Source organism: Paenibacillus thalictri (assembly GCF_004307995.1).
Lineage (GTDB): Bacteria > Bacillota > Bacilli > Paenibacillales > NBRC-103111 > Paenibacillus_AF > Paenibacillus_AF thalictri.
In genome coordinates this window covers 115,344-173,014 of the sequence record NZ_SIRE01000022.1, presented here as the reverse complement: position 1 = coordinate 173,014, position 57,671 = coordinate 115,344, and the positions used below count along the sequence as shown (strand labels likewise).

At 52.2% G+C, this 57,671-nt stretch carries 49 protein-coding genes (2 of these 49 cut by a window edge); 15 read left to right on the top strand and 34 right to left on the bottom strand.

Annotated elements, in window-relative coordinates; genetic code table 11:
- The 6 genes from ligA to ytaF form a co-directional block, all read right to left on the bottom strand.
- On the bottom strand, positions 1-1,781 hold the 5' portion of the coding sequence (ligA, locus tag EYB31_RS28055) for an NAD-dependent DNA ligase LigA (RefSeq protein ID WP_131016789.1). It extends 238 nt beyond the left edge of the window; only the first 1,781 of its 2,019 coding nucleotides appear in the window; its start codon is at positions 1,779-1,781; its stop codon lies beyond the left edge, outside the window.
- Between the two features lie 54 nt (positions 1,782-1,835).
- Positions 1,836-4,157, bottom strand: a complete 2,322-nt coding sequence (gene pcrA / locus EYB31_RS28050; RefSeq protein ID WP_131016788.1) for a DNA helicase PcrA — start codon at positions 4,155-4,157, stop codon at positions 1,836-1,838.
- Between the two features lie 20 nt (positions 4,158-4,177).
- Positions 4,178-4,867, bottom strand: coding sequence for a heptaprenylglyceryl phosphate synthase (gene pcrB / locus EYB31_RS28045; protein ID WP_131016787.1), 690 nt, complete (start codon positions 4,865-4,867; stop codon positions 4,178-4,180).
- 364 nt (positions 4,868-5,231) lie between these two features.
- Positions 5,232-6,017, bottom strand: a complete 786-nt coding sequence (locus tag EYB31_RS28040) for a spore coat protein (protein ID WP_131016786.1) — start codon at positions 6,015-6,017, stop codon at positions 5,232-5,234.
- Positions 6,018-6,036: 19 nt separating this feature from the next.
- Positions 6,037-6,282 (bottom strand): hypothetical protein, encoded by a 246-nt coding sequence (locus tag EYB31_RS28035; RefSeq protein ID WP_131016785.1) that lies wholly within the window; start codon positions 6,280-6,282, stop codon positions 6,037-6,039.
- Between the two features lie 193 nt (positions 6,283-6,475).
- Positions 6,476-7,111, bottom strand: coding sequence for a sporulation membrane protein YtaF (gene ytaF, locus EYB31_RS28030; protein ID WP_131016784.1), 636 nt, complete (start codon positions 7,109-7,111; stop codon positions 6,476-6,478).
- A 124-nt stretch (positions 7,112-7,235) separates the two neighbouring features.
- Between ytaF and EYB31_RS28025 the strand changes: the two genes are divergently transcribed.
- Positions 7,236-7,892 (top strand): DUF1232 domain-containing protein, encoded by a 657-nt coding sequence (locus EYB31_RS28025; protein ID WP_131016783.1) that lies wholly within the window; start codon positions 7,236-7,238, stop codon positions 7,890-7,892.
- 59 nt (positions 7,893-7,951) lie between these two features.
- On the opposite strand, the gene EYB31_RS28020 is transcribed toward EYB31_RS28025, so the two are convergent.
- From EYB31_RS28020 to EYB31_RS27970, 11 genes are all read right to left on the bottom strand, one after another.
- Entirely contained in the window at positions 7,952-8,884 is a 933-nt protein-coding gene (locus EYB31_RS28020) for a DUF4340 domain-containing protein (protein ID WP_131016782.1), read from the bottom strand.
- Positions 8,881-10,269, bottom strand: coding sequence for a GldG family protein (locus EYB31_RS28015; protein ID WP_131016781.1), 1,389 nt, complete (start codon positions 10,267-10,269; stop codon positions 8,881-8,883). Before EYB31_RS28015 ends, EYB31_RS28020 begins: the two co-directional genes overlap by 4 nt.
- A 12-nt stretch (positions 10,270-10,281) precedes the next feature.
- Complete coding sequence (locus EYB31_RS28010) at positions 10,282-10,995, bottom strand: ABC transporter permease subunit (RefSeq protein ID WP_131016780.1); 714 nt, start codon at positions 10,993-10,995, stop codon at positions 10,282-10,284.
- Positions 10,988-12,154 (bottom strand): ABC transporter ATP-binding protein, encoded by a 1,167-nt coding sequence (locus EYB31_RS28005; protein WP_131016779.1) that lies wholly within the window; start codon positions 12,152-12,154, stop codon positions 10,988-10,990. The genes EYB31_RS28010 and EYB31_RS28005 overlap by 8 nt, the downstream gene beginning before the upstream one ends.
- 336 nt (positions 12,155-12,490) lie before the next feature.
- Positions 12,491-12,820 (bottom strand): type II toxin-antitoxin system RelE/ParE family toxin, encoded by a 330-nt coding sequence (locus tag EYB31_RS28000; protein ID WP_131016778.1) that lies wholly within the window; start codon positions 12,818-12,820, stop codon positions 12,491-12,493.
- Between the two features lie 3 nt (positions 12,821-12,823).
- Positions 12,824-13,069, bottom strand: coding sequence for a type II toxin-antitoxin system prevent-host-death family antitoxin (locus tag EYB31_RS27995; protein ID WP_131016777.1), 246 nt, complete (start codon positions 13,067-13,069; stop codon positions 12,824-12,826).
- Between the two features lie 82 nt (positions 13,070-13,151).
- Positions 13,152-13,574 carry a spore germination protein GerPE gene (locus EYB31_RS27990; protein ID WP_131016776.1) on the bottom strand — a complete coding sequence of 141 codons (423 nt, stop codon included), beginning with the start codon at positions 13,572-13,574 and terminating at the stop codon, positions 13,152-13,154.
- Positions 13,571-13,750: a spore gernimation protein GerPD gene (locus EYB31_RS27985; RefSeq protein WP_165452657.1), complete on the bottom strand. Its 180-nt coding sequence runs from the start codon at positions 13,748-13,750 to the stop codon at positions 13,571-13,573. Before EYB31_RS27985 ends, EYB31_RS27990 begins: the two co-directional genes overlap by 4 nt.
- A gap of 29 nt (positions 13,751-13,779) precedes the next feature.
- Positions 13,780-14,376 carry a spore germination protein GerPC gene (gene gerPC, locus EYB31_RS27980; protein ID WP_131016775.1) on the bottom strand — a complete coding sequence of 199 codons (597 nt, stop codon included), beginning with the start codon at positions 14,374-14,376 and terminating at the stop codon, positions 13,780-13,782.
- Between the two features lie 38 nt (positions 14,377-14,414).
- Positions 14,415-14,633, bottom strand: a complete 219-nt coding sequence (locus tag EYB31_RS27975) for a spore germination protein GerPB (protein WP_131016774.1) — start codon at positions 14,631-14,633, stop codon at positions 14,415-14,417.
- Positions 14,634-14,636: 3 nt separating this feature from the next.
- Positions 14,637-14,873 (bottom strand): spore germination protein, encoded by a 237-nt coding sequence (locus tag EYB31_RS27970; RefSeq protein ID WP_131016773.1) that lies wholly within the window; start codon positions 14,871-14,873, stop codon positions 14,637-14,639.
- A gap of 137 nt (positions 14,874-15,010) precedes the next feature.
- On the opposite strand from EYB31_RS27970, the gene EYB31_RS27965 reads away from it, so the two are divergent.
- Positions 15,011-15,481, top strand: coding sequence for an Hsp20/alpha crystallin family protein (locus EYB31_RS27965; RefSeq protein ID WP_131016772.1), 471 nt, complete (start codon positions 15,011-15,013; stop codon positions 15,479-15,481).
- A gap of 222 nt (positions 15,482-15,703) precedes the next feature.
- Here EYB31_RS27965 and EYB31_RS27955 read toward each other — a convergent pair whose 3' ends face one another.
- A complete protein-coding gene (locus EYB31_RS27955) occupies positions 15,704-15,928 on the bottom strand; it encodes a spore germination protein (protein WP_131016771.1) in 225 nt (74 codons plus the stop codon).
- Between the two features lie 111 nt (positions 15,929-16,039).
- Between EYB31_RS27955 and EYB31_RS27950 the strand changes: the two genes are divergently transcribed.
- The gene (locus EYB31_RS27950; protein WP_131016770.1) at positions 16,040-16,780 is read left to right on the top strand and encodes a YdcF family protein; all 741 of its coding nucleotides are present in this window, start codon (positions 16,040-16,042) and stop codon (positions 16,778-16,780) included.
- Positions 16,781-17,192: 412 nt separating this feature from the next.
- On the opposite strand, the gene EYB31_RS27945 is transcribed toward EYB31_RS27950, so the two are convergent.
- The 3 genes from EYB31_RS27945 to EYB31_RS27935 all read right to left on the bottom strand — a co-directional run bounded on the left by EYB31_RS27945 (position 17,193) and on the right by EYB31_RS27935 (position 21,193).
- Positions 17,193-19,709, bottom strand: coding sequence for a U32 family peptidase (locus EYB31_RS27945; protein ID WP_131016769.1), 2,517 nt, complete (start codon positions 19,707-19,709; stop codon positions 17,193-17,195).
- 145 nt (positions 19,710-19,854) lie between these two features.
- Complete coding sequence (locus EYB31_RS27940; protein WP_131016768.1) at positions 19,855-20,739, bottom strand: pirin family protein; 885 nt, start codon at positions 20,737-20,739, stop codon at positions 19,855-19,857.
- Positions 20,714-21,193 carry a MarR family winged helix-turn-helix transcriptional regulator gene (locus tag EYB31_RS27935; protein WP_131016767.1) on the bottom strand — a complete coding sequence of 160 codons (480 nt, stop codon included), beginning with the start codon at positions 21,191-21,193 and terminating at the stop codon, positions 20,714-20,716. Before EYB31_RS27935 ends, EYB31_RS27940 begins: the two co-directional genes overlap by 26 nt.
- A gap of 211 nt (positions 21,194-21,404) precedes the next feature.
- On the opposite strand from EYB31_RS27935, the gene EYB31_RS27930 reads away from it, so the two are divergent.
- From EYB31_RS27930 to EYB31_RS27900, 7 genes are all read left to right on the top strand, one after another.
- Positions 21,405-24,599, top strand: a complete 3,195-nt coding sequence (locus EYB31_RS27930; RefSeq protein ID WP_170318278.1) for an FG-GAP repeat domain-containing protein — start codon at positions 21,405-21,407, stop codon at positions 24,597-24,599.
- Positions 24,600-24,789: 190 nt separating this feature from the next.
- Positions 24,790-25,038 (top strand): acyl carrier protein, encoded by a 249-nt coding sequence (locus EYB31_RS27925; protein ID WP_131016766.1) that lies wholly within the window; start codon positions 24,790-24,792, stop codon positions 25,036-25,038.
- 5 nt (positions 25,039-25,043) lie between these two features.
- Positions 25,044-26,240, top strand: a complete 1,197-nt coding sequence (locus tag EYB31_RS27920) for a class-II aminoacyl-tRNA synthetase family protein (RefSeq protein WP_131016765.1) — start codon at positions 25,044-25,046, stop codon at positions 26,238-26,240.
- A 12-nt stretch (positions 26,241-26,252) separates the two neighbouring features.
- The gene (locus EYB31_RS27915) at positions 26,253-27,152 is read left to right on the top strand and encodes a hypothetical protein (RefSeq protein ID WP_131016764.1); all 900 of its coding nucleotides are present in this window, start codon (positions 26,253-26,255) and stop codon (positions 27,150-27,152) included.
- Positions 27,153-27,318: 166 nt separating this feature from the next.
- Positions 27,319-28,467: an MBOAT family O-acyltransferase gene (locus EYB31_RS27910; RefSeq protein ID WP_131016763.1), complete on the top strand. Its 1,149-nt coding sequence runs from the start codon at positions 27,319-27,321 to the stop codon at positions 28,465-28,467.
- A gap of 361 nt (positions 28,468-28,828) precedes the next feature.
- Positions 28,829-31,033 (top strand): methyl-accepting chemotaxis protein, encoded by a 2,205-nt coding sequence (locus tag EYB31_RS27905; RefSeq protein WP_131016762.1) that lies wholly within the window; start codon positions 28,829-28,831, stop codon positions 31,031-31,033.
- 222 nt (positions 31,034-31,255) lie between these two features.
- The gene (locus EYB31_RS27900; RefSeq protein ID WP_131016761.1) at positions 31,256-32,224 is read left to right on the top strand and encodes a sugar phosphate isomerase/epimerase family protein; all 969 of its coding nucleotides are present in this window, start codon (positions 31,256-31,258) and stop codon (positions 32,222-32,224) included.
- A 100-nt stretch (positions 32,225-32,324) separates the two neighbouring features.
- On the opposite strand, the gene EYB31_RS27895 is transcribed toward EYB31_RS27900, so the two are convergent.
- Positions 32,325-32,537 carry a hypothetical protein gene (locus tag EYB31_RS27895; RefSeq protein WP_131016760.1) on the bottom strand — a complete coding sequence of 71 codons (213 nt, stop codon included), beginning with the start codon at positions 32,535-32,537 and terminating at the stop codon, positions 32,325-32,327.
- Between the two features lie 270 nt (positions 32,538-32,807).
- Between EYB31_RS27895 and EYB31_RS27890 the strand changes: the two genes are divergently transcribed.
- Entirely contained in the window at positions 32,808-34,418 is a 1,611-nt protein-coding gene (locus EYB31_RS27890; protein ID WP_131016759.1) for a nitrite/sulfite reductase, read from the top strand.
- Between the two features lie 134 nt (positions 34,419-34,552).
- The gene (locus EYB31_RS27885) at positions 34,553-37,375 is read left to right on the top strand and encodes a stalk domain-containing protein (protein ID WP_165452656.1); all 2,823 of its coding nucleotides are present in this window, start codon (positions 34,553-34,555) and stop codon (positions 37,373-37,375) included.
- Between the two features lie 176 nt (positions 37,376-37,551).
- On the opposite strand, the gene uvrA is transcribed toward EYB31_RS27885, so the two are convergent.
- Both uvrA and uvrB read right to left on the bottom strand, forming a co-directional pair.
- A complete protein-coding gene (gene uvrA, locus EYB31_RS27880; protein ID WP_131016757.1) occupies positions 37,552-40,434 on the bottom strand; it encodes an excinuclease ABC subunit UvrA in 2,883 nt (960 codons plus the stop codon).
- A 42-nt stretch (positions 40,435-40,476) separates the two neighbouring features.
- Positions 40,477-42,474, bottom strand: coding sequence for an excinuclease ABC subunit UvrB (gene uvrB, locus EYB31_RS27875; RefSeq protein WP_131016756.1), 1,998 nt, complete (start codon positions 42,472-42,474; stop codon positions 40,477-40,479).
- Between the two features lie 216 nt (positions 42,475-42,690).
- On the opposite strand from uvrB, the gene EYB31_RS27870 reads away from it, so the two are divergent.
- Positions 42,691-43,476 (top strand): flagellar motor protein, encoded by a 786-nt coding sequence (locus tag EYB31_RS27870; protein WP_131016755.1) that lies wholly within the window; start codon positions 42,691-42,693, stop codon positions 43,474-43,476.
- The gene (locus EYB31_RS27865; RefSeq protein WP_240762922.1) at positions 43,445-44,215 is read left to right on the top strand and encodes a flagellar motor protein MotB; all 771 of its coding nucleotides are present in this window, start codon (positions 43,445-43,447) and stop codon (positions 44,213-44,215) included. Before EYB31_RS27870 ends, EYB31_RS27865 begins: the two co-directional genes overlap by 32 nt.
- 135 nt (positions 44,216-44,350) lie before the next feature.
- Here the strand turns inward: EYB31_RS27865 and EYB31_RS27860 are convergent, their stop codons facing one another.
- From EYB31_RS27860 to ftsE, 5 genes are all read right to left on the bottom strand, one after another.
- The gene (locus EYB31_RS27860) at positions 44,351-45,646 is read right to left on the bottom strand and encodes a PDZ domain-containing protein (protein ID WP_131016754.1); all 1,296 of its coding nucleotides are present in this window, start codon (positions 45,644-45,646) and stop codon (positions 44,351-44,353) included.
- A gap of 120 nt (positions 45,647-45,766) precedes the next feature.
- Positions 45,767-47,209 (bottom strand): S41 family peptidase, encoded by a 1,443-nt coding sequence (locus EYB31_RS27855; protein ID WP_131016753.1) that lies wholly within the window; start codon positions 47,207-47,209, stop codon positions 45,767-45,769.
- 168 nt (positions 47,210-47,377) lie between these two features.
- A complete protein-coding gene (locus EYB31_RS27850) occupies positions 47,378-48,568 on the bottom strand; it encodes a murein hydrolase activator EnvC family protein (protein ID WP_131016752.1) in 1,191 nt (396 codons plus the stop codon).
- A gap of 135 nt (positions 48,569-48,703) precedes the next feature.
- Complete coding sequence (gene ftsX / locus EYB31_RS27845) at positions 48,704-49,621, bottom strand: permease-like cell division protein FtsX (RefSeq protein WP_131016751.1); 918 nt, start codon at positions 49,619-49,621, stop codon at positions 48,704-48,706.
- Complete coding sequence (gene ftsE, locus EYB31_RS27840; protein WP_131016750.1) at positions 49,611-50,297, bottom strand: cell division ATP-binding protein FtsE; 687 nt, start codon at positions 50,295-50,297, stop codon at positions 49,611-49,613. Before ftsE ends, ftsX begins: the two co-directional genes overlap by 11 nt.
- Before the next feature lie 287 nt (positions 50,298-50,584).
- Between ftsE and EYB31_RS27835 the strand changes: the two genes are divergently transcribed.
- Positions 50,585-52,036 carry a VanW family protein gene (locus tag EYB31_RS27835; protein ID WP_131016749.1) on the top strand — a complete coding sequence of 484 codons (1,452 nt, stop codon included), beginning with the start codon at positions 50,585-50,587 and terminating at the stop codon, positions 52,034-52,036.
- A 463-nt stretch (positions 52,037-52,499) separates the two neighbouring features.
- Here the strand turns inward: EYB31_RS27835 and argH are convergent, their stop codons facing one another.
- The 5 genes from argH to argB form a co-directional block, all read right to left on the bottom strand.
- Entirely contained in the window at positions 52,500-53,915 is a 1,416-nt protein-coding gene (gene argH / locus EYB31_RS27830) for an argininosuccinate lyase (protein ID WP_131016748.1), read from the bottom strand.
- Between the two features lie 149 nt (positions 53,916-54,064).
- The gene (locus tag EYB31_RS27825) at positions 54,065-55,303 is read right to left on the bottom strand and encodes an argininosuccinate synthase (RefSeq protein ID WP_131016747.1); all 1,239 of its coding nucleotides are present in this window, start codon (positions 55,301-55,303) and stop codon (positions 54,065-54,067) included.
- A gap of 99 nt (positions 55,304-55,402) precedes the next feature.
- Entirely contained in the window at positions 55,403-56,362 is a 960-nt protein-coding gene (argF, locus tag EYB31_RS27820) for an ornithine carbamoyltransferase (protein ID WP_131016746.1), read from the bottom strand.
- A gap of 41 nt (positions 56,363-56,403) precedes the next feature.
- Positions 56,404-57,597 (bottom strand): acetylornithine transaminase, encoded by a 1,194-nt coding sequence (locus EYB31_RS27815; RefSeq protein WP_131016745.1) that lies wholly within the window; start codon positions 57,595-57,597, stop codon positions 56,404-56,406.
- 18 nt (positions 57,598-57,615) lie between these two features.
- On the bottom strand, positions 57,616-57,671 hold the 3' portion of the coding sequence (gene argB / locus EYB31_RS27810; RefSeq protein ID WP_131016744.1) for an acetylglutamate kinase. Its footprint extends 736 nt past the window's final position; 56 of the gene's 792 nt are visible here — the last part of the coding sequence; its start codon lies beyond the right edge, outside the window — the gene reads right to left on this strand; the stop codon is at positions 57,616-57,618.

Below are 57,671 nucleotides of genomic sequence, written 5' to 3'. Positions count from 1 at the left end.
TCGTCAGCTACAGGCTCCTCCCTCTCCTCTACAACCGGAGCTACACCGGAACGCAGCATTCGCTCTATGCACTCCAGCATGTTCGCATCCTGAAAAAAGGATACGATGCTATCAGCCACAATGCCGCCAATGTCATGCAAGGTCGTCAGCTCATCGGCCGTAGCGGCCATCAGCGGCTCCAACCCCCGGAAATGGTCGGCAAGCACTTTGGTCGTTGTAATGCCGGTGTTTGGGATACCCAGCGCATATAGGAAAGAAGCGAGGCTGCGGGTTTTACTGTTCTCAATAGCATCCAGCAAGTTGCGCGCCTTCTTCTCGCCGAAACGATCCAATTTGACGAGATCCTCAAATTGCAAATCGTATAAATCGGCCGGATTGCGTACACCCAATTCATCGTACAACTGCTCAGCCGTTTTCTCGCTGAATGTTTCGATATCCATCGCGTCCCGCGAGGCGAAATGGGCCAGCCACGCAATCGACTGCGGTTTGCAGCCCAGCTTGTTAGGGCAAAAAATATGCGCGCCGCGCTGTTCCAGCATAGTCCCGCAGGAAGGACAATACGTTGGCGCAACAATTTCGCCGCCATCCTGTTCCTCCGTCACCTTTCCGAGAATTTCCGGAATCACATCGTTGGAGCGCCGTATATAAATAAGAGTGCCGATCGCATGTCTCAAGTTTTTACGCTCGATATCGTCCATGTTGTTCAGCGTGCAATTGCGGACGGTGACGCCGGCCAGCTCAACCGGCTCCACCACGGCGGCAGGGGTAATCTTACCGGTTCGCCCGACATTCCAGTTGACCGCTTCCAGTATCGTTGTTGTCTCTTCCGCTTCGAACTTGAAGGCAACCGCCCAACGCGGGAACTTTTCCGTGTAGCCTAACACCTCACGTGTGCGCATATCGGTGATTTTGACAACGGCTCCGTCGATCAGGTAATCCAAAGAGTTGCGCAGCTCTTCAATCGTGTGTAATTCTTCAGCTACCGCTTCGATCGAATCGAAGAATGTAATGCGCGGACTGACCTTAAACCGGTTCTCCTGCAAAAACGCCAGCATATCGCGCTGGTCGGCAAACGCAATACCGTCGGTATAGCCAATATTGTAAAAATAGGCGTTCAGGCGCCGTTCCGCCGTCACCTTGGGATTCAAGTTGCGCAGTGCTCCGGCGGCGGCATTACGGGCGTTTTTGAGCGGCTCAGCAGCGGTTTGGTTGTACGCCTCAAGCACGGATAAGTTCATGATGCCCTCGCCTTGCACTTCAATAGTACCGTCCGTAAACGGGATTTGCAGCGGAATGGAACGAATGGTTTTTACCTGCGGAAGAATGCCTTCGCCTACCGTACCGTTGCCCCGGGTGGACGCTTGAACCAATTCGCCCCCGCTATAAGTCAAATTTAAGGTCAGACCGTCAAATTTTAGCTCGACGGCAAATGTAAAGGGCGGCAGCGGATCTTCCGGGTTCTGTGTATTATATTCATTAAACAGCTTCAACGCCCGGGTGTGCCATGCTGTAAGATCTTCGTTGTTTTGCGCCTTATCGAGGCTCCACAAGCGAGCTTGATGCCGATGCGGCTCAAACCCCTTCAGCAGTTCCCCGCCCACCCGCTGCGTCGGGGAATGAGGCAGGATGATGCCGGTTTCGCGCTCCAACTCCACCAGCCGGTCGTACAGCTTATCCCATTCGGCGTCGCTGACCGAAGGCTGATCCAATGTATAGTACAAATGATTATAATGATTGATTTGCTCAGCGAGGGCTTTCATTTCATGAACGGCATCCGCCATCGAAAAACATCCTCTCTATCATCATCCGCTATCAGGATGAAGTTCTTTCATAAATTATTCCACTTTCGTAATCGGCGCAAACCTCGCAAGCAGCCGCTTGACCCCGGTCGGAGCCGGGAATGCGATCTGCAGCTCGGCGTCGTCGCCGGTACCCTTGATGGCGACGACGGTGCCTGTGCCCCACTTGCCGTGGGCCACCTTATCGCCGACCTTGTAGTCGGCGGCCGGAGCCCCCGGTGCAGGGGGCGCGATGCGCCCGGCCGCGGATGCGCCGGGGCTGCCGCTTGCCGCGCCCGGTACGGGCGCGATGCCGCCGCCAAGGCCGGGGCGGCCAAAGCCGCCCGCGCTGCCGAAGGCGCCGGACCGCGCCGGGGCGGAACCGCCGCCGCGGCTAAAGCTGCCCATGCGGCCGAAGCTGCCGCCGGCGGAGACCACCTCGAGCAGTTCCTCGGGAATTTCCCCGAGGAACCGCGAGGGCGCGTTCATCGTCGTGCGGCCGAACAGGGTCCGCATCCGGGCGCACGACATGTACAGCTGCTCCTCAGCGCGGGTAATGCCGACATACGCCAGCCGCCGCTCCTCCTCCAGCTCCTCGTTGTCCATAAGCGCGCGGCTGTGCGGGAAGACACCTTCCTCCAGGCCGACAATAAACACAACCGGAAACTCCAGCCCTTTGGCACTATGCATCGTCATCAGTACGACACCTTCGCTGCGGTCGGCCTCATCTTCATCCATCGAATCGATATCCGCAATCAGCGCCAGATCGGTCAGAAACGCGACAAGCGATTTGTCGTCGTTGCGATTCTCGAACTCGAGCGTTACGGATAGGAACTCTTCGATGTTCTCGAGCCGCGCTTTGGATTCGATCGTGTTCTCGCGGTGCAGCTCTTCCTTATAACCGGAAAGCTGCAGCACCTGTTCGGTCAGCTCGGTTACCGACAAATAATCGACCATCCGGTGCAGATTGTCGATCATCTCACGAAAAGCGGCAAGCGCATTGCGCGCCTTACCGGTAATCTCATACGATTCCACCTCGTCCAGCGAGGCAAACAAGGAGAGGCCGCGTCTTCCCGCGATTTCCGCAAGCCGGTCTACCGAAGTGTCCCCGACGCCCCGCTTCGGCACATTAACGACCCGCTCGAAACTGATGTCGTCATCCGGATTGGAAATCAGCCGCAAGTAAGCAAGCAGGTCTTTAATTTCCTTACGGTCGTAGAACTTGATGCCGCCGACAATCTGGTACGGAATGTCGGACTTGATCAATATTTCCTCGATCACCCGGGACTGCGCATTCGTCCGGTACAAAATCGCATGATCGCTGAATGAACGCCCTTTGGACACATTGGCGTTGATCTGGCTGGTTATGAAATAACCTTCCTCATGCTCGGAGTCGGCTTGATACAGCCTGACTTTGTCGCCGCCCGCCTTATCCGTCCATAAGTTTTTCGGCTTGCGCCCCGAATTGTTACTAATCACTTTATTGGCCGCATTCAAAATATTTGCGGTGGACCGATAGTTCTGCTCCAGCATAATCGTCTCGGCATTTGGATAGTCTTGCTCGAAGTTCAATATATTGCCGATATCCGCTCCGCGCCAGCGGTAAATGGACTGGTCGCTGTCGCCGACGACGCAGAAGTTCTTGTGTTTGTCCGCCAACATCTGGCAAAGCATATATTGAGCGCGGTTCGTATCCTGATATTCGTCCACATGAATGTAGCGAAACTTGCTCTGGTAGAAATCGAGCACTTCCGGCACATCTCTAAACAGTTCGATGGTCTTCATGATCAAGTCGTCGAAATCAAGCGAGTTATTGTGCTTCAGTTTCTTCTGGTACAGCTTATACACCTTGGCCACGATGCCTTGAAAGTAATCGCCGATCTTGTTCTCATACCGATCAGGCGAAATCAGCTCGTTTTTGGCGTTGCCGAGCTCCGCCTGAACCGCTTTGGGCTCAAATTTCTTGGTGTCGATGTTAAGTTCCTTCATACAATTGCGAATAACCGACAATTGATCGCCGGAATCAAGTATCGAAAAATTCGACGTAAACCCGATCCGCGATATATCTTTACGCAAAATGCGCACACACATCGAGTGAAAAGTCGATACCCATATATCTTCCGCTGCAGGGCCGACGAGCTTGCTGACCCGCTCCCTCATCTCGCGTGCCGCTTTGTTCGTAAATGTAATCGCCAAAATACTCCACGGCGCCACTTTACGGGCTCCGATCAAATACCCGATACGGTGAGTCAGCACCCGCGTTTTTCCGCTTCCCGCCCCGGCCATAATCAGCAGCGGGCCTTCCGTTGCCTCAACGGCTTTTCGCTGCTGCGGGTTGAGCAGCTGCACCGCTTTTAATATATTAATAGGTTCATTCATAACTTAACGATCCTTTCCTCTTAGAACTTGACCGCCGACACGGTGGCCAGCGCTTGCTCCAAATCGTCGTATACGGCATTGCCAACCACGATGGTATCACACGCTGCAGCTGCCAGCGAAGCCTGCTCAGGTCCGGCGATCCCTCCGCCGTAGAATAATCTGGACTGCCGGAGCAGCCCACGGACCTTGGCAACAGTTTGCATATCGCCGAATACGCCGCTATACTCCATATAAAAAATCGGACAATGAAGCAGCCGGTCCGCCATGCGCGCGTACGCTTCTATATCTTTTACCGATACCGCAGCATCCGCTTCCGTCACGCGGGCGGCTGTCGATTGTCCGTTTAACATAACGTACCCTTCCGTCAACAACCGGTCCCAATCCAGCAAGGCGCCGTATTCCTTCAGCGCTTCGCGATGATGTCCGATGACCCAGTCCACATTGCGGCTGTTCAGCACCATAGGAATCATAAACAGGTCAAAACCCGGCACAACCGCTTCCTTGCTCGACAGTTCCAGCACACACGGCACTTCGAACCTCCGCACACGCGCCAGCAAATCAACCGTATTCTCAAAAGTGACTCCGCTGGAGCCTCCGACCATGACCGCATCGGTGCCCGATATGCATACCGCTTCAAGCGCCTCGTCCGATAATTCGCGGTCCGGATCGAGCTTGAACACATGCTTCCACTGCTTGATATCGAGATTCAAAACGATGACCCTCCGCTTCAACTACATCTATATTCAAGCTCAAAAAGTCGATTTTCAGCACCGAGACAACCGCAAGAACCTGAAGTAAAAGGAGCGGAGTTTAGGCAGGCCTAAATGAGCGCCGATCTTCGAAAGCGATCAAGATGGGATGTCCAAGCTAACGATGCTGCTCCCCGATCGCAAGATGACTTTTTGAACAACCTCATTGTTGCCAAATTTAAGTCTATGATACCCTATGAAGACTGTCAAACGTACAATAGTCATAATTTCATTATATCCAGTAAGAACACACATTCGCAATTCATTGGCAAAAAAAAGAAGGCCTTCCCGGCAGTCAGAGCCGTGTGGAAGACCTTCTTCTTCATTAGAACATATATTTGGTGTTATGCGATGCGCTGCTAGCCTCTCCGCTCGCGCTGTTGCCGCTGCTGTTCCACTGATCCGCTGAGCTGGCGCTCATTGACGTATAAGAGCTGCCCGTGCTCGGACGGCTGGAGGCCGCGTTATAACTTGACCCTGTTGAAACCGTATGGTTTTGGTTTTGGGCTTGCGAGGATCCCGCGTACATGGTTGTCGGCTGAGCCGCGCTCGCAGTAAACTGCGGCTGATGGGATGCAGTCTGACCATAGGACTGACCCGAGGCAGATCCATAACCTTGACTGCCTTGATTATAGTTTGGAAGGTATGTGCTTGCTGCACTGGACCCGCCAAACGACGGCGAGGCGTTCGTCTGGGAAAACGATGCATTCTGCTGCTGGGCTCCTTGCTGTTGATACGCCTGGCTGTTGGCTCCCTGCTGCTGATTGGCTGTTTGCAGCCCGTTTTGCACCAGCATTTGCAATTGCTCCGTTTTTTGCACCTGCTTTTGCAATTCCTGTTGTACCTCTTGCTGGGAAGCCGTCTTCACTTCGCCGTAAGAGCTCGCTTGGCTGATCATGCCGTAAATGTGCGATTGGTCCTGCAGCGTTTTTTGCAGCAGGCTGTGGAACGTCTGATGAACAACCGGCGTGCTCGCTTCCAATGTCGCGGTTGTATACTCTCTGGCCACTCGCTTCAGCTCAGCCAATACAAAATTGGCATGATCCTGATCCTGCAGTTGGGATTGCTGCCCGAACTGTTGGCGGTTCATGGCGTTTTGTTGTTGATACATGGTGTATACCTCCTGAATGTTAGTGCGTGAAGCTGGAATTCATTTGCAGCGCACGCAGCAGCTGGTCGCTGTTTTGCAGACGCTCTTGCGCCATCTGCGCAAACGTTTGTTTCCACGCCGGCGACTGGCTTTCAGCCGCGCCGTGCAGGCACATTTTGGCCAGCAGTTCTTCATTTTTCAGGCAATCGGTTATGTACGCTAATTCTTTGGACGAAATGCCTTTGCCGCTTTGCTGCGACTGTTGCTGCTGTTGTTGATTAAACATGGGCATACCACCCTCCTTTCAAGGTTAACGAGATTAGGTTGCCCGAGATTTACCATTTTATGAATGATTTTAAAAACAAAAAACCGCCTACCCTGCAATCGATTCCACGAGGCTTCTTCTGCAGGGAGAGACGGTGCTTGCTGACAAAAAGTCATAATTGGCGTTCCGGCACGTACAATAAAATAGAACAGGCTCAGCCCAACAATAAATTCCAAGCCATGATGACCAGAATCACACCGCTTAAAACCGTGCCAAATTGGCCTAATGTAAAGGAACCAAGGCGAACTCCGGCTGCTTTACGACCTAAGGAAACACCCAGCCATATCATCACGAAGCTTCCGATCGCCGCAGTAATCGAAATCGCCAGCGGCGACAATCCGATTAATCCTGCACCCAATCCGTTCGTAACGGCATTAGCTGAGAGCGCAGCGCCCAAAATGACCGATTCTCCGATGCCGATGGTTCCCGATTGATCCGCATCCGCCGTTTCAGGGTTCTGCAGCAGCGCAGTCAGCGAGCGGCTGGCCGGTTGATCCGGCACTTCGGCTGCGGAAGCGGCCTTTTTGCGCGGAACTGCCAACATGATGATCCGCATCCCGATCATAAACAGCAGGCCCGCCCCCACCAAATCCGGTAGCACGCCCGGAAGAACCCGGGATAACCACTGTCCGCCGACAATACCTGTGATGCTAAATAAAAAGCAAATGACGGCAATCATTAAATTGGCCCAATGTCCAATACGGATCCCGCGAATCCCATACGAGATGCCGACACCCAAATTATCCAGACTGGACGAAAGCGCGAAGCCCAGTATCATAATCCATTCCATGTTGTTCACTCCTCAGCAGTATATGTTGACATTATATGGAGGATGTTGCACGGAAGTGCATGGTTTTGTTGAGAATTTCTCAACGCCCTTATATTAACAAAGCCGGTTTCCGGGAGTGATCGAGATGACCGAGATGAAACATCCGTCCGATTTAGGCACTCTTTTGGCGCATTTGTTAAAGGAACGCTCCTTGTCCATGCGCAGGCTTAGCAAGCTAACCGGACTCGATACAGCGACGATTTCCAGAATTGTCAGCGGGAAGCAGCAGGCCAAGCCGGAGCACCTGAGATTATTCGCGCTTCATCTCGGAGTACCCACCCTCCAGCTTTTCGCCGCTGCGGGCTTCGACGTCGAACCCGGGCCATGGAACGGATCCGCCGATATTCATGCATCGATTCAAGGTATTAAAGAGACGCTTCAATCCACTCATCTGCTCGACCGGCAATTTACCGCCGATCTGGTAAAAAAAGAGCTGAATAAATATGAAAAGTATGCTCTCACCGAAGAAGGAGAAGGCATCATCCGCGGCGGTTTTGCGGCCAAGGTGGAAAGCGTGAACGGCGTCGGTCCGTTTATCGACGAATTGAAACAAATGTACAGCCAGTTCTGCAATGAGGAAAACCATTCGGAGAGGCGTGCAGTTCTTGGGAGCGCCCTGCTGTACTTCATATTGTCCGCCGACATTATACCCGATTACGTATTTCCGCTAGGTTATTTGGACGATGCGATGGCTGTGCAGATGGCGCTGGAGAAGCTGAACGAGATCGGTTCCATGGATTAACTCGCACAAACAAAAAGCTGCACCGCCATGTATTCATGGGGGCACAGCTTTTTTTACGTTTATTTGGCAGTCTGATCCGGCGTCTTCGTGCCCATGTCGGACAACTCCTGCATCGAAGCTGCCGGAATGGCATATGCCCATTCTCCACCTTGCTTAGCAATCCAGACGTTGTCTCCGTCGCTTTTGCCGGTATACACCGTAACCGTCTCTTTGCCGGAATCGGTTTCCTTGACCTCAATGCGCAGCTCGGGTGCATCCATCTTCACAGTGGATGCCGCTTTAACCAGCTGATCGGTTGCTAAATATATCGCTTTGTCGAGCACATTGCTCGCGTCCGCGCCCTTCAGCTCCCTGTCACCGATCTTCCAGTTGGCATCGTATGACTTCTTATCGGCCTCGGTTTTCGTCAATGTCCACTTGACGCCTTTCCAATCTACGCTGAGGCTTGTGACCTGATCGTAGTTCGTGTGAATCGGACTTTTCTCCATAAAATCAAGCTGCTGCTTGTTTAACGAAGTAACCTGCTGCTCGCTCAGCCGGAATACCTCGCCGGAGCCGCTGGCCAGCGCATAAAAGAAACCGGGAATCGGCACAGGGTCGCCGACGCTAATCACCTTGCTGCTACCGTCTTTCATCGTGACCGTGAACTTTTGACTTGGTTTGTCCAGGCCGTATTTAGCCAAATCGGAAGGGTTGTCTTCCACGGTCTTGTCTTTGGTCGTCAGATTAAACGAATCGATCCAGCTTTCCGCGCTGAAATCGTTCAGCGGAATCGGCGACGGCTTGGTCATCGTCCACACGTTATCTTTCTGCTGCAGCTCGATCGCCGAATCGCCGTTTTGCATGCTGAAGCCGGCGACGTCCTCTTTTTTCACGGTAAAAACCTGCTTCGGCTCGTCTTTCTTTTCCTTGAAAAAATCTTTGCTCGAGGCATACCAGAAGCCGCCGATGCAAATGACGACGAGCAGGAGGGTTGGCCATAACCGCTTCATCCCCGTCTCCTCCTCCACCAGATCGATCCGCCGATCAGCAGGAACAGAATCGGGAACAACAGCACAGTGCCGTAGAAAATCGAACTCGCCTGTCCGCCGGTAATCATCGCCTGTTGAATCGAGTCGCCCGGACGCGGACGGATGGTAACCTGCTCCTTCTGCTCCTGCAACCAACCCACGCTGTTCATTGCGAAGTCGCGGTTGCCCTGCTGGCTGATCGTTTGATCGGTGAGGAAGGTGGAGCCGCCGAGCACGACCGCTTTCGGCTTGTTGTCCTTTGTTTCCACCGCGTACCCCAGATTAAGCGGGCCTTTAATATCGGCGGCATCCTGCTTGCTTTGGTTTTTCGTCAGCAAATCGATATTGGTTTCACCGTAGGCTTTATCCGTTGTTTTCATAATGACGGTTGACGGGTAATCCGCCGAAGGCATATCGACGTTTAACGTCACTGCAAGCGTCAGCATCGTCAACAGGTTGTAGTCGGACAATTTCTTCGTAATATCGTGATATCCGTATTCCGGAATGATCGTCAGCGGATCGAACAGGACGCTTTGCTTCGGCTCGATGGCGACGGCGTGCTGGTCCTTAATACCGTAAACCGCAAGCAGCGCATCGATGTTTTTCCATTTCGTCGCCATGTCCTTGTCGAAGCCAAGTGCGGCGTACAACTTGCCTTTGCCGTTCAAATACTCTTTGATGAGATCCGATTCCTTGTCGGAGACATCACTACGCGCACCGATAATGAACAGCGCTTCAGCATCGTCCGGAATTTTGCCTTCGCGCAGCAAGTTAAGTTCGGCGACTTCGTAATTTTCGCCTTCCAGGCTGCTCTTCCAGACGCTCATCTGATTCAGCGGAATTTCTTGATGTCCGGAAAGGAAATACACCTTGTGCTTTTCCTTGGAGTTCAGGCTCGCCAACGCTTGGGTCAGCTTTTCCTCGCCGCTGAATTGATATTCACCTTGCTGCTGGCCGGGCAGAAACATGCTGTAGAAGCCGATGCTTTTCTTCTGTGTGCCGCTCTCCACGATAATTGTGCCGCCGGGGTCAACCTCATATTGCTTCGCCATCGACGGCTGCTTGACCAAATCGTATTCGTCAAACGTGATCTTGCCGGAGCGCTTCTTATATTCCTGCACCAAATCGACGACTTGCCGTTTGGCAAACGGGTCGGTCTGGTCGCTTGTGAACGACATGATATGCACATCTTTGTCGAGCGCTTTTAACGTATTTTCCGTGCTTTCGGATAATGTGAACTTTTTGCTTTGCGTCAGATCCACCTGAAGGCTTTTTACGGAGTTCAGGAAGATCGTAAGTACGATGAAAATGCCGATAACGGCAAGCGACAAAACAGCGGCGTTCGTGCCGCGAATCCACTTATTCATCACGATTCCCCCTTATCTCCATCTTTTTCTCTCAAGCACCTGGATGCTGAGCACAAGAAATACCGCAACTAATGTCACGTAAAAAAGAATGTCGGCAAAATTCAGCACGCCTTTTTGCAGGTTGCCGGTGCGTGCGATAATCGAAAACTGGGTCAAATATTCTTTGATTTTGCCGCCGACGCTGTCGCCGAGCCAGTCAATCGTCCAGAACACAAGCAGCAGCGCAAACCCTGCAATGCCGGCAACCATCTGATGGGCTGTGATCGACGAAGCGAACAAACCGACGGCCATCATCGCCGCGCCAAGCAGGAACATGCTTAAGTAAGACAACCACAACGTTGTCTGATCGAGCGGTCCGAAACCGCTCATAACGAGCGGGTATAGCAAACTGCCGACGACAAGCAGCAATTGCACCGTCAAGGCGGCCAAATATTTGCCGATGACAATCTCGCTGATACTGATCGGCGATGTGAACAACAATTCGTCCGTACCTTGGCGCAGCTCGTCGGATACGAGGCGCATCGTTAGCAGCGGGATAATAAACAAATAAATAAACGTAATCGTGCCAACCGTCGGCCGAATATCGATAACATTAGGCGGATACAAGAAGTTGGCGCTGAAAAAATACCCCGCAATCAAGAAGAAAAACGCAAACGCCGCATAGGCTACCGGCGAATAAAAATACATCTGCAGCTCCTTGCGGCAGATCGCCATCGTTCTACGCATCGGCGCTCACCTCCTCCTCATCCGATGAACCGCCTAAAGCAGCCTCGTTAGTCGTCAGCTTGAGGAAGATGTCTTCCAAGCTGAGCGATTCTTTCTTCATTTCCAGAATCGGATAACGCAGCTCAGCCATCCGGTAGAACACCGCTTCGCGGATATCGGTCCGGTCGGTGGCCGTTACATGCAGCTTCACACTGCCTTCCGCTCCCGTTTCTGCAGGCGCGCGATCCGCCGCCGCACTGCGTCCGGTTTCGGAGGCCGTCCGCTCCGCTTCGTCTCCGCCTTCAGGCCGTTCTGCCTGCGCCTCGTCCGGGAGCGCATCCTCTTCCGGCTCCGCCGAATGGGACACTTCGGCCAACGTAGAAACTTCTGCCGCAACCGAAGCGGCTTCCCGGTCAAGCTGCTTTACGCTGCCAACGCCGGGCAGCGCTTCGAGCTCGGCGATGATCCGCTCGCGGGGGCCCTTCACTTCCAGCTTTACCTCAAACGTCTCGCCCATCGAGCTGGCAAGCTGATCCGGATGACCGTCCATAACAATTTTACCTTGGTTAATAATCAGCACCCGATTGCAGAGGGAGTTGATCTCCGGCAGGATATGCGTACTGAGCAGCACGGTATGGTTCTCGCCCAATTCACGAATCAGCTGGCGAATTTCGATGATTTGCTTTGGGTCCAGCCCCGAAGTAGGCTCGTCCAGCACAAGCAAATCGGGATTGTGCAAAATCGCCTGCGCCAGCCCGATTCTTTGTTTGTAGCCTTTGGACAAACTGCGGATGATCTGCTTCTCGCGTCCTCGCAACCCAAGCCGGTCGACCACCTCGCCGATCCGTTGTTTTTGTTCTCTAGCCGTGATGCCTCGCAAATCGGCGATAAACTGCAAATACGCCTGCACCGTCATTTCCGGATAAAGCGGCGGCGTTTCCGGCAAATAGCCGATTTTTTGGCGCGCCTTCTTGGGATGATCGGCCATGGACAACCCATCGATCAGAATCGACCCTTTCGTCGGGTTCAAGTAACCGGTAATCATCCGCATCGTGGTCGTTTTACCTGCGCCGTTCGGACCGAGGAAACCCACGATTTCGCCTCTGCTCATCGAAAAATCGATGTGTTCTACCCCCCTGTGGTTCTCATACAACTTGCTCACTTGTTTTACCTCGAGCACACAAGCAGCCTCCTTACGTGGCATGTTAAAAAAATGAATAAATCAGCATTCATTCAATCCATTCCCATTTTTTCTCTTTCTATAACCAAATTCAATATACCCGGGCAACAATAAGATTACCTTAAACGAATCTGAAGAATTGCTTAAAAAGATGTGTCCATAATGTGAACAAACTACTGGAACCCATCCTAAAGTATTGAATCAATTTGATTTTATGTATTCAAAGTATTATTTTGAAGAAACAACAAAAAAGCAGGCGAATGTGTACGGCTCCATACACATTTGGCCTGCTTTTTTATGGTAAACTATTATCGTTTGTTGGTTAGCAAAATCCGTCTATTCTATATCGTTCTGCAAATCACCAAAAAGGATTCGCATATAATCCCGTCTACCATACAATACACGATAGACGGACACATATTCGGCTTCCACCCGGTAAAATATGAGGTAATTTCCGCTAACGATGTAGCGAAAATCAGTTTTCACGTTCATTACTACGGATAACTTATTTCCCATAAATGGAAAACTCGTCAATTGTTCATAACGTGAAATGATCATTTTTATTACACTCACCGCGGCTTCCGAATTGCAAAGCTCCTCAGCGATATATGCTTTGATCTCCTGCAGATCCTGCAATGCAAGGGGGTTGATCCGGATTTTGCGCATAAACTAGACTCCTAGACGGCTCTTAACATCTTCTGATGACAGCCAGCCCCCGTCTTTCACAGCGCTTTCAGCTTCTGATAATTTGGACAATAACTTAATGGTCGCTTGAGTTTTTTCATACTCCTCTATATCCACAAGTACATAACGTCCCCTACCGTTTTTGGTCAAAAAAACAGGTTCATCAACCGCAATATCACGTAGGACTTCGTTATAGTTCCTCAAATCAGAAATAGGCTTAATATTGGGCATGATAACAACTCCTTTCTTTGCTGTTATCATTATACCTGTATCATTCGTAAAATAACACATCAAATATATCACATAATTAGAACTAATCTTCCTTGGGCACCGTTACTTTCACCTGCGGAATCCCCTCGCCTTGCTTCTGAATTTGGCGCTGATGTTTCACGCGCGCTTCCAAATCCATAAACCGGTTGGAGCCGATTTGAAATACAGCGGCCGAGCTGACCGAGATGATATCGACTTTTCCCACCCGGATATAAGGGTCCAGGTACTCCCGCTCCACCTGCAGCGATTCTCTGATGTAAGGCTGCGGGATCGGAATTTTGAACGTGTCGAATTGTTCCAAGCTGGCATCGCCTTCCGAGCCCCAGTATACCGGGATCGTGCGCTGAACCGCAAACACCCTGGCGCGAGAGCGGATTTCCGTGTTATCCCCGACTTGGTAGATCGAACCGAGCACCACGTCATGTATATGGACATACCCCACAACGGACGTTCTGACCTTTGTCATTGCGGATTGGTCAAAGGTACCGGCGCCCCGATAATGAGCGACTCCGGCGGCGTATCAAAGATAGAGGAACACGTAACCACCTCGGTGTCACCGATCAGAAACACAGAGGAGGCGGATACCCCGGTAATGCGAATCTCCCCCACACAAAGCTGTTTATTTTCGATATACACATTCACGCACACCACTCCTTTATCAGCTCATGGACTCAGCTTTTCCTTTTGTCGTCCAAATGTTTCTCCACCGCGGCCAAAACATCCCTTTTTACCCTGCCAAAAACCAGCTCTTCTTGATCGGCTTCGCTTTCTCCCGCCGCCGCACGCTGCGTCGTCTTTAAATAATGCCAAATTCGCCCTTCCATTTGTCCGCGAATATCCTGGATCATGAAGTCCCGGTAATCCTCGCTCAAATGAAAATCGCGTTCGCGTTCCAGCGACTGAATGTCAGCCGAGCACTCCTCGTCCAAATATTGAAATACGCGCCGCTCCACCCGCGCGTACATCTCCGGTTGTTCTGCACCGTCCGCCGCACCTACGGCATTACCGTTTACGGCGAGGTCTTCGATCGTTTTATCTCCTCCGGTCGGCGACAAGCCGATATTAAGCGTGCCTTCCAGTGTCTCCACCTTCAGCTGGTCAAACTTGTACTCGATGCGGTCGACCCGAATCGCCCGCTGCTGCTTCAACTGCTCAATCTCCTTGCTCATTTCACGTACCTTTTGCTCAAGCCGGACGATTTGGTCTGTTTGCCACTGCAAGTAGGCGTTAAGCTGCTCGAAATAAGATTTAGGCCAGCCGGCATTCATGGCAGCATCCTCTTTCTTACGAATAATTTAAGGAGCGTTTAAGGAGCGGTCGGCGACGCAAGCGGAACTAACGGCAGTTCCTGCTGGCTGGCCCCTGGTGCGGCCGATGGCGCCGGACCGGTAAAACCTCCCGAGTTGTATAAATTGGACAATGATTTGATCATGCCGGAGCTTCCGATTTGCAATACCGAGGAATTGGTCACACTGCCGACGCGAAGCTGGTGGATAATAATCGTTTGATGGACCGTCATATTCATCGGCTACAGTCCCCCCGCCTTGTTTGCCGTGACCGGCGAATTGTCGATCAAGTCGGAATCGTTGGTATTGGTGGAGCTGGCTACCGTATAGGCCCGCAAAAAATCACCGGTATTAAACGATCCTGCCCCGGCAAACGTCTTGGACGTGCTTTGCGGGGCGAGTTGAAGGGCGTCGCCGATATGTACGATGGAGCTCGGGCCGACATTCAGAATTTTAATGTTCCCGACGATCGCCGGCATGAGACCACACCCTCATGTTCGGATGAATTTATTAATTTATATGTGCCAACCGGCGGCAGTATGTTTTTTAATCATTTCCGTTCCTCCGGGCTCATATAATGCTTACGAAGATGGCGATAGCAAATGGGGTGAACGACATGGCCGACAAAAATAAAAAAGACGACGATCCGATCGAAATGGGCTGGGGGGCGTTCGAAAAGTTTTTCGGAGGTAAGCTGCCCTTCTCTCCGACCGGCGGCGGGGAAAATATGGCATGGGTCGAAAACTACGTCAAAGAAGTGATGAAGCAGGCGCTGCCGTCGGCTACCGCACAGATTAAGTCGGCGGATAATCCGATCCATACAGAGCTGTTCGAAACGCACAACAGCGTTGTCCTCAAAGCGCACATTCCCGACCGTACCATGGCTAAGCAGGTCAACGTGCTGGTAGGAGAACATCAAGTGCGGCTGGAAAACTTGCCGAACAAAGGCAAGCAGACGGTGCGCCTCAACAATCTGGTGAATCCCGATTCATGCCGGGCCGTATACAAAAACGGCATTTTGCAGCTGCACATGCGCAAGCAGACTTACGGCGATTATTACCATTCCGTGGATGTGCGGTTTCTATAATACACACATTTTATATTGACCGGCTTCTTCCAAGCGATTCCCAAAGATCTGGACGAGGCGGCCATGATCGACGGCTGCAACATTTATTCGGTGTTCTGGAGAATCGTTCTGCCGACAAAAAGGGATGCAAGCGTGGTGTTGACCTCGCCGGCATCCCTTTTTTTCAAGCCGGGGCCACAAAAAAAGGAGCCGCTCTCAGCGCCTCCGGATGATGCCATCCATTTAATTGTTCCCCGCATTATTGGAATCGTTAACATCAGGGTCGATCGTATTCGTAAAGCTGATGACCGATATCGACACCGACCAATCTCCTGTATTACCTCCGCCTCCGCCGGCGAACGCCTTGGATGTACTCTTCGGGGTAATTTGCAGCACATCGCCAAAATTGACGGTGCTATCGTCGGAAATGCTCACAAACTTGATGGGAGCCAGTATAATAGAGGGCATGCAGCTGCCTCCTTACTCGGGAGTTGTCATACACTTTATGCAGGCTCTGGTGAAAAAAGAACCTCCGGCGTAGTATAATACAAACAGAAATCCGAAGGGAACTGCAATGTGATGCTGTATATATTAAAATTTATTTTTAGTCTCATCAGCCCCCCCGGCCTGTTTATTTTACTTGCGCTGCTGCTGGCCCTTTATTTGTATCGCAGCCATAAACGGGCGGCTCTTCTATCCGCACTGCTTGCCGGGTTCATGTATTTGTGTTGTATGCCGCTGCTCAGCGACAGCTTGCTGAGGGCATGGGAGTACCGCTACACGCCTCCGGCGGATATTTCCGCCGATGCAATCGTCGTACTGACCGGCGGAGCCGTTGGCGGCGCTCCCGGCACCGGCGGTATCGGCGGTCTTACCGGAGATACCTTGAGCCGTGCCGTCACTGCGGTGGAGCTTTACCGGAAAAGCAGACTGCCGATCATCGTTTCCGGCGGCCAAGTGTTCGCCGATACCGGGAATGAAGGCCGGATCGCCAAGCAAACAATGATCTCGCTGGGCGTTCCCGAATCGGCTATTTTGCTGGACGATACAAGCCGCAATACCGCGGAGAACGCCGAGCATACCCGCGGTATCCTCACCGAGCACGGATTCAAGCAGCCGCTGTTGATTACATCGGCGTATCATATGGAACGGGCGGTGCACCATTTTAAAAACCAAGGCGTTTATGTCATCCCGTACCCGACCGATTATCGGACAAGCCCGCAATTCGCCTGGGATATGAATAAACTTGCTCCATCCGCTTCGGCGCTGGCTAAGCTCACTATGCTGGTCAAAGAGGTGCTTGGACTGCTTCAACGGTAACGTTGATAACGGGCCGTTGTAGCACAGGCACCGCTCCGCTCCGTTACGTTTGTCAGGTCTCAAGTCCATTAGATCCTCTTGGGCGATAGAGATGGCGTGCTAAGAGCCTTTTTTTGCACAAAAAGACGCATTCCGGCGAAGGAGGCCATTGAAAAAGTAGCGAAGTGAGCGAAATTATTCCGGAGAAGCGCCAGCGTTCGCTTTTGTCTCCGAATTTCATCCGCCACATGCGGGTATAATCCAAGAAATTCGGAGACAATTGGCGATCGGAGGAATAATTCGCTCATGCAGCGTTCACTTTTTCAGCGGTCTCCCGGTAACGGAAGCGTCTTTTTGTGTTTGCTTATTTATTATAGGTCCTGGTTTCTTCGCCGACACTCATGCAGCGCATGCCCAAGATCCGGTCTATCCATTATTTTACCAATTGTCCGCGTGTGACGCCAAGCTGGTTGGTCGCCTTCAGCGACTTCCATACTTGGGTTCCTGTAATATCGCCGCGCAGCGCCCGGTGGTACAAAGCAATCACCTCGCGCACCTTATCCGCCGTCTCCTCCAGAAACTCCACCCGGAAGCGCGGTACACCCAGCTCCATGAAGTTGCGGATATATTCGGCGCCGGACTGGTCAATCGCATTGTATACCGTATTGCGGCAGCCTTCGTCCACCCGCACCGGATGCGACATGCCAATCCGGTCCTGCAGCGAAACGCGATGATCTTCACAAGGACGGCCGCAGTTCATATAGTTTGTACCTTCGCTTAAAAACGTGCAGTACACGCAGTGCTCCGTATGAAACATCGGCATATGCTGGTGAATGACCAGTTCCAGCTTGGACGTATCCGAACGCCCCAGCATATCGACCATTTGCTGAATGTTAAGATCATACGACGGGGTCACCCGCTGCAGCCCGGACTCCAAAAACAACGCAGCCGTTTTATGGTTGGCCACATTCAGCGAAAAGTCGCCGATCAGCTCCGGCTGATACTCATCCGGACGCTCCTGACGCCGTTTCATAAACCAATATGCCGCTCCGGTATTGCGTACAAGGACCGCATCGGGACGCAAATTGATGATATTCTGAAAATATCCCGTCTCGCCCGGCATATGAATGCGCGGGGTTGCCAGCGCAATGCGTTTGCCCGCTGCGCGTGCGGCCTCCACTGCGGCCGGGAACTGCTTGATGAACTCGAAGTCGGCGTAAATCATCTCGACATCGAGTTCAGCCGCCGCGCGCACCTGCTCCAGCGTGCGGCACAGCGCAGTCAGCCGTGCTTGAGCCCGGCCGCCGCTCGGCAGCATCGACGGCCCTTGCGCAGCCGCATCGGCGTACACGTCGACGCGGCTGTGCATGAACTCGCGCGGCTGGCGGCGCTGCGCTTCCAGCAGCTCCACCGCGCGGCGGCGGATCGCGTTCAGCTCGCGCATCGGCACGATCAGCTCACCGCTGAGATGCGCGTCGACCCGCTCGAGCGCGAAGGTCGTGCCGCCGAGACGGCCGAGCTGCTCCTCGAACAGCGCCGCGTCCATCGGCCGCTTCTCGGCCGTCACCAGCGCCAGCTCCGACTCGACCGTCACGGTATGGCCGGCCTGCACATCGTGCCATACCGTCTTCAGCGGCTGGCCGGCAGCGCCGGTCACCTTAATGCGTACCGGGAATACGCGGTACGGCTTGTCCGTCTCGAATGTTTGGCGCAGCCGCTTGTCGAGATGCGGATCGTTTGTTTTCCAGATGCGGTCACCGACATGCACCCGTTTCAAGTCGACGTCGCTGCGGCCCGGCACAATTTCGATCAGCCCGCCCGGCGCTTCGCCCTCCAGCTTGTTGCCTTTGCGGCGCAAATCGTAGACGCGCCCGCCTTCTTCCTTCTTCGTCGGATCGCCCGCGTCAAAAACGATACCGTCGCCGCGCTTCAACGACGCTTCCAGCTCACACAACACACCGTCGCGCAGCACCTGCTTGACTCTTCCCAGATATACGCCGCGGCTTTTCGGGTAAGTACCCTCCACCAGCTGCTTGTTGTTTGTGCCTTTCAGGAAACCGTAAGTGAACCCACGCGAAAAACTTTGCTCCAGCTCGCGCAGCTCCTCTTTTGTCGGCTTCGGATCTTGCCCTTCAAAATACCGGTCGATTGCCTTTCGGTATTTGCTCACCACGTTGGCGACATATTCCGGGCTCTTCAGACGCCCTTCGATTTTAAACGACACAACACCCGCTTCGATCAGCTCCGGAATCAGTTCAAGCGCGGCCAAATCTTTAGGCGACAGCAAATAGGCGATATCGCCCATCGGCTTCTGTACGCCGTCGACCATCAGATCGTAGGGCAACCGGCATGCTTGAGCGCATTCACCGCGATTCGCCGAACGGCCGCCCCACATCTCGGAAGTAAGACATTGCCCGGAATATGAAACGCACAAAGCCCCGTGCACAAACACTTCCATCGGCTGCTTGGCTTGTTCGCCGATCGTCTGGATTTGCTTCAAGTTGTTTTCACGACCCAGCACGACCCTTTCGATATCGAAAGGTTTCGTAAACTCAACTGCCTCCGGGGACGTAATCGTCATCTGCGTCGAACCGTGAATCGGGAAGTCCGGAGAAATGTCCCGGATCATTTTGACCAAACCCAAATCCTGCACAATTACAGCGTCCACGCCCGCCGCGATACAAGCCTCTACCAGCTGCTTGGCGCTTTCCATCTCGTCCTCAAAAACGAGAATATTAAATGTAAGAAAGCCCTTCACCCCATATAGATGAAGAAACGACATGATATCGGGCAGCTCGTCCGTCGTAAAGTTTTTGCTGCGCGCCCGGGCGTTGAACTTTTCCACTCCAAAAAAGATCGCGTCCGCTCCGTTCGCCACGGCCGCCCTCATACAATCCCAATCCCCCGCAGGGGCCAACAATTCAATATCTTCTCTGCGTACTCGCCGCATGGTTACATTCCTCCGACATTCTTATATATCGGTAGTTTATCAGAAAACAGCGGCAACAACCAACTAAGCGCGTGCTGTTAATATAAACCGCTTCTGATTTGCCCGGAAACAAGCCGGATATTGAGAATTACACCTGGAACACCGCTCAGAAATTGGCGTTGCCCATTTTACCGGATTGAAAATCTTTGAAAGCTTCTATAATCTCTTCACGGCTGTTCATCACAAAAGGTCCATGCTGATAGACCGGTTCGTCAATCGGTTCGCCACTCAGAACTATGACCAGCGTATCGTCCGTCAGACCTTCTATTGCAATGAGCCCGGACGTATTGTCAAACAATACGAAGTCCCCTTCGTTAGCCGGCTTGTCACCGTTCATCTGTGCTTTGCCTTTGAGCACCAAAACCGCAGTATTATAGGAGGCCGGCAGCTCGAATTGCGCTTTACCGTTCTTATTAAATTGAATATCGAAAAGATGAATCGGCGTAAACGTCGAGGCCGGACCGCGAGTGCCGTTGTAATCCCCAGCAATGATGCGGACTTCTCCGCCTTGGTCGGGCAGCGCAACTCTGCCCATATCTTTCTTGAGCAATTCCTGATATTTCGGAGGATGCATCTTATCCGCCCGGGGAAGATTAACCCACAGCTGAATAAAATGAAACGTTCCCCCACGCCGGGAAAACTCTTTCTCATGATACTCCTTGTGCAGCAATCCGGAGCCCGCCGTCATCCACTGCACATCGCCAGGTCCGATAATCCCGTGATTGCCATGATTGTCATGATGCTCAACGTACCCTTCATAAGCGATCGATACAGTTTCGAAGCCTCTGTGGGGGTGGGCTCCAACGCCTTTTACGGTATCGCTGGGCGGAAACACATAAGGCGCGTTATAATCCAACAGCAGGAACGGACTGAATCTTTGGCCTAAATCGTTCACGGATGGAAAATAGTTGGATACCCGAAATCCGTCACCTACCATATGAAACGGCGCTCCGCGGTAAATCCCCTCAATTGTCCGATATGTTTCTGTCATCAATATGCACTCCTTTGCCTATGATTTTGAGCATTTCTATCGCTTCTAGTTTTTGTTCGGCGGTAAGCCCGCTGAAGATATGATTCACTTCAGCCGCATGCTGCGGAAAAATGCGTTCGAACAGTTGCCTGCCGTCATCCGTCAATTCCGCATACACCACCCGCCGATCCTCTTGGCAAGGGATTCGCGCAACCAATCCCCGCTTCTCAAGTTTGTCCACGTTATATGTCATCGTGCCGCTTGAAATCAATATTTTCTCGCCGATTTTCTGAATAGGAATCTTCCCTTTTGTATACAGCACCTCTAAAATGCCGAATTCAGAGGGAGACATGCCGTAACGTTTAATATCCTTGGCCGCTTTCTCCATAACGCTTTTATAAGCTTTGGACAAGACGACCATCAGCTTAAGCGAAAGCGCCTCGTCATTCTGTATAGTTGGCGGAGTCACCTTCATGCACCTCCATCACATTTTTATCTTCAACTCAATTATCTTGATTTAAAGATATATTGTAAAAAGCTTTTTGTCAATACTTCCGCATCCAGCCGACATCAAACGACATTTCACAGCAATTGGCAGCGATATCCGCGGCCGCCCTAAAGTTAACAAAGAATCCGATACGTGCTATAATAGCAAGGATAGACACCTTGAAAACAGAGGGATTTCATTGAAACGGTTGCTCCTCCGCATTTCGATTTTTGCAGCCTGCACGCTGCTGGCGGCCGGAGCCGCTTCTTTTTTTGTCGACAGGGAAGAATCGGTTCGGCTGTTATACGCCACCGCGGGGCAGGATGAAGATTTGTCCGCTTTCGACTCGTTCGAGCAGACGCTGAATGCCAATCTTAAAGTAGAGAAGCTGGATCTTGGCGGCATGAGTCCACGCCAGTTAAAGCAGTATGACGCTGTATATTTGGACCCGAATGTACATAAGGCCGGAAACCGGTATTCCGACATGTTAAAAAGTTACGTGGCCGAAGGCGGTTCTTTGTTTTTGGAAAATGTGTTCGCCGGCGATTTCCCTCCCGATTTCCTGGGGGCGGCGTCGGTTGTCGATGTGCCTGCTGTCAGCGGCAAACCGCAGTTTGAATATCCGGCGGCGGAAAGCAATCTCGAAGGCATGCAGCAAGTATTCCACCGCTTTGCCGACAATTATTTCAAGCGGACGGACATGAGCGCCATGCCCGGTTTTTCCTGGGGGCGCGGCATCGTACCTTCGACCGCGGAAACACTCGTTTCCATGCAGGGCATTTCCTTGTACACGATGAATCAATACGGCCGCGGTTCGGTCATGCTGAGCGGGACGCTGCTGCCGAACCGGTATTTCATCACCGGCTCCGATTTGGCTTCGGGCCAGGACGCCGGGCAAGGGTTTCCGCAGCTGCAGGCGCAAGTCAACGCCGCGAAAAAGCCGGTACCCGGCGCGCTTTATTTCAACCGCGAGCAGCTGCCGCTGGAGCCTTATTACAATTATACGTTTGCCGCGGCCAATCGGCTGTTCCGGGATGAATATGCGGCTTACGTGTCCAAGCATCGGCTTGGCTACAGCCTGAAGAAGGTGCTGGGCACCTACGGCCGTCCCGCCATGGCGTATCAGAACCATTTTGAGGCGCTGCAGGCGATCCGTGACGGCGAAGGCATTCAATGGGCTGAGCTGCTCAAAAAGTACAACCAGATCCCGTCGTTTTCGCTTGTCCGCTCTTCGTTCACTTGGGGACGCTGGCGGGAAAGTCTGGTGGTTCACCTGAATATGGGCACAAACGCCAAACCGCAGTTTGCCGGTGAAACGCCCAACTCGTTTTATTCCAGCGGTACCCGGCTGATGGCGGACGGACAAGCGGTCGGCCTTGCCGAATACCCGGAATACAAATCGCTGGGCGACGCGATTGATCAACCCTATCGCGCGGCGCCGGCCCTAGCCGATCTTACCGGCGACGGCAAGCCCGACTTGATCGTCGGCTCCGCGGACGGCAAAATCGTGGCGTACGCGAACCTCGGCGCGCAGCCGGACGCCTACGGCAGCCAGCAGCTGCCCGCGGGTGCGTCGGCGCCCGATGCGTTCGCCGCACCGCAGCCGCTGCGGCTCGCCAGCGGCGCCGCGCTGACCGCGCCGGGCGGCTTCGCCTCGGTCGCCGTCGGCGACTTGAACGGCGATGGCCGTCCCGATCTCGTGATCGGGACGGGCGATGGCGCCGTTCTCGCCGCACTCGGCGGCCAAGGCGGCTTCGCCGCGCCGGTGGCGCTGACCGCCGGCGGCGCGCCGCTGCGCGTGCAAGGGCCGGCGGTGCCCGCGCTCGGCGCTGTCGATGGCGACGGCGTGCCGGATCTCGCCGTCGGCGGCGGAGACGGCCGCGTTACGCTGTTCCGCGGCATCGCCGGCCAGCCCCTCGCATTCGCCGAGGGGCGCGAAATTGCGCAGATCGGCGCGTCGTTTGCAGCGCCGTCGCTGCGCGATATGAACAGCGACGGCAAGCTCGATCTCGTCGCCGGCAGCGTGGAAGGCGATCTGCGCGTGTTCCTGCAGACGGACAGCGGCCCATGGCAGCCTGCCGGCGTAATCGAAGGCGCGACAACGAACCAGATCGGCAACAAAGCGCTGGTCGGCGGGCACAACTCGGTGCCGCTTTGGTATGACCTTAATCATGACGGCAAAGACGACCTGATCGTCGGCCAGTTGGAATTCGGCATCCCGTCGAATATTGACGATCCGCAATTTCCTTATAAAGAGCAGTTGAACGCTTTTATCCAATACAACAAAGACAATCATATGGAACTTTATCCGCACGTATTCGTTCATAACTATACGAGCGATGAGCAGGAGAAGCAGGAAATCGCGCTGCAGCGCAAAGCATTCGACACGCTGGGCATTCCGTGGGGGACGCCGGGCACAAACCAGCATACATGGCGTGTCAACAATCCGGTCGCGGCGCAAACGTTCAAAAACGAAAACGACGCCGGCATGTGGTTTAACTTCGGCTATCGGCCGTCCAATACGCCAAACGATCCGCGGCTCGGCACAACGCCCGAATACATCTGGGGGCTGCCGTTCCTGCTGCGCGATAATACCTTCAAGCAGCCGATGATGCTGTATACGCCGGCTCCGGTATTGCGGCTGGATCCGACATATTCCACGGTCGACTTGTACGATACGTACGCAGCATTCGACTTGCCAATCGACTATTTCGAACATATCGAATACCATTTTCCGACACGTGTGCCGGAATTGCTGGAATTTGTCAAATTCCTGGAGGATATCCGCGGCAAATACGATTACAACTTTATGACCGAACCGCAGATGGCCCGTTCTTTCTTGGCGGCGTTCACCTCGCAAGCGAAGGTTACCCGCTCTTACGGCGCAATCGCCTGGGAAAAGCTGAAGCGGTTGGCCGGAAGAAATCCGGCGCGTACGCTTCACGTCTCCGCACAAACGGGTGCGGTGCCGGAGCTCGCCGGGCTGTATAAGCAATCGCTTGGCTATGTCGTAGAGCCGGGGGCGGCTTTTGCCGACCGTCCGCTGTCGACCGACGCGGACATCTGGACCGCGCAGGGCAGCCGGCTGTATGCCGGCGTCGGGGAAGGCACGGCACAGGTCCGCTTCGGCGCCGCACTCCCCGATTCCCGCGGGCCGCATATCGTGCGTGCCAACATGCCGGTGAAACTGCAGCGGGATGCAAACCGCTGGACCGTGGATCTCCTATCCCCGGGACTGCAGCAAATCAAGCTCGTCAGCGCACGCCCAATCGACGTTCAAGGCGACGGCGTGAAGGTAGAGCACAACGAGAGCGATCAAAGCTATACGATTACCCGTTACGGCGATGTCAGCCGGATCGTGATCAGCCTGACGGGTGCAGGCGCTTCGCCCTAAATGGTTCTAAGAGGCGGTTGATTAGCCGGATCGTCTGGACCAATTCCGGGTTAACTGTCCGGGGCCGAGCTGTCCTTTCCAACCTGCGCTGCCGTCCTAGCGGCACAAGAAAGGCCAGTGCCGCTCTGCTGTGGCCACTGACTCATTTTACAAATTGCAATTCCTAGCAAATCACTATAGGAGGTTTCCCATGTCCGTCCTGCAAGAGTTGGAGCAGCACATCCGCAACCGTTACGAAATCGACGAAGATGACGATGAATTTACCGTTGATGTGCACCTTTTCGATTACGGGTACATCGATTCCATCGGCGCAACCGCGCTGATCGCCCATATCGAGAAAACTTACGGCATTCAAGTGACCAATCAGGATTTGATGCTTCATCCGCTGAACACAGTGAAGGAAATTGCCGACTTTATCGGCGTTAAGAAGGCGAGGTAACCAGCATGGAATGCGTCGTATCCCTTGAAGGGCTGGCTGAAAGCCAGCACGGGCAGGTGAAATATGCTGCCGCTTTTATCGACGAGCATATACAAGATATTTGGCTGGAGAACGGCTCTCTGCACATCGTGCACCAGTCGCAGAAAACCGATCAAGAAATCAGAGAACGCGTGCAGCGTTTGATCAACCGTTTCTCAGGCGGGGATTTTGGTTTTAAAGAAAATCTGCTGTTCGAGCATCACGGTCCGAAACCGTACGAAGGCGATATTATCGCCGAGCTGGTGAACAAAAAAATCATCAAGGTGCTGGAGCCCGGCCTGTTCATATTCCGCGAGCCGTTTTCCAGTTTGATGCGGTTTTTCGACTATTCGTTTGTCACCAAAATCGCCGGCAAATTCGAAGGTTTGACCGAGGAATCGTACCCGGCGGTCATTCACTGCGACACGCTGAATAAAACAAACCACTTCACATCGTTTCCCGAGCATATTCATTTCCTGACTCATCTGCGCGAGGATCTCGACGTGATCGAAACGTTCTCCCAGACGATCCGCGACGCGGGCGGCTGGAAGCAAGACGATCTGCTGGATTTGCAAGAAACGATGCCTAAACCGAAGTTTGCGATGAACCCTTCGACGTGTTACCACTGCTACGAGGGATTGCAGAATGAGACGCTGGAAGGCGACGGGCTGGTCGTTACGGCCATCTCCAAATGCCACCGCTTCGAGTCGAAAAATCACGGCGACTTCGGACGTCTGCTCGATTTCAGCATGCGCGAAATTATTTTTGTCGGCAAGCCGGAGTTCGTGAAGGAAAACCGTCTTAAATCGATTGAATATTTAAAAGAGCTGGCTGCGGAATGGAACGTGGACAGCATGATGGAAATCGCCAACGATCCGTTTTTCACCAACGATTTTCAAGTAAAAGCTTCGTTCCAGCGTAACCAGGAGATGAAATACGAGCTGCGGTTGACGATTCCTTATGTGAATAAATCGATTGCGTGCAGCTCCGTCAATTTCCACAGCAACACGTTCGGCAACGCTTTTAACATTAAAATGGGCAAAAGAAACGCGGTTACCGGCTGTGTCGGCTTCGGCATCGAACGCTGGACGTTCGCTTTCCTGTCGCAATTCGGCCTGGACGAAGCGCAATGGCCGGCGGCGTTCCGCGAGCAATACCACGCCTGGCAGCAAAAATCTCTGTAAGATGTGATGACGATGAAACTCGTAAAAATACTGCGCAGCAACAGCTTTGTGCTGATGCTGCTGGCGGCGTTTGTGCTTTCCGATCTGGCGGTATCGTGGTGGAACCCGATGGTCACCTCGCGCCGCTTCTACAAAAACGACTTTACCAAAACGCTGTACCATCACAACTGGGCCGATTCCGGCCCGGTTTTCTTCGGTAACTCTTCCGTAACCGGCGCTTATATCGAAGAAGATGCCCAGGTGCGCCTGACCGAGATGGGGCTGTCCTACGGCAAGCTGACCGATTTGAAAGAGATTTTGGAGCGCGGCTTGTACGACGTGAAAGGCCAGCTTGTCATAGGCATCGATGTGCATACGATGCTTGACGCCCTGGAGACGGACCCCACCTACCAATGGTTTAAACCGTGGTATCAGCCGTATGTCTACACCTACCGCGACTATTTCCGCGATTCTGGCGGGGAGTTCGTGCGCAACGCCTTCAAAGGCAGCTTGGCTTATGAGCCGCGCTGGATCGACAAAGAGCTGTATTTCGGGCAAACGCAGCCCGACGAGCTTAAAGCCAAATGGAGCGATTATGACCGACGGTTCGGCTGGATGACGATGCCCGATTTCAAAGCCAATTTGCAGGCGCTTGATTGGATTTTGGCATACGCCAAAGACCGCGGCCTGCCGCTGCGTGTCGTCTGGATGCCGTGGAACCGGGGATATGAGCTGCCGCGCTACATGCCTGCTTTAAAGGAAGACATTAACCGCCGTCTGGAACTATATGGCGTACCGGTGCTTGATTTGCTGCAAACGTACGACCCCAAGTACTTTCACGATCTCGTGCACCTCAGCCGCAAGGAAGGCGCGCCGGTGTTTACGAAGGAGGTGGACGGATGGCTCCGTTCGCTAGAAAAACCGTCGAAGTAATCGTCTATTTGGTCATGCTGCTGATCGTGCTGATTCATTTTACAGGCAAAGGTTTGTTTATTTACGAGGGCTTTTAACGCTTTCGATGCAAGCTTTCCTTCGGAAAGCTTTAAGTTTATGCTTACGATGCAAGTTTTGCTTACGCAAAACTCTAAGGAGTCTCCCTATGTGGTACTTAAATATGAACGCGGTCATGGCTATGGTCGGCATGGCTGTCGTTCTAGGCTTGACCCGCCGCTGGGCGGATAACAAAAGGGTTGCGCTGCTGCTGTTCAACCTCGCTTTTTTGGCCGTGTTCAGCAAGCAGTTGTTTGTGTTTAATCTCGTTTATACCGCGGTCAACTATATCGGCTTCCGTTGGTTATGCTCCGCTTCCTCGGGACGCAGAGGCTTGTTTATCGCGCTGGTGGGACTTAATATTGCCGGGGTGTCGCTACTGCGCATATACGGCATGCTTAAGGTGGAGCATCCGCTGTTTGATGTGGTGATGGTGCTTGGTCTTATTTATAATGTACTGAAGGTTATCGACTCGCATTATTTCGCTTATTTCGTCGGACAAGACGCCAAAGCGAAACCGATTGATTACGCCAACTATATTTTGTTCATACCAACTTTTACGTCGGGCCCGATTTTAAAATTCCGCGATTTTATGGCCGATACCAAGCAGCCTTACAAGGTCGATGCCTCCATTGTGGAAGCTTGCGTCAAACGGATCATTCTCGGAATTTTCAAAAAAATTGTGCTGGTCACCTGGATGACCGATGTGTTCGACAAAATGAGAGGGCATGAGTTGCACACCCATGAATCGCTGTTTTTGATGATATGGTTCTATGCCTTGATTTTCTTCGATTTCTCCGGTTATTCGGACATAGCCATCGGTTTCGGCCGATTAATGGGCTACAATATTCCGGAGAACTTTAAAAAACCGTTTCAGTCGCCCACCCTTACGCAGTTTTGGCGAAATTGGCATGCTACGCTTGGCGATTGGTTCCGCGACCATATCTTTATGCTCTTTTCCCGGAAAACCCCGGGACGATGGACAACGGCCGGCTTATCGGTCCTGATCATGGTGCTGATGGGATTATGGCACGGCTTCAGCTGGCTGTATTTTTTATATGGCGTCTATCACGGCGTCGTAATCGCTCTGGAAAGCCTGCTGGGCTTCTCTACCGTCAATAAACGCAAAGTTTCAAAGCTATACTTTTACACGCGTTGCGCCATCACTCAGCTTATTGTCATCTTTGCTGTCGTCGTTTACAGCGGCAGCGAGGAAACCGTGCTGCATATATACCGCGGCCTGCTAAACTGGCCTTAATTATGCCCTTCCGTTACGTAAACGGAACGGGCTTTTATTTTGTCCACCCCTCCTCCTTTTCGTCCACTCCTTTCAAATGTTATATTTCCTTCCCAAATTTCTATTTCAAAATATAAAATCTAGTCATCTTTTGTCCAATGTTATGTTTCGCAACAGCCCAAGACGAACATTACCAATGTTTTTCACGTCATTATTCGTAATTAAATCGGCAAGTTATAAAATAATAAATAATTACACATATTGACATGTCAGTTTATGTGTAAGTAAAATAGTAACAAAGCTCACACAAATAATCCGCATCAATTATCTTGTTAATATTCGGAAAACGGGCTAAACGAGGATGGACCAGGGAGTGGATGCCATGTTTGATTGGTTAGGATTTCGCAAAGGGTTGCCGTTATGGTGGTCTTATCGATTGAACCGGCATAGAAAACCGGTCGTCGAGGATATTTTTGAAGGCATTGCACAAACGAGGATAGACCTTCTGAACAGTTGGTGTCGCGAGTATTGGGGGCATCTGGACCGTTTGCGCCGCCAGGTGGAGTCTTATGTCATGGATACCCGGGGCGAAGCCGATATCGCTTCCTATGCCCCTTATTTCGAAGCGGTGATGGACCGGGGCAGCGATTTCTCGGAGCTGCTGCTGCTGGACGACCAAGGCGTCGTTGTTCATTCGACCTACTCGCTTCACATCGGCAGGCAGCATTCATGGGAGTCCCCGATGTTTCTTGGCATCCAGCATGCCCAACAAGGGGGCCCGTGCCTGTTCGGACCTTACGCAGACCCGCTCACGTCACAGATTGGACCCAGCACCTCCAAGTTCCACGACGAAATGACGCTGCTGTACATAACGCCAATTATCCGCCCGGACGAACGTGTCTTTTTATTGTGCGGCCGCGTTCCCAACGATGTATTGGGCGACTTGATCCAGCGGGAATCCGGGCACGTATATCCCGATTCCGGCGATAACTATTTATTTATGGCTAAGCCTGTGCTGAACAAACACATAGCACCGGGAACGGCGCTTTCCCGCAGCCGGTTCGAGGATTTTACGTTCACCCATGGCGAGAACTTGAAGGATGGGGTTAAAACGGATTGGGGCATCGTAAAGGTGAAAGAGCATACCGAATTGGAGCTCATGTTTACCGACCCGGCGACCGGCAAGCTTCACCCGGGCGTTGCCAGTACGATTGCCAACGGCAGCAATCTGTTCGTCGAGTTTCCTGGATATTCCGACTATCGGCATATTCCGGTTATCGGTAAAGGCGTTACATTTCAGCTTCCGCATTGTCCCGACGTCTGGGGTCTGATGTGCGAAGGCGATCTGGAGGAAGTATACCGGATCCGCGGCGTTCATCTGCGCATTATTCGTCTGTATGCGTGGATCACGGTCATCTCAGCCTTGCTTGGCAGTGTGCTGATCGGTCTCGCCGCTAATTACGGAGGGGCTGCATGGGCAGGCATTGCCGCGCTCATCTGGATCCTGTTTACCGGATGGAGCGGCCGGTTGATTCTGAGCCGTTACGGAACATCGCCGGTCGTGGACGGGCTTCATATCATCCATGAATTTATACGGAAGGTTGCGGAGGGCCAAGGCGATTTGACTCAGCGGCTGCCGCTTTCCGAATTCGCCAACGATGAGTTGAAGGAAATTACCAAATGGATCAACAATTTTATCGACTCTCAAGAAGGCATTATTTCACAGGTGAAGCTGGCAACACTGGATGTTGACGGAAGCCAGAAGCTGCTCAGCGTCAACACCTCATCATCGGAAAAATCGACGCATCGCGTGAAAAACAAAATCGACGACATGATCTCCGGTACGCTTAATCAGTTAAAGGACATCGACTCGGCCCGCGATGTCGCACAGCAGATGAGCACCACGCTGATGGCGCTGGAACAAACCGCATCGAATCAAATTGCCGTCGCCCAGACCGAAGTCGCCAACATCGGCGATAAAATGAAGCAGATTCAAGATAAAGTGCTGGAAACTAACCGGACAATCAGCGCCTTTCTTGTGTCTACACAAAAAATCACCGATTTTCTGCAGGTGATCCGTGAAATTTCCGCACAAACCAATCTGCTTGCACTGAACGCTTCCATCGAAGCGGCGCGTGTTGGCGAGCACGGCAAAGGTTTCTCGATCGTCGCCAGCGAAATTCGCAAGCTTGCCGATATGACCGTGAATTCGGCTACCGTCATCAATGAGACGATCACGGGCATCCAACAAAACGCGTCTGTCGCTCTCACTTCGATGGAAGAAGGCAATCTTGCGGTGACCGAAGGCGCACGGCTGGTCAACGCCACCGTCGAGGTGCTGCGCGATGCCGGTCAACAGGACAGCGTAAGATTACAGGTGGTTAACGATATGGTGAAGCTAATTGAGCAGGTCGCGGTCGTCAGTATCCAGAACCGTAAAATCTCCTCCGATGTGGAGAAAACCGTACACGAACTGATGAGCGACATGTTTACCGTGCGCAATGCCTCAACCAGCGTGGAGGTCATCACCAACTCGCTGCTGCAGTTGGTCAACCAGTTCCAGTTGACGGACAAGCGCAGAAGATAAATAACGTATTGCCTCATTTATATAGCTTTAGTCGCGGCCCCCTAAAGGCCGCCTTTCTTTTTGCCGCAAGCTTGTCTGCCGAAAAGCAGAAAACCGCCAGCATATCCGATTTTGCGCTGTTTGTATGCGATATCGCACTTTTCTCCGGGCAACAAACGATGGTATAATAGGTATGACTGAACGTACGCGCGTTCATTCGTTACATATAACGGAGGTGTACCTATGAAGTTAGGTGTTTTTACCGTATTATTCGGGCAAAAGCCGTTTGAAGAAGCGCTCGATTATATCGCATCCAAAGGCTTGGATGCCGTTGAACTCGGTACCGGCGGATACCCTGGCAACGCGCATTGCGATCCGGATGCCCTGCTCTCCGACGAAGGCAAACTGAAAGCGTTTAAGCAAGCCATCGCTTCGCGTGGTTTGATGATCAGCGCGCTCAGCTGCCATGCCAACCCGCTTCACCCGCAAAAGCATATCGCCAAAGACTCACAAGATACGATTGCCAAAACCATTGAGCTTGCTAACAGATTGGAAGTTCCTGTCGTTAACACATTCTCCGGATGCCCTGGGGATCATGAGGACGCGAAGTACCCGAACTGGCCGGTTGCTCCATGGCCGCCGGATTATCAAGAGATTTTGGCTTGGCAGTGGGAACAAAAGGTAATTCCTTATTGGACGGAAACCGGTAAATTCGCCTCCGAACGCGGTGTCAAGATCGGCCTCGAATTGCACGGCGGCTTCTCCGTACACACGCCGGCCACGCTGCTGCGTTTGCGCGAAGCTGCGGGCGACGTCATCGGCGCCAACCTGGATCCAAGCCATATGTGGTGGCAAGGCATTGATCCGGTGCAAGCGGTGCAAATTTTGGGCCGGGCCGGAGCGATTCATCATTTCCATGCCAAGGATACGTCGATCGACCCGATCAATGTCAACAAACACGGCGTGACCGACATGCAGTCGTATACGCTAATGCTGGACCGCGCTTGGCAGTTCCGTACCGTCGGTTATGGCCACGACATGAAAACATGGGCCGACATCATCAGCGCGCTTCGTCTGGTCGGCTACGACTACGTCGTCAGCATCGAACACGAAGACGGCTTGATGTCCATCGACGAAGGTTTCACCAAAGCGGTGCAAAATCTGCAGCAAGTGCTGGTCCGCGAACCATTGACCGAGATGTGGTGGGTATAAGCTCGCCCCCATACCCCGCACTAATAAGATCATATCATAGCGAAAAGCCCTCTTCGTTCACCAGAACGAAAAGGGCTTTTTTTAATTCATTCCATGCTTCTTAAATTTTGTCCGCCCAGTGCATAAACATAACTACGTCCATGACCAAAAAAACAACCAGACTTACAAGACCGAAACCGATAGCGAACGGATTCCGCTTTTTAGCTGCAAACAAGCGAATAACGCCGATGGCAATAATTATCGTAAACAGAATGACAAATACGTCAAATCCGTTGAAGTTGCTCGCTGCTGCCGCTCCTTCAGCCAAAAACATCGGTAGACCCCCTTTAATGTACAAATTGCCTAGTATCAATATTATCGTGACTTGCATTCATATGCAAGCTGTACCATCCAAGTGTAACAAGTTTGTCACCAATTCCAATTCGTCAAGACAGCTGAACAAAAGGACAGGCGATTACCTTTTTTAATATTATGTAAGCCTTGCCTGATTTACGGCATGAAGCAAACGTGTTACTATTATTGTAACATATCATACTAAAACCATCGGAATTTACCTTTTTCACGTTTAAGGGAGAACTGCAATATGGCATATAAGCCGATTTGGGCGGAAGATCCAACCAAGCTGAACAAGATGGAGCTCATAAAGCTGCAGAAGGATGGCCTTGACGTTATCCGCACCATGATTGAAACGTATGCCCGTGAAGGTTACGACGCCATCGAAGAAGACGATATGCAGCGCTTCAAATGGGCCGGCGTGTATGAGCAAAAACCAAAGGACGGCCACTTTATGATGCGTGTCCGTATCAATTCAGGCTTATTGACGACAGACCAAGCCCGAACGCTGGCAGAGATCGCCCGGGATTACGGACGCGGTCTGATCGATATCACGACCCGCCAAGCCATTCAATTCCACTGGCTGCGTATCGAGCATATACCGGATATTTTTTACCGTCTGGAGGACGTCGGCTTATATTCTTACGAAGCCTGCGGCGACTGTCCGCGCACGATTGTCGGTAATCCGCTGGCCGGAATCGATAAGGACGAGCTGATGGATACGACCGCTCTAGTCCATCAGGTTAACGGCTTTTTCCTGCTGAACCGTGATTTTTCAAATTTGCCGCGCAAGTATAAAATGTCCATTTCTTCGAATATTTATAACTCCGGCCATGCTGAAATTCAATGTTTGGCGTTTACTCCAGCCAGCAAAATGTTGAACGGCGAGGAAGTGCTCGGATTTCACGTCTGGGTTGGCGGCGGTTTGTCAGCGAAACCACATCTGGCACAGCAGCTTGATCTGTTTGTCCGTCCGGACGATGTGCTCAAGGTTGCCGTTGGGGTGACGACGATTTACCGCGATGAGGGTTACCGCGCAAAACGCCATCATGCGCGTCTGAAGTTTTTGGTGGCCGATTGGGGCGCAGAACGATTCAAAGAGAAGCTCTTCGAGCTGATCGGCGAAATGCCGTCGCGTGGCGACGACAAGATTGTCGGCTGGAAAGCGGCCTATTTTGACGGCGTGCACCCGCAAAAACAAGAAGGTTTGAACTATATCGGCCTCAACGTTCCGGTAGGCCGCATGAATGCTCGTGAGCTGACCGAGCTGGCCCGCATCTCCGATGAATACGGGGATCAGCTACTGCGTACAACCGTTTCGCAAAATATAATCCTATCCGGCGTTGCTGACGCCAATGTCCCCAAGGTGCTTGCCGAACCGCTGCTGGAACGATTAAGCCCTTACCCGAACCGGTTTATGAGCCGCACCGTCTCATGTACGGGCAGTGAATTTTGCAATTTGGCGATCGTGGAAACGAAAGAACGCGCTGTGCAAGTGGCGCAATATTTGGATGCCCATATCGAACTGGACGAGGAGATTCGCATTCACTTTATCGGTTGTCCCAACGCCTGCGGCCAAAAACATATCGCCGATATCGGGCTGCAAGGTACGCTCATCCAAACGCCGAAGGGCATGGAAGAAGCTTTCGAGATCGCCATTGGCGGCATTCTCGGACCGGGCGCGAAGTTTAACGAACCACTCAAAGGCCGTGTCAAAGCCGATGACCTTGGCCCCGTTCTCGCTCAACTGATCTTGTTCTACAAAGAATACCGCTGCGATGAGGAAACGTTTCATCAATTCGTAAACCGTGTCGGCATTCACGCCATGCAAGAGAAATTGTCGCAGCTATTAGCGTCCTAATCGTATGCTTTTCAATTCCAAGCCGTCCTTTCGGGATGGCTTTTTTGACTGTATATCGTTTCTTTATGACCATAGGTAAACATTTCCTTAATTTTGCCGATATAGTAAAAGAACTGACAGATGGAGGAGATTACATGACTGAACGATTGTATGTACATTGGACCAAACGCGCCTTGTTTGGTGCGGCTGCGTTGTGCATGTCCCTCGCTTGGAGCGGACAAGCCAAAGCAGCGGATCAAGCAGGGCACACTCCGGGGGAAATTATTGCCAAATGGGATCAATACCGCCCCAAATATACCGGAAGCCCATTCATCGAAACGCCATTGATGGTGCCCCCCTACTCAACAGGCAAGCTGAATGCCGAATTTATTCAAGACGGAGTCAATATGGCCAATTATGTGCGCTTTTTAGCCGGATTGCCCGACGATTTGGTTGCAGACCCGCAGTTGAACAACCAGGCCCAATATGGGGCTGTCCTGCTGGCGGTAAGGGATAAGGGCTTGTCTCATTACCCGGAGAAACCCCCAACCGTAGACGACGGCTTTTACAAAATCGGCTATCAGTCGACAAGCAGCAGCAATTTATACATGGGACTTTCGACTTTGCACTCCACGGTCCTCGGTTATATGAGCGATAGCGATATGAGCAACATTGACCGCGTCGGACATCGCCGCTGGATTCTGAATCCGCCGCTCAAAAAAATCGGATTTGGTTTCGCCCAAGGAAACGCTGCTTATTCTCCGATGCAAGTTTTTGACAAAAGCGGTTCGCCGCTGTTTTCTAAGCCATATGTCGCTTGGCCAAGCAGCGGAGCCTTTCCGACCAACAGCTTCAAACACAGAGATGCCTGGTCCATTAGCCTAAACCCGGACCAATACAAAGTCCCGTCGGCCGACAAAGTCAAAGTTGTCCTAACTCGAAAAGCAGACGGCAAAGTTTGGACCTTCGGCCAGAAGGACAAGGGCATCGTAACCGATCCTAAGCTTTTTCCCGAACGTAATTATTTTAATGTTGAAACGTCGGGTTTCGGTATAGCCAACTGTATTATATTTCGCCCCGCCCATGTAGGTTCGATTGTCCATAACGATGAATACGATGTGCAAATTACAGGCATCGAAACGGCTAGCGGGGCTCCTACCGCCATTACTTATACGGTTCGCTTTTTTGACATTCCCGATAAAGATGAGCAAGCGGCTTTCTTAAGCGAATGGGCCAAACCAAATGGGGAGAAAGCCAATCTGACGCCTGTCGTTTTTCAAAGCGCCGATTTCGAGAAGATGATTCGTACCATGCTGGAAAAACCGCAGGAGCCTGTGACCGAATGGGATCTTTCGCGGATTCCCGCCCTCGATTTCGACTATGGTAATGGGGACATGGCCAAAGATGCCGGACTGCTGAAGAAATTCACCCATATCAAAAGTCTGAAAATGTTATATACAAAAGACGCCGATGTGTCGTTTATTTCGGATTTAAAAGATCTTCGCGATCTCACGCTTCGCAATCAGAACAATACGATCAACGGCGTCGAAGGAATCGCCAAGCTGAACAAGCTGAAACTCCTGTATTTGCAAGGTAATTTGGCTACGACGCAGCTTGCCGCCCTGCTGAGCAATATGCATTCGCTTCAACAGCTCGATATTTGGAGCGATGCGGTTACTGACTTAACTTTTGTGCCGGAAGCCGCCAATTTACGCCACTTATCAGTTGGTGGCAAGTCGCTGCAGGACGTCTCTTCTTTGTCCAGGTTTAATCAGCTTCAAGAGCTCGGCCTGCACAGCAATGCCATTCAGGATTATTCCCAGTTAGCCAAGCTGCCGCAGCTGTACAAGCTTGATTTAACTTATGTCGATTTGCCGGATATCGCTTTTGTGACCGGGCTTTCGCGGCTTCGCTCTCTCGATATTTCGGGCAATCAAATCAGCAGCTTAGCACCGCTATCTTCACTCGCCAACTTGGAGACACTCACTGCGCACAATAACCGGATTCGCGATTTGACGCCTTTAAGCGGCCTTTCCAAACTGAAGACGCTGCAAATAGCATCAAATGGTATCAGCGATATTTCACCTTTATTCAATTCAAGCTTCAAGCTGCAGAAGGTCGATCTCAATTACAACTTCCTGGATACCGCTGCGGGCAGTCCGGTGCGAACATGGCTGGATTCATTCCCTAAAGGAGATGCCACTTTCGAGAAACAGCAGCAGTTAAAGGTGAAAAGTTTGCGCCTCTCGAGCGCTGCGGGAACCTCCTCCACTTTACGGTACATGTTGGTCGGCGAATCGATTCCGGCTGAAGCCGTCTCTGTGTATAACGACTATAGTGAGAAAGCCGTAGGCGGGGATGCAAGCTGGGAATCATCCAATTCCGATACGGTGTCTGTGGAGAGCGGAGTAATTACAGCCAAAAAACGGGGATATGCTTCTATTAAAGTGTCCGCTACCGACATGGAACAAACTTTTAATGTAACGGTGCTGGATAAACACACGATCGACAGCTACGTCTCTAATATGCTTACCGATGCTTCCAGAACCAAGATGAAAGGTATGGTTGTTCTTGCGATCAACAACTCCAATGCCTTTGTCCAAGGCTCGAAAAAAACACTGCAGGCCAAACCGCTCATCGACAGTGAAAACACCATGCTGCCGGTTCGATTCGTCTCTGAGAATTTAGGGGCTGAGGTTGCATGGGATGCGGAGACGCAAACCATAACAATCACGGGCGGCGGCAACAAGATCAGCATCACCGTAGACGCAAGCCAGATGACCGTCAACGAAACGAAAATGGACCTGCCGGTTCCGGCAAAAATCATTCAAGATAACACTTACTTGCCGCTGCGGGTGCTCTGCGAAGCGCTTGGCAAACAAGTCTCTTACCGCGACGGGGTCATCATTATCGCTGAACGCAATTATGAGCAAGATGACGATTTGTACGCCGAGCTGCAAGCAATGTATGAGAGATAACAAACGATAAGTTAAGAACCAGGAGAATCTAAAAAAGCCATCCCGGACCAATATAGGATATGCTCCCCATACGGTAGACAGGTGAAATAATAAAAACCTGCTGCTGTATGGAAAGCACTATCACTGGCGGGATGGCTTTTATGATATTAAACGTTTAGTTCGAGCAGCGACAGCTTCTAAACGGCCGCATCCTCCATCTGCTTCAAGCAGGCTGCATAGTCTTCCGAACGGGCGCGATCGCGCTCCAGTATCGGTTTCAAATAATGCCCCGTGTAAGAACCTTTCACCTTGACCACGTCTTCCGGTGTGCCGGTGGCAACGATACTGCCGCCGCGCGTTCCCCCTTCAGGTCCGAGATCGATGATGTAGTCGGCGGTTTTAATGACGTCCAGATTATGCTCGATAACGAGCACACTATCGCCATTCTCAACAAGGCGATGAAGCACCTTCAGCAACCGGTCGATATCGTCGATATGCAAACCTGTCGTTGGTTCGTCGAGGATGTAAATCGTTTTGCCTGTGCTGCGGCGGTACAATTCAGCAGCAAGCTTGACACGCTGCGCTTCTCCCCCCGATAACGTCGTTGCAGGTTGGCCGAGATTCATATATCCAAGGCCTACATCAAGCAACGTCTGCAATCTGCGATGAATACGCGGGATGTTTTTGAAAAATTCGCAGGCGTCTTCGATCGTCATCTCCAGCACTTCAGCAATGCTTTTTCCTTTATATTTCACTTCCAGCGTTTCGCGGTTGTACCGTTTCCCTTTGCAAATCTCACAAGGCACGTATACGTCGGGCAGGAAGTGCATCTCGATTTTGATAATTCCATCACCGCGGCACGCCTCACAGCGTCCGCCCTTAACGTTAAAGCTGAACCGACCTTTCTTGTAACCACGAACCTTGGCTTCGTTGGTTGCGGAGTACACGTCGCGAATATCGTCGAATACGCCCGTATACGTCGCAGGATTCGACCTTGGCGTACGCCCGATCGGCGACTGGTCGATATCAATGACTTTATCGACATGCTCCAAGCCGTTGATTTCCTTGTATTCACCCGGCCGAACCTTCGCTCCATTCAGTTCACGGGCTAATGTTTTGTACAAAATTTCATTGATCAATGTACTTTTGCCGGAGCCGGATACACCTGTCACGCAGGCAAATACGCCAAGCGGTATTTTGATGTTTACGTTGCGCAAATTGTTTTCTTTCGCGCCGCGGATTTCCAGCCACTTGCCGTTGGGTTTGCGGCGTTCGGGGGCGATCGGAATAAACTTGCGTCCGCTTAAGTATTGACCGGTTAACGAGTCGTTATTTTCCATAATCTCTGCCGGCGTTCCTTGGGCAATGACCATCCCCCCGTGAATACCCGCGCCCGGTCCGATATCGATGATATAGTCGGAAGCCAGCATCGTATCTTCGTCGTGCTCCACGACGATCAGCGTGTTGCCGAGATCGCGCATATGCTCCAGCGTCTTAATTAAGCGGTCGTTATCCCGCTGGTGCAGTCCAATGCTCGGTTCGTCCAAAATGTACAGCACGCCCATTAAGCTGGAGCCGATTTGTGTAGCCAGCCGGATACGCTGTGCTTCGCCGCCGGACAATGTACCGGCAGAGCGGCTCAAAGTCAAATAATCGAGCCCTACGTTCACCAGGAAGCCCAGGCGAGCCTTAATTTCTTTCAGTATCAGATGGGCAATCGTCATCTCCCGTTCGGTCAACTGCAAGGAATCAAACCACGACTGCGCTTCGCCGATAGAATAAGACGTGACATCCGCAATGTTCTTGCCCCCGGTGGTCACCGCAAGCACTTCCGGCTTCAGCCGTTTCCCTTTGCATTTACCGCAAGGCTTAGCGCTCATGTACGTCTCAATATGTTCGCGAATACCGTCCGAGAATGTATCCCGGTAACGGCGCTCCAAGTTATGAATGATGCCTTCGAATGGAACAAGCGCTTCTTTGGTATGGCCAAAATCGTTCTCATAACGGAAGCGGACTTTCTCCCCACCGGTGCCGTTCAGCAGCTTCTTCATCTGCTCTTCCGACAGCTCTCCGACCGGTACGTCTCTCGGAATCCCGTAATGCTCGCAGACGGCAGCCAGGAACTGCGGATAATAATTGGACGTGCTGCCCGCCCATGCTTCGAATGCTCCGTCTTCGATCGTCCGTTTCAGATCGGGAACGAGCAGGTCGGGGTCGACAATCATTTTGCTGCCAAGCCCGTCGCATTCCGGACAAGCGCCAAAAGGGCTATTAAAAGAGAACATCCGCGGAGCCAGCTCTTCAATGCTAAAGCCGCATTCCGGACACGCCAAATTTTGGCTGAACAATAACTCTTCTTGCTCCATGACATCGACAAGAACGCGGCCATTAGACATTTTAAGCGCCGTTTCGAGCGAATCGGCGAGACGCGTTTGCACATCGTCTTTAATAATAATCCGGTCTACGACCACTTCGATGGAGTGCTTCTTGTTTTTCTCCAATTCGATCTTCTCGGAAACGTCCATCACTTCGCCGTTGATGCGCACGCGGACAAAACCTTGCTTGCGAATATCCTCCAGCAGCTTCGAATGTTCGCCTTTGCGTCCGGAGACGATGGGAGCCAGGATTTGCAGCTTCGTCCGCTCCGGGTACTCCATAATCCGGTCCACCATTTGTTCCACGGTCTGGGATGTAATTTCAATCTTATGGTCGGGACAATGCGGATGACCGATTCTGGCGAACAGCAAGCGCAGATAATCGTATATTTCCGTTACCGTGCCCACCGTTGAGCGTGGGTTGCGGCTGGTCGTCTTCTGATCGATGGAAATGGCCGGAGACAACCCTTCGATTGAATCCACATCCGGCTTATCCATCTGCCCGAGAAATTGACGGGCATACGCCGACAACGATTCGACATAGCGGCGTTGACCTTCGGCGTAGATGGTGTCGAAAGCTAGAGATGATTTGCCAGAGCCGCTAAGGCCGGTCAACACGACAAATTTATCGCGCGGAATGACGACGTCGATATTTTTCAAGTTGTGCGCTCGCGCGCCTTTAATGACGATTTGGTCTCTTGACATGATTTCACCCTTTATCCCTCATCATGAGGAAAGATTTCCTGCCTACATCTCTGCTTTCATTTCGAGAAGGGCGTCGCGAAGTTCTGCGGCGCGTTCGAACTGCAAGTTCTTGGCCGCTTCCTTCATTTCCTGCTCCAAACGCTCGATCAGCGTCATGCGGTCTTTTTTGGACATTTTGGTCTGTTTGATATCGGTAAGATAATCGGCCTTCTGTTCGGCCACTTTGGTCGCCTCGATCACATCGCGCACTTTCTTCTGGATCGTCTGCGGCGTTATTCCATGCTGCGTATTATAGGCGGTCTGAATCTCGCGGCGGCGGCTTGTTTCCGTCATCGCTTTGTTCATCGAATCGGTCATCTTATCGCCGTACATGATTACCCGGCCGTTGGCATTTCTCGCCGCGCGGCCAATCGTCTGAATAAGCGAGCGCTCTGCGCGCAGAAAACCTTCTTTATCCGCATCCAGGATCGCCACCAGCGACACTTCCGGCAAATCGAGCCCTTCACGCAGCAGATTGATGCCGACAAGCACATGAAACACGCCTAGCCGAAGCTCCCGCAATATCTGCAGCCGCTCCAGCGTCTTAATATCGGAGTGCAAATAACGAACTTTAATGCCGATTTCCTTAAAATAGTCAGTTAAATCCTCGGCCATTTTTTTGGTCAGCGTTGTGACAAGCACACGTTCGTCTTTTTGCACACGGTCATGAATCTCGCCGATCAAGTCATCGATCTGGCCTTTTGTAGGACGCACTTCTATTACAGGATCGACCAATCCGGTCGGTCTTATAATCTGTTCCACCATTTTCGGGCAATGCTCCAGCTCATAAGGCCCCGGAGTAGCCGATATATACATGGCCTGCTTCATTTTTTGCTCAAATTCCTCGAAGCGCAAGGGTCGGTTGTCCAAAGCCGAGGGCAGACGAAAACCATGCTCGACCAGCACTTCCTTGCGCGCCCGGTCACCGTTGTACATCGCACGGATTTGCGGCAGCGACACGTGGGATTCGTCCACGATGATCAGCATATCCTCGGGAAAAAAGTCAAGCAGCGTATAAGGCGTCGCCCCCCGTTCCCGGAACGTCAGCGGCCCCGAATAGTTCTCGATCCCGGAGCAAAAACCCATCTCCTGCATCATCTCAATATCATAGCGGGTACGCTGCTCCAAGCGCTGCGCTTCGAGCAGTTTGCCCGCCCCGCGCAATTCCTCAAGCCGCTCTTCCAGCTCGCGTTCGATATCAACCAGCGCCCGTTTCATCGTATCTTCGTGGGTTACGAAGTGGGATGCCGGAAAAATCGCAACATGGTCGCGTTCTCCGAGGATTTCTCCAGTCAGCACGTTGATTTCGGTGATCCGCTCAATTTCGTCGCCGAACATCTCGACTCGAATCGCCTGATCCCCCCGGGATGCCGGAAATATTTCCACAACATCGCCGCGGACGCGAAATGTCCCCCGGACAAAGTTCATATCGTTTCTTTGGTATTGAATATCGATCAGCCTATGAAGCAATTCGTTTCTCGACTTCTCCATCCCGGTCCGCAGCGACAACACCAAGCTGCCATATTCCGAGGGGGAACCGAGGCCATAGATGCAGGAAACGCTGGCGACGATAATGACGTCGCGCCGTTCGAACAGAGAACTGGTCGCCGAGTGACGGAGCTTATCGATTTCCTCATTGATGCTGGAATCTTTCTCGATAAATGTATCCGATGACGGAATGTACGCTTCAGGCTGGTAGTAATCATAGTAGCTGACGAAATATTCAACGGCGTTGTTCGGAAAAAATTCCTTAAACTCGCTGCACAGCTGCGCGGCCAATGTTTTGTTATGGGCAATGACCAGCGTAGGCCGGTTCAAACGGGCAATCACCTGGGCGGCTGTAAACGTTTTGCCCGTTCCCGTGGCCCCCAGCAGCGTTTGATGCCTTGTCCCCGATTGGATGCTTTGCACAAGCTTTTCAATGGCTTTTGGCTGGTCTCCCTGCGGGGAGAAATCGGAAATCAGCTCGAACTTGCCATTGGATGGAACGATGTGTTTCATGAAATCACCTTCGAAAAGTGGGATTTTTCTCTAAACTTTTGCGAATCGGTGTCCGATAATTATATAAGTATCTGTCTTCTAGGATTCGACTTGACGGATAAGAATACTTGTTCCCATTAATTATACCTTTTTTCCAAACGTGTTGCAAACAGAGAAAGTTTCCATGCGTTGTGCGGGAAGCCGACTGTCTAATGTTGATCTAGGGGTGGTAACGAGGTGGATTTAACAACAATTATAGGGCTTATTTTGGGTCTCGCCGCGCTGATTGGCGGATATGTGTGGGATGGCGGGCACTTGGGCGCTCTATTCGTGCCCAGCGCCATGCTGATCGTGTTCGGCGGTACGTTCGGCGCCGTTATCGTCAGTTTTCCGGGGTCCCGTTTGAAGGAGCTTGGCAAAGCATTTGGCATGGCTTTTAAAGAAACGAAAAGAGATCCTGCCGCTATTATCGAAGAGATCGTCGATATGGCGACCATTGCCCGGCGTGAAGGGGTACTTGCCCTTGAACAAAGAGCGCAGGAGCATCCGAACGCATTTCTTAAAGACGGTCTCATGATGGTGGTCGACGGTACGGACCCCGAGCTGACCCGTCAAATTCTCGAACTGGAGATGGATTCCCTCGAACACACACACGAGGGTTACGCCAAAATATTCGAAGCTGCAGGCGGTTATGCGCCAACGATGGGTATTATCGGTACCGTAATGGGTCTCATTCACGTGCTTGGCAACTTGTCTGATCCGACCAGTTTGGGCCCGGCTATCGCAGTAGCCTTTACTGCGACACTATACGGGGTTTCTTCAGCAAACGTTATTTACCTGCCGATGGCAAACAAAATCAAAGTTCGCAGTAAAGAACAAATTTCCGAGATGGAACTCATGCTGGAAGGCATTCTCGCGCTGCAAGCCGGCGAAAACCCGCAGCTGATCAAGAAAAAGCTGAATTCGTTTGTGCATCAGCAGCATAAAGAAGGTGCAGGTGACGACGGTGGCGAGACGGAATAAGAAGAAAGCGGCTGAACATGAAAACAATGAACGCTGGCTTATCACATACGCCGACTTGATTACGCTGCTGCTGATCTTCTTCGTCATTATGTATTCCATGAGCAAGATCGACGTAGCGAAATACGAAGTTATCGCTCAAGTGCTGAATTTTACGTTTCAAAAAGCGGATTCTCCAATCCCTGCCGGGCAAGGCGTCGTCGGTGGGGCCAACTTAGCCAAGTTCAAAGAAAACGGCGATAAATCCAGAAGCGATAAAATGCAGGAGGACTTGGCGGAGAAAGAAAAGCGGTTTGCGGATACACTGGAAAAAATACAGGAATACATACAGCAAAACAACTTAGAGACGCAGATTTCGGCGACCAACACGCCAAGAGGTATCGCAGTTACGCTTAATGATCTGTTCTTGTTTGATCTTGGCAGAGCCGACTTAAAGCAAGCGTCATATCCGATTCTGAATAAGCTCGCATCATTGTTCCCGACACTGAACACTACGATCAGCATCGAAGGACATACGGACAATCTGCCGCTGTCCACCGGTTCGGTGTATAAGGACAATTGGGGATTATCAAATGAGCGTTCATTGTCCGTGCTCCGGTATTTTATCTATAACGCCAAACTCGACCCGAAAAAATTCGTATCGACCGGCTATGGGGATACACGCCCCGTTGTAGATAACGATACCCCCGAGAACCGCGCTAAAAACCGGCGTGTCGAAATCGTCCTGCTGCGTGAAGGCTAATGTGCCATGCTAAAGTAAAAACCTTGATCTTCGCCGGAATGACCGGTAAAGACAAGGTTTTTTTGTTATAGTTGTTTGTTTGCCCGCCGAAACCTGGTCACCCTTGCAGAAGCAAGCAGGGAGTTGACGCCATTCTTATGCAGAATGCGACGGTGGTTGTTTTTTGACGAGTCCGGTCAGTTTTTTCCTCATATACGAGAATATGCTCATCTGTCGTTCCTCCGCATAATACAGCGCATCCTGATCGGGCGCAAGCACGATGCCCAGCTGATGATGCTCGCCGGAATACAGAGCCCGCTGCACGAACTTGCTCTGTCCTTCGTGATTAATCACTTCCAGCTTGCAAAACGCCGAGTTTTGCCGCATCGCGAAATGCAGGTCCTGTTTGCCGGATAAAGGGAACCCGTTGACTTTATGGAGCATTTCTCCCGGCTTAAGCCCTAATTGCTCCGCGGCGCTGCCCGGCAGCACGGCTAATATCATCAATCCTTTGCGGGTGTGGGCAAAATACGGGCTGCGCCCCGCTTCATCGGCTTGGCTGAGCCACATCATGCCCTCGTGCAGCGCAATACTCAGTACCGCCGCGATAATCAGCGTCAAGCTCCAGTAATGAACGGCAACGGCCATCAACAGCACCAATGCCGCGTAAAGTACGAGCAGCGTGGAACTCCAGCGCGTTTTTTCCTGCGGCAGCCGGGTGGTTGTCCGTTCCGTAAATCCGAGCATCACCGGGAATCCAACCATCGTCCAGCCCAGATGCCATATATCTCCGCCTAGCAGGGGCTGCCAAGGCAGTTGCAGCTGACTGGCTCCCTCCAGCGGGATGAACAAAAACAAGGCCACCGGCCAAAAAGCTTGCAGCTGGTATCCCCCGACAATTTTTCCCCGTTTGCTTTCATAGAACATCGGACTTGCCATTCTGGCCCCTTGCAATCGGATTAAAATCCCTTCTGCCAGATGCAGTATGGCAACAAGCGCCAGCAGCGGCGGCATATCGATGCCAAGCAGCAGTTGGACGAAACGCGCGCCCCAACCTGATGCATAGAGCTGTACGCCCGGTATCCATACCAGAATCGCTTGAGCGATGCCGATAAGTCCGACCGAATAAGCGAAGCATAAATACCGCACCCGGAAGCAAGCCAGCAGCAGCGACACGACCCATATGAGCATCACCGCTTCAGGCTGTAAAGAAACGCCGATCACGGCCATCAGCAGCGATGCGGCCACGCCCCCGCAAAATCCCCAGAGTACCGCACGCCACGTCTCCGTCAGCAGCGAATGCAGCCGAACGGAAAACAACTTCCGTTCAAAGGAAATTTGCCTGCGGTACTGCAACACGATAAACAATATGCCTATGTAATAAAAAGGATGCAGCAACAACTGCGCGGCGGCGTACAACCACTTTTGCCCGATTTCAACAGCTACGTCCATCCTTTGTCTCCTTTGCGTGAAAAAGAAATAAGAAGGCTCACGACAAATCGTTCGCCTTCTTATGTTCATTCGACGCCGCGGCCGTTGATTCCTTCCCGCGGCAGCTATTTCCGTCACAACTTATTTGATGACGCTCTGTAAATAATCGACAGCCGCCTTGAGCTGCACATCATTTTTCGTATCGCGGATTTGCGACAGCAGCGCCTTCTCGATTTTATTCGCCGTGTCCACGTCCACATCGCCGGTAACCGGAAGTTCATTGGCACGCTGGAACGACTTCACGGCAGCGGCCGTCTTGTCGTTAAAGTAGCCGTCGGTCCGCTCCGGGTTAAGCCCGAGGCCAAGCAGCATTTGCTGCAGGTTCTTCACATCATCGCTGGTCGTATCTTGCTTCAGCGTTGATTTCTTGGTCAGCGGCACCACCTTGAAGTAAGCCGGCTGCTCCACCGGAATATCCGGCGTAATGCCTTTTTTGTGGATCCATGTGCCGGCCGGAGTGAGCCATTTATAGACGGTCATCTTGATGTTGCTGCCGTCGCCCATTTCCTTCTCAAACGTAACCTGCACCGTCCCCTTGCCGAAGGAGGTTTCGCCGATCAGCTTGCTTCCGGCCGAATCGTGCAACGCCCCCGCCAAAATTTCCGAGGCACTGGCGCTTCCCTTGTTAATCAGCACGGTAACGGGATAGTTTCTATCGCCGCCCGCCGAAGGGGTTTGTTCGCGTTCCCCTTTGCGATTCTCGATCTGCACGATGGCTTTGCCTTTCGGCACAAACGGTTCGGCAATCTCGACCACAGAGGACAACAAACCGCCGGGATCGTTTCTGACATCGATAATCAGGCCCTTCATTCCTTGGCCTTCGAGATTTTTCAACTCTTCTTTAAAACGTTTGGACGTGTTGCTGGAGAACTGACGAATTTCGATTTTGCCGATACCGTTCTGAAGCATTTCGCTAAATACCGTTTCCACGTCAATGTCGTCGCGGACAACAATAAACTGAATCGGCTCCGTTGTGCCCGGACGTACGACATCCAGTTTGGCCTGTGTTCCTTTCGGACCGCGGATTTTCATTACCGCCTGGTTTAACGTCAGGCCGTCCAGCTTGTCGCCGTTAATGGAGACGATGACGTCATTGGCGTGAAGCCCGGCTTTTTCCGCAGGCGATCCTTTGATCGGTGAAACGATGGTGACTTTTCCATCTTCCAGCGAAACTTCTGCTCCGATCCCTTGAAACGATGAGGTGATGCTCTCGTCAAACTGCTTGGCTTCCTTCTGATCCATGTATACCGTAAACGGATCTTCCAGCGTAGCCAACATGCCGTTGATGGCGCCATTGACGATTTTATCGTGGTCCACCTCATTCAAGAACTTGCCCTCAATCAGGGAGTATGTCGTAGACAGCTTGCTTAAGTCTTTGGAGGTGAGGCCCGACTTAACCGCCGCCGATACCTGCCCGCCCTTCTCGGCGAAAAAAGACGGCTGCACCAGCGTCAGCGTCAAGATGCTGCTGGCGAACATCGCAAGTAAAATAAATGCCAAAACCGTGCGTCCTTTAAAAATCATTCCTCAAGCTTCACCGCCTTTTTGCATAAGCCTTACGCTCTCGTCCTTCTAGTATATGACAAGCTATACCCATTTATTATCGGTGCTTCCGCAAAAATACGAAAGCAACCGCCTTGTCGCCCCATCTGTCAACTCGGACTAAAGCACGATGATGACTCGTGAATCAGCTTAGCGCAAGTAAGGCTTAGGGTCAACGGGCTCCTCGTTAATCCGCACCTCAAAATGCAGGTGATTCCCGGTCGCGCGGCCGGTTGCGCCAACCTCGGCGATTTTTTGGCCGCGCTTGACACTTTCGCCTTTTTCCACGCCAATGCCGCCGTCGCGGATATGACCGTACAGCGTCCAAACACCCTTGCCATGGTCGATGATCACACAGTTGCCGTAACCGCTCCACCAGCCAGCCAAGATGACGACGCCATTCTCAGCGGCCAAAATATCGGTTCCCTTCGGAACCGCCAAATCGATGCCGGTATGTCCGGCCTGCTTGCCGGTGAACGGGTCTTTACGCACTCCGAAATCGGAGGTCATCGTAGCTTGCTTCACCAAAGGATAGGCGAATTTGCCGCCGTTGTATGTAAAATTGGATGGTTTCTTCTGTGCTTTAATTTGTTCCGCCAGCAATTGCGATTCTTTCTTGGCGAATGAAATCACGAGATTCTGCTGCTCTTCCGTGATATCCTCAAGCTCTTTTTCCTTTTTGGTCAGGCTGGCGATCTTAACTTCTTTTTCCTTCTCCTTCGCAACCAGCTCAGCCTTGGTGTCCTCCGCATCGCTATACAGCTGCTTGACTTCGGCCAGCTGCGTCTCGACGACTTGCTTCTTTTCCGCAATCAGGTCGCGGTCGCGCTGATTGGCTTCGAGCACCTCTTTATCTTGGTTTACAATCGAATTGAGAGCATTGAGGCGATCGAGAAAATCGGAAAAGCTGGTTGAGCTGAGCAGCACATCGGCGTAAGAAACGAACCCGTTCATATACATGAGGCGGAGCCGCGAGCGCAGCATCTGATCCCGTGTGGCGACCCGCTCCTCGGCGTCCTGCAGATTTTGCGCGTTTTCCTGCAGCTCATCGGTTTTGGCAGCGACCTTATTGTTCAAGTCGGTCAACTTCTTCGTCACTTCATCCACTTGATTCATAATCAAGTTAATATCCTTCGAGGTTTGCTGTTTCTCCTGCTGCACCTTGCCAATTTGATTCTGGGCGTCGCTCGCTTTTTGCTGGGCGCTGGCCTTGTCCTTTTTTAATTTGGACAATTCCTGGTTAATCCGTTCGGATTCGGACAATGCGAATCCATATTGCGGCATAATCAAAGTTCCCAGCAGCGCAGCCGCGGTTATTGCAGGCAGAATAGACTTTTTCAAATAAGGACACCTCCTTGAAATCTAGCACTTCCCTCTGCTTATGTATCTCAGGAATTCCTGTTCACTCAAGGGTAAACACAACCTTGTTTGCAAAACTCAAGCACAAACTCTTCGTCCGCCAAGCGCATTCACGCTTTAAACCCGTAAAAACTTTCTCACCGACAGGACACTGCCCCAGACGCCGATCATAATACCGATGCCGAACAGCAGCCCCCCTAGCGAATAACACACCTCTTCAAAAGGCTTCAGCTTAATGAGCAGCAAATTCAGCTCCAGTTGGCTAACGTTCATTAACTCCCAGTACCCGTACAACAAAACGCCGGCGGGAATCAGCGACCCGATAATGCCCAGCAGCATACCCTCGATAAAAAAGGGCCACCGAATAAACTGGTTTGTTGCGCCGACCAGTTTCATGATCGCAATCTCCCGGCGCCGGTTCAAGATCGTCAGCTTGATCGTGTTGGCGATCAGGAACATGGCGGTGAGGGCCAAACCGGCCACCAGCACCAAACCAATGTTGCGGACGACACCGGTCACCTTAAACATCGTCTCCACCGTGCCTTGTCCGTAGCTGACTTTGTAAATCGGCTTCGGGCTTTTGCCGTTATTGAGCGCGCTGATTTGCTGGGCGACATTCGCTACTTCGCGAGGTTCGGCCACTTCAACCGTAAACGAATCGTTAAGCGGGTTGTTGTCCCCGTCGAACCCCTCTAACAGCGCCTTGCCGCTCTCGCCAAGTTTTTCGCGCAGGAATTTGAGACCTTCGTCTTTGGAGACGAAGGTCACCTTGTTCACCTGATTGATGCCTGTAATGCTTTTTTGCAGCGCAACCATCTGATCTTTTGGTGTATTGACTTCCAAATAAACGCGGATTTCCACCTGCTTCTCGATCTGATCGGCCAAATAATTGACGTTCAGCGTCAATAGCAGAAACACGCCAAGTATAAACAGCGATATGGAGATAGAACTGATAGAGGCAAAAGACATCCACCCGTTGCGGACGACATTTTTGGTGCCTTCGCGGACATGTCGGACGGCGGTACTAATCCTCATAACCGTAATCACCTCGAATCTCGTCGCGAACAATGTGTCCGTGCTCGATGGCGAGCACCCGTTTGCGCATTGTGTTCACGATCTCTTTGTTGTGTGTAGCCATGATGATGGTCGTGCCGCGGAAATTGATTTCCTCCATCAGCTTCATAATATCCCAGGAGGTATCGGGGTCGAGATTTCCCGTAGGCTCGTCGGCGATAATTACCGAAGGGTTATTGACGATCGCCCGCGCAATCGCAATCCGCTGCTGCTCCCCGCCGGACAGCTGGGTTGGCAGCGAATTTACCTTATCCTTCAAATTGACAAGCTCAAGCACTTCCAATGTACGTTTCTTAATAATCTTTTTTGGCGCTTCTATCACTTCCATCGCAAACGCGATGTTTTCATAAATGGTTAGCTTGGGCAGCAGCCGGAAATCCTGAAACACCACCCCGATATTGCGGCGCAAATACGGAATTTTCCGCTGCTTCAATTTCTCCAGATTGAATCCGTTCACAAAAATACTGCCCTTCGTCGGGCGTTCTTCCCTATATATCAACTTCATAAATGTCGATTTGCCTGCGCCGGATGGCCCGACCACATAAACGAACTCGCTCGGATTGACCCTTACGCTCAGGCCCCGCAGCGCATGAGTCCCATCGGCATACGTCTTCCAAATGTCGTGCATTTCAATCACGGTATCACATCCTGTATTTAGCTAGCCTATACAAGTTCGACGCCGTTCTCTAAAATCCTTTAAATCCGACCTTTTTTCCAAAATTATTCACAATATCGTAACGGTTGTTGAAACCGGTCTGTTTGCGCCTGCCGCCGATCGGAGAGAGCGGAATATTTCGCTAGTAAGCGACATTCGGCGAAAAATGGAGAAAAACAACCGTTCAAGATTTGCCAAGCCCGGCATATATATAGCTCGTACGAGAAGTTTGCGTTTGTGTGGGGAAAAAGGGTAAAGGGGTATGCCAAATGCCAAAAGTGCGTCAGTACGCGGTCATTGCGATCATCAGTCTGCTCGGCTGCGTCATTACCGCTGCAGCGACAGTTTCCGTTTACGGAAGCAAACAAACGATTCCTGCCGGGGTTACTCTCTCAGGCTGGAGCATCGGCGGCATGACTTTTACCGAGTGGGAGCGGCAGCTTGGCCTCCAAACCGGGCGGGTCAATGAGCGAGTCGTTAACCTGCAGCTTCCTGCAGGTGCACCGGCGCACGCTTCATGGACACTGCAGCAGCTTGGCCTCTCCTCCAATGCCGGGCAGCTTCAACATACCCTCGATGCGTTGCGCATCGGTTCGTTATGGGACAGGGCGAAAGCGCGATGGGCGATGCGGAATCAGGCGCTGACTTTTGAAACGGCACTGGATGCGGCGGCGCTGAAACAAACCGTTCGGCAAATATGGGCCGCTTGGGACGATAAGCAGCCGGTGAATGCGCAAAGAGTCGTCGGCGAAGACGACACGATCGGCTATATTCCGGAGCATAATGTGGAGCGCATCGATTACGATAAGCTCTATGAGCTGGTCAAACAAACGATCCCCCCATTTCATGCCGCCGAACCAACGATGGGGCCGGCAACGGTGCGTGTTCCGCTGACCACGGCTAAACCTGCGGTCACCATGGAATCCCTCAAAGCACAACGGATCGACCGCAAGCTAACCGAGTTCACCACCTACGCTCCGCCGCAAAATAGCGCGGGCCGGATCCATAACGTCCGTTCCACTGCCGCTTCCATTCAAGACGTGGTGCTAAAACCGGGGGAAATTTTCGATTACAGCAAATTTATCGAATTAACCGAGACGAAATACGGATTTCAAGAAGCCCCGGTCATTGTGAACGGCAAACTTGTACCCGGTATCGGCGGGGGAATCTGCCAAGTATCGTCTACGCTTTACAATGCGGTGCTGCTCAGCGGTTTAAAAATTGTCGAGCGGCGCAACCATTCGCTGCCGATCAGCTATGTGCCGCTTGGCCAAGATGCGACGTTTGCCAGCGGTTTTATCAATTTTCGCTTTCAGAATACAACGGGGGCTTACCTGCTGATCCGCTCCGCCACCACGGACAATCAGGTCACCATCAAGTTGTTTGGCAATGCTCCGGCCAATGTCACTTATGAAGTCGAGTCCCGAACGCTCGAAACGCTCAAGCCACCGGTAAAATATGTGCACAACCCGCAGCTGAAAGTCGGGAAAACCGAACTGCTCAGCAATGGCAAGCCGGGGTATGTTGTTGAGACACGCCGGGTGAAAAAGGTCGACGGCCTCGTCACGGCAAGCGAGCTCATCTCCAAGGACACCTATTCCGCTCAGCCGACGCTGATTGCTGTCAACAACGGAAAAGAGGGAGAAGTGACTCCGCCTGGTGAGAACACGACGCCTTATGTCGAGGATGGAGTGAAGGGGCCCGTGTACAGAACCCCCTAACTCCCCCATAGGGGGACCCCATGCGCTGCGCCCTGGACCCGCCGCTAGTGGAGGTTCTATGTGCCTCGTCCACGCGCCTGTCGCACCTTAACCTTCGCTAACGCTCGGTTCTCGGCACTCCGCGCTTTGCTGCGGCGCGATGATGCGGGGTGGTTCTATGTGCCTCGTCCACGCGCCTGTCGCGCCCTTACCATCGCTGATGCTCGGTTTCGGCGCTCCACGCTCTACTGCGGCGCGATGATGCAGGGAGCTTCTATCTGCCTCTTCCCCGCGCCTGTCGCGCCCCAACCATCGCTGACGCTCGGTTCTTGGCGCTCCGCGCTCTACTACGGTACTCTTCGCTATCGCTTGAGTATTGGCGACATGCTTTATTTTCCATTTCCGCTTAAATTCAATAAATAAGCCCCTGCATGGACTTGTCTAGTCCATTCAGGGGCCTCAACCGCTCTATTTAAAAATACAATTATCTGCTCTTCGCGTAATATTGCTCGAACCATGCATTGGTTTGCTCCAGCGTTTTCTCCGCGCGTCCGATTGCGCCTTCGACTTGGCCTGCAGCCGTACCTCCGTATACATTACGCGCATTAACGACGCGCTCAGGTTGAAGCACATCAAAGATGTCGGCCTCAAACAGCTTGGAGAACTGATGGAACTCCTCAAGCGCCAGATCCAGCAAGAACTTATTGTTCTGAATGCAATACAGGACGGTTTTCCCGATCACTTCATGCGCTTGGCGGAACGGAAGACCTTTGTTTACCAGGTAATCGGCGATGTCGGTAGCGTTGGAGAAGTCTTGGTTGACCGCTTGACGCATCCGGTCTTTGTTCACCTTCATCGTTGATACCATCGGAGCGAACAGCTGAAGCGCGCCTTGCAGCGTACGCACCGTATCGAACATACCTTCCTTGTCTTCCTGCATGTCCTTGTTGTATGCCAGCGGCAGCGACTTCAGCACGGTCAGCAGACCAAACAGGTTGCCGTACACCCGGCCTGTTTTGCCGCGGACAAGCTCGGCCACGTCCGGATTTTTCTTCTGCGGCATAATGCTGGAACCGGTACAGAACGCGTCATCCAGCTCCACAAAATGAAACTCCGTACTCGACCACAGCACCATCTCCTCGCAAAACCGCGAAAGGTGCATCATGATCATCGAAGCGTTCGACAGAAACTCGATGATAAAGTCACGGTCGCTCACCGCATCCAGCGAGTTCTCGTAAGGACCGTCAAAACCAAGCTGCTGCGCCACAAAATGGCGGTCGATCGGGAATGTTGTGCCGGCCAATGCCCCTGCCCCGAGCGGCAGCATGTTAATTCGCTTGTAGCTGTCCATCAGCCGTTCCGCATCACGCTGGAACATCGATACGTAAGCCATCAAGTGATGTGCGAACAAAATTGGCTGCGCCCGCTGCAAATGCGTGTAACCCGGCAAAATCGTATCCACGTTTGCTTTGGCTTGTCCGATCAGCGCCTCCTGAAGTTTGCCCAGCAGACCGACAAACTCGACAACCCGCTTGCGCAAGTACAGGTGCATGTCCGTCGCCACCTGATCGTTGCGGCTGCGTCCGGTGTGCAGCTTGCCGCCGACCGGCCCGATCTCGTCGATCAACGCTTTCTCGATGTTCATATGGATGTCTTCGTCGCCGATCGTAAATTCCATCTCGCCGCGGCGAATCATGCCCTGAACCTTAAGCAAGCCGTCCTTGATCTTCTCCACATCGTCCGCAGGCAAAATACCGCATTTCCCCAGCATCGTGACGTGAGCAAGGCTGCCTTGAATATCTTCTTCGGCCAGCTCCTTGTCGAACATAATCGAGGCTGTATATTCTTCCACCAGCTGGTCCGTTTTTTTGGTAAACCGTCCACCCCAAAGCTTTGACACTGCAAACTGCCCCCTTCAATTAAAAACACGTTACTTTTAAATATATCATAACCCCGGACAAAGTGACAGGCTTCCTGGGAGCGCCCGATTCACCGTAGAACCGTGCGCCCCGTTTGGAAGCCTGCCTTTACTTTATCGAACTGCGAACCTTATTTGCCTGCGTTTTGCTCGACGCCGGAAGCCACTTTCAGACGAAGCGCGTTCAAGCGAATAAAGCCTGTTGCATCGTTTTGGTTGTAGGCTTGAGTCGGATCGGCCTCCATCGTAGCGATGTTCGGGTTGTACAAGCTGACCGGGCTTTTTACGCCGGCGCCGATTACATTGCCTTTATACAACTTCAAACGTACCACGCCGGTTACGTTTTTCTGGCTTTCTGTCACCAGTGCCTGCAAGGCAAGACGCTCCGGTGCGAACCAGAAGCCGTTGTATACAAGCGATGCGTATTTGGAGATCAGCGAATCACGCAGGTGCATGACGTCGCGGTCCATCGTCAACGACTCCATTTTGCGGTGAGCGGTAAACAAAATGGTACCGCCCGGAGTTTCATATACGCCACGGCTCTTCATGCCGACAAAACGGTTTTCCACCATGTCGACACGTCCAATGCCATGTTTGCCGCCGATTTCATTCAGCTTCTCCATAACGGTCAGCGGGTCCATGTGGTCGCCGTTGATGCCTACACAGTTGCCTTGTTCAAACTCCAACTCGACGTATTCGGCTTGATCAGGAGCATCCTCGGGAGCTACGCTCAACACAAACATGTCTTTGTTCGAGTCCGCACTTGGATCGAACCAAGGATCTTCGAGAATGCCGCTTTCGAAACTGATGTGCAGCAGGTTGCGGTCAGTAGAGTATGGCTTGGAAGCGGAAGCTTGGATTTTGATGCCTTGCTTCTCGGCGTATGCGATCATTTCGGCACGTCCCGGGAACTGCTCGCGGAACTCGTCGAGTCTCCATGGCGCGATCACTTCCAGCTCGGGAGCGAGCGCTGCAGCTGTCAGCTCGAAGCGTACTTGGTCGTTGCCTTTGCCGGTTGCGCCATGAGCGATAGCAAAAGCGCCTTCGGCGCGGGCAATTTCCACCATACGCTTAGCAATCAGCGGACGGGCAATCGACGTGCCGAGCAAGTATTGTCCTTCATACAATGCTCCGGATTGGAACATCGGGAAAATGAAGTCCTTCGCAAATTCTTCGCGCAGGTCGTCAATGTACACTTTGGAAGCGCCGGTTTTCAGCGCTTTTTCTTCCAAGCCGTCCAATTCGTCCTTTTGGCCGATATCAGCGGTAAATGTAATGATTTCTGCGTCGTATTTTTCCTTCAACCAAGCCAGAATGACCGACGTATCCAAACCGCCGGAGTAGGCCAGTACGATTTTTTGCTTTGCCACGTGTGGTTCTCTCCCTTATTTTCAGCTTCGTTTATTGTTATGTTTCATGCAGCTGCGGTCAGCTTGACCGCAGCGCTGCACCGTTGTTGCATGTCGTAGTTACATCGTTGCCGCCATAATCGCTTTTTGCGCGTGCAGGCGGTTTTCGGCTTCGTCGAAGATCACCGAGTTCGGGCCGTCGATGACACTTTCGCTCACTTCTTCGCCGCGGTGCGCCGGCAGGCAATGCATGAACAAAAAGTCTTTGTTCGCATATTTAACCAGTTGGTCATTGACCTGATAGTTTTTAAAAGCGAGTTCCCGCACCTTCTGCTCTTCCTCAAAGCCCATGCTCGCCCATACGTCGGTGTAGATGACGTCAGCGCCGTCCACCGCTTCTTTCGCATCGCGGAACAACTCCACCGTACCGCCGGTTTGCGCCGCGGTGTCTTTGGAGATTTGCACCATCTGCGCATCGGCATCGTAGCCTTCCGGCGTAGCCGCAGTAAAATGCATGCCCAGCTTGGCTGCGCCAACCATCAGCGAATGCAGCATGTTGTTCCCGTCGCCGATATATGCGACCTTCAGGCCTTCCAGCCGGCCTTTTTTCTCAAGCACCGTCTGGTAATCGGCCAGCGCTTGGCACGGATGTGACAAGTCGGTCAGTCCGTTGATAACCGGAACCGTCGCTCCACGCGCCAAATCAACTACGATCTTATGCGCGAATGTGCGGATCATGATGCCGTCGAGATAACGCGACATGACTTGTGCGGTGTCCATAATCGGCTCGCCCCGGCCGATCTGCAGATCGTTTCTGCTGAGGAAAAGCGCATGCCCGCCAAGCTGGTACATCCCTACTTCAAACGATACGCGTGTCCGTGTAGACGATTTTTCGAAAATCATGCCCAGCGTCTTGCCCTTTAACGGCTGGTAGACCTCCCCGGCCTTTTGTTTCTTCTTCAAATCAATTGCCAAATCGAGCAAATACCGGATTTCTTCCGGCGTGTAATCCACCAAGTCGAGAAAATCCCGGCCTCTCAGCTGCAACGCCAAATCCTGCTGCTCTGCTGTTCCTGCCATGTGCCTCTCCCCTTTCTTTTGCAAACCATTATGGAAATTATTTATACGGTCGCTGCCGCTTTTTTCGCCAATACGCTGCAGATCACTTCAATGCCGCGGTCCATTTCTTCCTTCTCGATCACAAGACTAGGTGCAAGACGGATATTGTTGGGTCCGGCCGAAACGACAAGCACGCGCTGCGCATGAATCTCGGAAATCAGCTCGGATGCATTCTGTGTGCACTCGATGGCAATCAGCATGCCCAGTCCGCGCACTTCCTTAACCAACGGGTTGCCCGCCAATTTGGCCGACAAGCTGCTAACGATATATTGCCCCATTTCCGCTGCGCGCTGCACAACGCCCTCGTCCAGGATCGTCTCGATCGTGGCAATACCTGCCGCCGTCGCAAGCGGCGTGCCGCCGAAGGTGGAACCGTGACTGCCTGCAGTGAACGCTTCAGCCAGCTTTTCTTTGCCCAGCATGGCGCCAATCGGAAATCCGCTGCCAAGCCCTTTGGCCAGTGTAAAAATATCCGGTTCGATCCCATAGTGCTCATAGGCAAACAACTTGCCGGTACGGCCCATGCCGGTTTGAATTTCGTCAACGATGAGCAGCAAACCGTGACGGTTGCACAGCTCCACCAGCTTGTCGACAAACTCTTTTTTCACCGGATTGACGCCGCCTTCGCCTTGCACCATTTCAATCATAATAGCGCAAGTTTTGTCGCCGATCAGCTTTTCCACCGCTTCAGCATCGTTATATGGAGCATATACGAAACCTTCCGGCAGCGGTGCAAAACCCTCTTTTACTTTATCTTGCCCGGTCGCGGTCAGCGTAGCTAACGTGCGGCCATGGAATGACATATGAAAAGTTATGATTTCATAGCGCTCCGGCTGCCCGAGCACCTTCTGATAGTAACGGCGGGCCAGCTTAATCGCAGCTTCGTTGGCTTCCGCACCGGTGCTGCAGAAAAACACACGGTCCGCGCAGCTGTTATCGGTCAATAGTTGACCCAGCTTCTCCTGATTCGGAATGTGAAACAGATTGCTTGTATGCCAAAGCGTGTCGATTTGCTCTTTCAGCTTATCGGCAACCTTTTTCGGTGCATGGCCCAGGTTGGTTACTGCAAGCCCGCACATCATATCCAAATATTCGTTTCCTTGGTCGTCCCACAGCTTGCTTCCCTGTCCTTTGACAAAAGCAAGCGGGTATCTGGCATAAGTCGGAAACAATGATCCGCTGTTGTCTACTCCCATTTTTGATTCACTCCTTTATTATTTAACGATTCGTGTGCCAATCGTGCCTTCCTTGAGCACTTTGCTGAGTACGC

What these genes read in the sequence shown, in the direction of transcription:
- gerPC (WP_131016775.1), bottom strand. Translation starts at nt 14,376, where the DNA reads ATGAATGCCGGCTGGCCTAAATCTTATTTCGAGCAGCTTAACGCCTAC.
- EYB31_RS27950 (WP_131016770.1), top strand. Translation starts at nt 16,040, where the DNA reads ATGCTGTATATATTAAAATTTATTTTTAGTCTCATCAGCCCCCCCGGC.
- EYB31_RS27990 (WP_131016776.1), bottom strand. Translation starts at nt 13,574, where the DNA reads ATGACAAAGGTCAGAACGTCCGTTGTGGGGTATGTCCATATACATGAC.
- EYB31_RS27815 (WP_131016745.1), bottom strand. Translation starts at nt 57,597, where the DNA reads ATGGGAGTAGACAACAGCGGATCATTGTTTCCGACTTATGCCAGATAC.
- argF (WP_131016746.1), bottom strand. Translation starts at nt 56,362, where the DNA reads ATGGCAGGAACAGCAGAGCAGCAGGATTTGGCGTTGCAGCTGAGAGGC.
- EYB31_RS28000 (WP_131016778.1), bottom strand. Translation starts at nt 12,820, where the DNA reads ATGCGCAAAATCCGGATCAACCCCCTTGCATTGCAGGATCTGCAGGAG.
- EYB31_RS27995 (WP_131016777.1), bottom strand. Translation starts at nt 13,069, where the DNA reads ATGCCCAATATTAAGCCTATTTCTGATTTGAGGAACTATAACGAAGTC.
- EYB31_RS27885 (WP_165452656.1), top strand. Translation starts at nt 34,553, where the DNA reads ATGACTGAACGATTGTATGTACATTGGACCAAACGCGCCTTGTTTGGT.
- EYB31_RS28020 (WP_131016782.1), bottom strand. Translation starts at nt 8,884, where the DNA reads ATGAAGCGGTTATGGCCAACCCTCCTGCTCGTCGTCATTTGCATCGGC.
- uvrA (WP_131016757.1), bottom strand. Translation starts at nt 40,434, where the DNA reads ATGTCAAGAGACCAAATCGTCATTAAAGGCGCGCGAGCGCACAACTTG.
- EYB31_RS28025 (WP_131016783.1), top strand. Translation starts at nt 7,236, where the DNA reads ATGACCGAGATGAAACATCCGTCCGATTTAGGCACTCTTTTGGCGCAT.
- ytaF (WP_131016784.1), bottom strand. Translation starts at nt 7,111, where the DNA reads ATGGAATGGATTATGATACTGGGCTTCGCGCTTTCGTCCAGTCTGGAT.
- EYB31_RS27835 (WP_131016749.1), top strand. Translation starts at nt 50,585, where the DNA reads ATGCCAAAAGTGCGTCAGTACGCGGTCATTGCGATCATCAGTCTGCTC.
- EYB31_RS27975 (WP_131016774.1), bottom strand. Translation starts at nt 14,633, where the DNA reads ATGAATATGACGGTCCATCAAACGATTATTATCCACCAGCTTCGCGTC.
- EYB31_RS27935 (WP_131016767.1), bottom strand. Translation starts at nt 21,193, where the DNA reads ATGAAGGTGACTCCGCCAACTATACAGAATGACGAGGCGCTTTCGCTT.
- EYB31_RS28015 (WP_131016781.1), bottom strand. Translation starts at nt 10,269, where the DNA reads ATGAATAAGTGGATTCGCGGCACGAACGCCGCTGTTTTGTCGCTTGCC.
- uvrB (WP_131016756.1), bottom strand. Translation starts at nt 42,474, where the DNA reads ATGAAACACATCGTTCCATCCAATGGCAAGTTCGAGCTGATTTCCGAT.
- EYB31_RS27890 (WP_131016759.1), top strand. Translation starts at nt 32,808, where the DNA reads ATGGCATATAAGCCGATTTGGGCGGAAGATCCAACCAAGCTGAACAAG.
- EYB31_RS27905 (WP_131016762.1), top strand. Translation starts at nt 28,829, where the DNA reads ATGTTTGATTGGTTAGGATTTCGCAAAGGGTTGCCGTTATGGTGGTCT.
- EYB31_RS27900 (WP_131016761.1), top strand. Translation starts at nt 31,256, where the DNA reads ATGAAGTTAGGTGTTTTTACCGTATTATTCGGGCAAAAGCCGTTTGAA.
- EYB31_RS27915 (WP_131016764.1), top strand. Translation starts at nt 26,253, where the DNA reads ATGAAACTCGTAAAAATACTGCGCAGCAACAGCTTTGTGCTGATGCTG.
- EYB31_RS27965 (WP_131016772.1), top strand. Translation starts at nt 15,011, where the DNA reads ATGGCCGACAAAAATAAAAAAGACGACGATCCGATCGAAATGGGCTGG.
- EYB31_RS28040 (WP_131016786.1), bottom strand. Translation starts at nt 6,017, where the DNA reads ATGTATCAACAACAAAACGCCATGAACCGCCAACAGTTCGGGCAGCAA.
- ftsX (WP_131016751.1), bottom strand. Translation starts at nt 49,621, where the DNA reads ATGAGGATTAGTACCGCCGTCCGACATGTCCGCGAAGGCACCAAAAAT.
- EYB31_RS27970 (WP_131016773.1), bottom strand. Translation starts at nt 14,873, where the DNA reads ATGCCGGCGATCGTCGGGAACATTAAAATTCTGAATGTCGGCCCGAGC.
- EYB31_RS27895 (WP_131016760.1), bottom strand. Translation starts at nt 32,537, where the DNA reads ATGTTTTTGGCTGAAGGAGCGGCAGCAGCGAGCAACTTCAACGGATTT.
- EYB31_RS27920 (WP_131016765.1), top strand. Translation starts at nt 25,044, where the DNA reads ATGGAATGCGTCGTATCCCTTGAAGGGCTGGCTGAAAGCCAGCACGGG.
- EYB31_RS27945 (WP_131016769.1), bottom strand. Translation starts at nt 19,709, where the DNA reads ATGCGGCGAGTACGCAGAGAAGATATTGAATTGTTGGCCCCTGCGGGG.
- EYB31_RS27940 (WP_131016768.1), bottom strand. Translation starts at nt 20,739, where the DNA reads ATGACAGAAACATATCGGACAATTGAGGGGATTTACCGCGGAGCGCCG.
- EYB31_RS27955 (WP_131016771.1), bottom strand. Translation starts at nt 15,928, where the DNA reads ATGCCCTCTATTATACTGGCTCCCATCAAGTTTGTGAGCATTTCCGAC.
- EYB31_RS27860 (WP_131016754.1), bottom strand. Translation starts at nt 45,646, where the DNA reads ATGGACGTAGCTGTTGAAATCGGGCAAAAGTGGTTGTACGCCGCCGCG.
- EYB31_RS27910 (WP_131016763.1), top strand. Translation starts at nt 27,319, where the DNA reads ATGTGGTACTTAAATATGAACGCGGTCATGGCTATGGTCGGCATGGCT.
- EYB31_RS28035 (WP_131016785.1), bottom strand. Translation starts at nt 6,282, where the DNA reads ATGTTTAATCAACAACAGCAGCAACAGTCGCAGCAAAGCGGCAAAGGC.
- EYB31_RS27925 (WP_131016766.1), top strand. Translation starts at nt 24,790, where the DNA reads ATGTCCGTCCTGCAAGAGTTGGAGCAGCACATCCGCAACCGTTACGAA.
- EYB31_RS28010 (WP_131016780.1), bottom strand. Translation starts at nt 10,995, where the DNA reads ATGCGTAGAACGATGGCGATCTGCCGCAAGGAGCTGCAGATGTATTTT.
- pcrA (WP_131016788.1), bottom strand. Translation starts at nt 4,157, where the DNA reads ATGAATGAACCTATTAATATATTAAAAGCGGTGCAGCTGCTCAACCCG.
- EYB31_RS27855 (WP_131016753.1), bottom strand. Translation starts at nt 47,209, where the DNA reads ATGATTTTTAAAGGACGCACGGTTTTGGCATTTATTTTACTTGCGATG.